This is a genomic window from Polaromonas sp. YR568 (assembly GCF_943369415.1).
Taxonomy (GTDB): Bacteria; Pseudomonadota; Gammaproteobacteria; order Burkholderiales; family Burkholderiaceae_C; genus Polaromonas.
This window is the reverse complement of sequence record NZ_CALRNF020000037.1, coordinates 1-54722: the sequence shown is the minus strand read 5'-3', so window position 1 is coordinate 54722 and position 54722 is coordinate 1. Positions and strand designations below refer to the sequence as shown.

Annotated in this window: 59 protein-coding genes and 1 tRNA gene (1 of these 60 running past the window's edge); 27 read left to right on the top strand and 33 right to left on the bottom strand. The window is 65.3% G+C overall.

What is annotated here, in order from left to right:
* The 3 genes from ACLV74_RS20775 to ACLV74_RS20765 all read right to left on the bottom strand — a co-directional run.
* Positions 1-388 carry the 5' end (the start) of a thiolase family protein gene (locus ACLV74_RS20775; RefSeq protein ID WP_411881324.1) on the bottom strand. The gene continues 794 nt to the left of window position 1, outside the view, so the window shows 388 of its 1182 coding nt (coding positions 1-388); its start codon is at positions 386-388; its stop codon lies off the left edge, out of view.
* Between the two features lie 115 nt (positions 389-503).
* A complete protein-coding gene (locus tag ACLV74_RS20770) occupies positions 504-1766 on the bottom strand; it encodes a CaiB/BaiF CoA transferase family protein (RefSeq protein ID WP_411881315.1) in 1263 nt (420 codons plus the stop codon).
* Positions 1767-1796: 30 nt separating this feature from the next.
* Positions 1797-2774 carry a tripartite tricarboxylate transporter substrate-binding protein gene (locus ACLV74_RS20765; protein WP_411881314.1) on the bottom strand — a complete coding sequence of 326 codons (978 nt, stop codon included), beginning with the start codon at positions 2772-2774 and terminating at the stop codon, positions 1797-1799.
* A gap of 95 nt (positions 2775-2869) precedes the next feature.
* Between ACLV74_RS20765 and ACLV74_RS20760 the strand changes: the two genes are divergently transcribed.
* From ACLV74_RS20760 to ACLV74_RS20750, 3 genes are all read left to right on the top strand, one after another.
* Positions 2870-3802: a LysR family transcriptional regulator gene (locus tag ACLV74_RS20760; RefSeq protein WP_411881313.1), complete on the top strand. Its 933-nt coding sequence runs from the start codon at positions 2870-2872 to the stop codon at positions 3800-3802.
* 119 nt (positions 3803-3921) lie between these two features.
* Positions 3922-4149: a hypothetical protein gene (locus ACLV74_RS20755; RefSeq protein ID WP_411881312.1), complete on the top strand. Its 228-nt coding sequence runs from the start codon at positions 3922-3924 to the stop codon at positions 4147-4149.
* Positions 4150-4330: 181 nt separating this feature from the next.
* Positions 4331-6409: a TerD family protein gene (locus ACLV74_RS20750; RefSeq protein WP_411881311.1), complete on the top strand. Its 2079-nt coding sequence runs from the start codon at positions 4331-4333 to the stop codon at positions 6407-6409.
* Positions 6410-6447: 38 nt separating this feature from the next.
* On the opposite strand, the gene ACLV74_RS20745 is transcribed toward ACLV74_RS20750, so the two are convergent.
* A tRNA-Arg gene (locus ACLV74_RS20745) sits at positions 6448-6523 on the bottom strand.
* Positions 6524-6756: 233 nt separating this feature from the next.
* Between ACLV74_RS20745 and ACLV74_RS20740 the strand changes: the two genes are divergently transcribed.
* Positions 6757-7626, top strand: coding sequence for a c-type cytochrome (locus ACLV74_RS20740; RefSeq protein WP_411881310.1), 870 nt, complete (start codon positions 6757-6759; stop codon positions 7624-7626).
* 65 nt (positions 7627-7691) lie between these two features.
* On the opposite strand, the gene ACLV74_RS20735 is transcribed toward ACLV74_RS20740, so the two are convergent.
* The 4 genes from ACLV74_RS20735 to ACLV74_RS20720 are packed head-to-tail and all read right to left on the bottom strand — an operon-like array spanning position 7692 to position 10633.
* The gene (locus ACLV74_RS20735; RefSeq protein WP_411881309.1) at positions 7692-8276 is read right to left on the bottom strand and encodes a DUF2946 family protein; all 585 of its coding nucleotides are present in this window, start codon (positions 8274-8276) and stop codon (positions 7692-7694) included.
* A 24-nt stretch (positions 8277-8300) separates the two neighbouring features.
* Positions 8301-9272: a YheT family hydrolase gene (locus tag ACLV74_RS20730; protein WP_411881308.1), complete on the bottom strand. Its 972-nt coding sequence runs from the start codon at positions 9270-9272 to the stop codon at positions 8301-8303.
* Between the two features lie 25 nt (positions 9273-9297).
* Positions 9298-9744: a YybH family protein gene (locus ACLV74_RS20725; RefSeq protein WP_411881307.1), complete on the bottom strand. Its 447-nt coding sequence runs from the start codon at positions 9742-9744 to the stop codon at positions 9298-9300.
* A gap of 40 nt (positions 9745-9784) precedes the next feature.
* Positions 9785-10633, bottom strand: a complete 849-nt coding sequence (locus tag ACLV74_RS20720) for a hypothetical protein (protein WP_411881306.1) — start codon at positions 10631-10633, stop codon at positions 9785-9787.
* 44 nt (positions 10634-10677) lie between these two features.
* On the opposite strand from ACLV74_RS20720, the gene ACLV74_RS20715 reads away from it, so the two are divergent.
* From ACLV74_RS20715 to ACLV74_RS20705, 3 genes are read left to right on the top strand one after another with little or no spacing between them, the layout of a single operon-like run.
* Positions 10678-11295: a LemA family protein gene (locus ACLV74_RS20715; protein WP_411881305.1), complete on the top strand. Its 618-nt coding sequence runs from the start codon at positions 10678-10680 to the stop codon at positions 11293-11295.
* Positions 11296-12225 carry a TPM domain-containing protein gene (locus ACLV74_RS20710; protein WP_411881304.1) on the top strand — a complete coding sequence of 310 codons (930 nt, stop codon included), beginning with the start codon at positions 11296-11298 and terminating at the stop codon, positions 12223-12225. It abuts the gene before it with no gap.
* A 4-nt stretch (positions 12226-12229) separates the two neighbouring features.
* On the top strand, positions 12230-12772 hold the full coding sequence (locus tag ACLV74_RS20705; RefSeq protein ID WP_411881303.1) for a TPM domain-containing protein: 543 nt from the start codon (positions 12230-12232) through the stop codon (positions 12770-12772).
* A 455-nt stretch (positions 12773-13227) separates the two neighbouring features.
* Here the strand turns inward: ACLV74_RS20705 and pdeM are convergent, their stop codons facing one another.
* The 13 genes from pdeM to ACLV74_RS20640 form a co-directional block, all read right to left on the bottom strand.
* The gene (gene pdeM / locus ACLV74_RS20700; RefSeq protein WP_411881302.1) at positions 13228-13914 is read right to left on the bottom strand and encodes a ligase-associated DNA damage response endonuclease PdeM; all 687 of its coding nucleotides are present in this window, start codon (positions 13912-13914) and stop codon (positions 13228-13230) included.
* The gene (locus ACLV74_RS20695; RefSeq protein WP_411881301.1) at positions 13914-16544 is read right to left on the bottom strand and encodes a ligase-associated DNA damage response DEXH box helicase; all 2631 of its coding nucleotides are present in this window, start codon (positions 16542-16544) and stop codon (positions 13914-13916) included. Before ACLV74_RS20695 ends, pdeM begins: the two co-directional genes overlap by 1 nt.
* Positions 16541-18196: an ATP-dependent DNA ligase gene (locus ACLV74_RS20690; RefSeq protein WP_411881300.1), complete on the bottom strand. Its 1656-nt coding sequence runs from the start codon at positions 18194-18196 to the stop codon at positions 16541-16543. Before ACLV74_RS20690 ends, ACLV74_RS20695 begins: the two co-directional genes overlap by 4 nt.
* Positions 18193-19227 (bottom strand): ligase-associated DNA damage response exonuclease, encoded by a 1035-nt coding sequence (locus ACLV74_RS20685; protein WP_411881299.1) that lies wholly within the window; start codon positions 19225-19227, stop codon positions 18193-18195. The genes ACLV74_RS20690 and ACLV74_RS20685 overlap by 4 nt, the downstream gene beginning before the upstream one ends.
* 215 nt (positions 19228-19442) lie before the next feature.
* On the bottom strand, positions 19443-19862 hold the full coding sequence (locus tag ACLV74_RS20680) for a F0F1 ATP synthase subunit epsilon (RefSeq protein WP_411881298.1): 420 nt from the start codon (positions 19860-19862) through the stop codon (positions 19443-19445).
* 38 nt (positions 19863-19900) lie between these two features.
* The gene (atpD, locus tag ACLV74_RS20675) at positions 19901-21304 is read right to left on the bottom strand and encodes a F0F1 ATP synthase subunit beta (RefSeq protein ID WP_293400292.1); all 1404 of its coding nucleotides are present in this window, start codon (positions 21302-21304) and stop codon (positions 19901-19903) included.
* A gap of 49 nt (positions 21305-21353) precedes the next feature.
* Positions 21354-22220 (bottom strand): F0F1 ATP synthase subunit gamma, encoded by an 867-nt coding sequence (gene atpG / locus ACLV74_RS20670; RefSeq protein WP_411881297.1) that lies wholly within the window; start codon positions 22218-22220, stop codon positions 21354-21356.
* A 27-nt stretch (positions 22221-22247) separates the two neighbouring features.
* Entirely contained in the window at positions 22248-23861 is a 1614-nt protein-coding gene (gene atpA / locus ACLV74_RS20665; RefSeq protein ID WP_411881296.1) for a F0F1 ATP synthase subunit alpha, read from the bottom strand.
* 62 nt (positions 23862-23923) lie between these two features.
* A complete protein-coding gene (locus ACLV74_RS20660; RefSeq protein ID WP_411881295.1) occupies positions 23924-24454 on the bottom strand; it encodes a F0F1 ATP synthase subunit delta in 531 nt (176 codons plus the stop codon).
* 12 nt (positions 24455-24466) lie between these two features.
* Entirely contained in the window at positions 24467-24937 is a 471-nt protein-coding gene (locus ACLV74_RS20655) for a F0F1 ATP synthase subunit B (protein WP_411881294.1), read from the bottom strand.
* Between the two features lie 74 nt (positions 24938-25011).
* Complete coding sequence (atpE, locus tag ACLV74_RS20650; RefSeq protein ID WP_007868969.1) at positions 25012-25275, bottom strand: F0F1 ATP synthase subunit C; 264 nt, start codon at positions 25273-25275, stop codon at positions 25012-25014.
* 71 nt (positions 25276-25346) lie between these two features.
* The gene (gene atpB, locus ACLV74_RS20645; RefSeq protein ID WP_411881293.1) at positions 25347-26219 is read right to left on the bottom strand and encodes a F0F1 ATP synthase subunit A; all 873 of its coding nucleotides are present in this window, start codon (positions 26217-26219) and stop codon (positions 25347-25349) included.
* Between the two features lie 12 nt (positions 26220-26231).
* Positions 26232-26732, bottom strand: a complete 501-nt coding sequence (locus ACLV74_RS20640; RefSeq protein ID WP_411881292.1) for an ATP synthase subunit I — start codon at positions 26730-26732, stop codon at positions 26232-26234.
* 215 nt (positions 26733-26947) lie between these two features.
* On the opposite strand from ACLV74_RS20640, the gene ACLV74_RS20635 reads away from it, so the two are divergent.
* The 10 genes from ACLV74_RS20635 (at position 26948) to ACLV74_RS20590 (ending at position 34525) form a co-directional block, all read left to right on the top strand.
* Positions 26948-27391, top strand: a complete 444-nt coding sequence (locus tag ACLV74_RS20635; RefSeq protein WP_411881291.1) for a CopD family protein — start codon at positions 26948-26950, stop codon at positions 27389-27391.
* 25 nt (positions 27392-27416) lie between these two features.
* On the top strand, positions 27417-28541 hold the full coding sequence (locus tag ACLV74_RS20630; RefSeq protein ID WP_411881290.1) for an MBL fold metallo-hydrolase: 1125 nt from the start codon (positions 27417-27419) through the stop codon (positions 28539-28541).
* Entirely contained in the window at positions 28538-29074 is a 537-nt protein-coding gene (locus ACLV74_RS20625; protein WP_411881289.1) for a DUF2062 domain-containing protein, read from the top strand. Before ACLV74_RS20630 ends, ACLV74_RS20625 begins: the two co-directional genes overlap by 4 nt.
* 52 nt (positions 29075-29126) lie before the next feature.
* Complete coding sequence (locus ACLV74_RS20620; protein WP_411881288.1) at positions 29127-30032, top strand: D-amino acid aminotransferase; 906 nt, start codon at positions 29127-29129, stop codon at positions 30030-30032.
* A 13-nt stretch (positions 30033-30045) separates the two neighbouring features.
* Positions 30046-30372 carry a YbeD family protein gene (locus ACLV74_RS20615; RefSeq protein WP_411881287.1) on the top strand — a complete coding sequence of 109 codons (327 nt, stop codon included), beginning with the start codon at positions 30046-30048 and terminating at the stop codon, positions 30370-30372.
* A 199-nt stretch (positions 30373-30571) separates the two neighbouring features.
* The gene (locus tag ACLV74_RS20610) at positions 30572-30775 is read left to right on the top strand and encodes a hypothetical protein (protein WP_411881286.1); all 204 of its coding nucleotides are present in this window, start codon (positions 30572-30574) and stop codon (positions 30773-30775) included.
* The gene (locus tag ACLV74_RS20605) at positions 30768-31877 is read left to right on the top strand and encodes a helix-turn-helix domain-containing protein (protein ID WP_411881285.1); all 1110 of its coding nucleotides are present in this window, start codon (positions 30768-30770) and stop codon (positions 31875-31877) included. Before ACLV74_RS20610 ends, ACLV74_RS20605 begins: the two co-directional genes overlap by 8 nt.
* Before the next feature lie 72 nt (positions 31878-31949).
* Positions 31950-32657, top strand: coding sequence for a lipoyl(octanoyl) transferase LipB (gene lipB / locus ACLV74_RS20600; protein WP_411881284.1), 708 nt, complete (start codon positions 31950-31952; stop codon positions 32655-32657).
* A 103-nt stretch (positions 32658-32760) separates the two neighbouring features.
* Positions 32761-33810 (top strand): lipoyl synthase, encoded by a 1050-nt coding sequence (gene lipA, locus ACLV74_RS20595; RefSeq protein ID WP_411881283.1) that lies wholly within the window; start codon positions 32761-32763, stop codon positions 33808-33810.
* Between the two features lie 10 nt (positions 33811-33820).
* Positions 33821-34525: a helix-turn-helix domain-containing protein gene (locus ACLV74_RS20590; protein WP_411881282.1), complete on the top strand. Its 705-nt coding sequence runs from the start codon at positions 33821-33823 to the stop codon at positions 34523-34525.
* Here ACLV74_RS20590 and ACLV74_RS20585 read toward each other — a convergent pair.
* Positions 34519-34737 (bottom strand): hypothetical protein, encoded by a 219-nt coding sequence (locus tag ACLV74_RS20585; protein ID WP_411881281.1) that lies wholly within the window; start codon positions 34735-34737, stop codon positions 34519-34521. The genes ACLV74_RS20590 and ACLV74_RS20585 overlap by 7 nt on opposite strands.
* A gap of 241 nt (positions 34738-34978) precedes the next feature.
* Between ACLV74_RS20585 and ACLV74_RS20580 the strand changes: the two genes are divergently transcribed.
* Positions 34979-35836: a DMT family transporter gene (locus ACLV74_RS20580; protein WP_411881280.1), complete on the top strand. Its 858-nt coding sequence runs from the start codon at positions 34979-34981 to the stop codon at positions 35834-35836.
* On the opposite strand, the gene ACLV74_RS20575 is transcribed toward ACLV74_RS20580, so the two are convergent.
* The 11 genes from ACLV74_RS20575 to ACLV74_RS20525 all read right to left on the bottom strand — a co-directional run bounded on the left by ACLV74_RS20575 (position 35826) and on the right by ACLV74_RS20525 (position 45162).
* Positions 35826-36977, bottom strand: coding sequence for an EAL and HDOD domain-containing protein (locus ACLV74_RS20575; protein WP_411881279.1), 1152 nt, complete (start codon positions 36975-36977; stop codon positions 35826-35828). The genes ACLV74_RS20580 and ACLV74_RS20575 overlap by 11 nt on opposite strands.
* A 350-nt stretch (positions 36978-37327) precedes the next feature.
* Complete coding sequence (locus tag ACLV74_RS20570; RefSeq protein WP_411881278.1) at positions 37328-38650, bottom strand: sensor histidine kinase; 1323 nt, start codon at positions 38648-38650, stop codon at positions 37328-37330.
* Positions 38647-39330, bottom strand: a complete 684-nt coding sequence (locus ACLV74_RS20565; protein ID WP_411881277.1) for a response regulator transcription factor — start codon at positions 39328-39330, stop codon at positions 38647-38649. The genes ACLV74_RS20570 and ACLV74_RS20565 overlap by 4 nt, the downstream gene beginning before the upstream one ends.
* A gap of 40 nt (positions 39331-39370) precedes the next feature.
* A complete protein-coding gene (locus ACLV74_RS20560; protein WP_411881276.1) occupies positions 39371-39751 on the bottom strand; it encodes a hypothetical protein in 381 nt (126 codons plus the stop codon).
* Positions 39745-40200: a DUF4260 domain-containing protein gene (locus tag ACLV74_RS20555; RefSeq protein WP_411881275.1), complete on the bottom strand. Its 456-nt coding sequence runs from the start codon at positions 40198-40200 to the stop codon at positions 39745-39747. Before ACLV74_RS20555 ends, ACLV74_RS20560 begins: the two co-directional genes overlap by 7 nt.
* Positions 40193-40654: a Spy/CpxP family protein refolding chaperone gene (locus ACLV74_RS20550; RefSeq protein ID WP_411881274.1), complete on the bottom strand. Its 462-nt coding sequence runs from the start codon at positions 40652-40654 to the stop codon at positions 40193-40195. Before ACLV74_RS20550 ends, ACLV74_RS20555 begins: the two co-directional genes overlap by 8 nt.
* 235 nt (positions 40655-40889) lie before the next feature.
* Positions 40890-42656, bottom strand: a complete 1767-nt coding sequence (ptsP, locus tag ACLV74_RS20545; protein WP_411881273.1) for a phosphoenolpyruvate--protein phosphotransferase — start codon at positions 42654-42656, stop codon at positions 40890-40892.
* Entirely contained in the window at positions 42653-42922 is a 270-nt protein-coding gene (locus ACLV74_RS20540; protein ID WP_411881272.1) for an HPr family phosphocarrier protein, read from the bottom strand. Before ACLV74_RS20540 ends, ptsP begins: the two co-directional genes overlap by 4 nt.
* On the bottom strand, positions 42891-43334 hold the full coding sequence (locus ACLV74_RS20535) for a PTS sugar transporter subunit IIA (RefSeq protein ID WP_411881271.1): 444 nt from the start codon (positions 43332-43334) through the stop codon (positions 42891-42893). The genes ACLV74_RS20540 and ACLV74_RS20535 overlap by 32 nt, the downstream gene beginning before the upstream one ends.
* Positions 43331-44638, bottom strand: coding sequence for an MFS transporter (locus tag ACLV74_RS20530; RefSeq protein WP_411881270.1), 1308 nt, complete (start codon positions 44636-44638; stop codon positions 43331-43333). The genes ACLV74_RS20535 and ACLV74_RS20530 overlap by 4 nt, the downstream gene beginning before the upstream one ends.
* Positions 44639-44643: 5 nt before the next feature.
* A complete protein-coding gene (locus ACLV74_RS20525; RefSeq protein WP_411881269.1) occupies positions 44644-45162 on the bottom strand; it encodes a hypothetical protein in 519 nt (172 codons plus the stop codon).
* Between the two features lie 216 nt (positions 45163-45378).
* Between ACLV74_RS20525 and ACLV74_RS20520 the strand changes: the two genes are divergently transcribed.
* From ACLV74_RS20520 to cynS, 9 genes are all read left to right on the top strand, one after another.
* Complete coding sequence (locus ACLV74_RS20520; protein ID WP_411881268.1) at positions 45379-45969, top strand: hypothetical protein; 591 nt, start codon at positions 45379-45381, stop codon at positions 45967-45969.
* 41 nt (positions 45970-46010) lie between these two features.
* Positions 46011-47807 (top strand): heparinase II/III family protein, encoded by a 1797-nt coding sequence (locus tag ACLV74_RS20515; protein ID WP_411881267.1) that lies wholly within the window; start codon positions 46011-46013, stop codon positions 47805-47807.
* A gap of 93 nt (positions 47808-47900) precedes the next feature.
* On the top strand, positions 47901-49151 hold the full coding sequence (locus ACLV74_RS20510) for a PAS domain S-box protein (protein ID WP_411881266.1): 1251 nt from the start codon (positions 47901-47903) through the stop codon (positions 49149-49151).
* An 8-nt stretch (positions 49152-49159) separates the two neighbouring features.
* A complete protein-coding gene (locus ACLV74_RS20505; protein ID WP_411881265.1) occupies positions 49160-49819 on the top strand; it encodes a response regulator in 660 nt (219 codons plus the stop codon).
* Positions 49820-49954: 135 nt separating this feature from the next.
* Positions 49955-50374: a CBS domain-containing protein gene (locus tag ACLV74_RS20500; RefSeq protein WP_411881264.1), complete on the top strand. Its 420-nt coding sequence runs from the start codon at positions 49955-49957 to the stop codon at positions 50372-50374.
* Between the two features lie 296 nt (positions 50375-50670).
* The gene (locus ACLV74_RS20495; protein WP_411881263.1) at positions 50671-52074 is read left to right on the top strand and encodes a CmpA/NrtA family ABC transporter substrate-binding protein; all 1404 of its coding nucleotides are present in this window, start codon (positions 50671-50673) and stop codon (positions 52072-52074) included.
* 155 nt (positions 52075-52229) lie between these two features.
* Positions 52230-53099, top strand: coding sequence for a nitrate ABC transporter permease (ntrB, locus tag ACLV74_RS20490; protein WP_411881262.1), 870 nt, complete (start codon positions 52230-52232; stop codon positions 53097-53099).
* Entirely contained in the window at positions 53089-53937 is an 849-nt protein-coding gene (locus ACLV74_RS20485) for an ABC transporter ATP-binding protein (RefSeq protein WP_411881261.1), read from the top strand. The genes ntrB and ACLV74_RS20485 overlap by 11 nt, the downstream gene beginning before the upstream one ends.
* A gap of 49 nt (positions 53938-53986) precedes the next feature.
* Positions 53987-54430, top strand: coding sequence for a cyanase (cynS, locus tag ACLV74_RS20480; RefSeq protein ID WP_411881260.1), 444 nt, complete (start codon positions 53987-53989; stop codon positions 54428-54430).
* Positions 54431-54722: the final 292 nt, after the last annotated feature.

Sequence of the window (54722 nt, the reverse complement as noted above, 5' to 3'; positions counted from 1 at the left end):
ATTCGAAGTAGCGGTTCTGCACCTGGGAGATGTTCTCCTGCCCGCCGGCCACCACCACCTGCATGCCGTCGACCATGATCTGCTTGGCCGCCGTGGCGATCGCCATCAGGCCGGACGCGCACTGGCGGTCCACGGTCTGGGCGCTGACGGTGTTCGGCAGGCCGGCCGCCAGCACCGCCTGGCGCGCGATGTTGGAAGCCGCCGTGCCGGCGGTCAGCACCGAGCCGATGACCGCGTCGTCGATGCGGTCCGGTTCAATACCGCTTCTTTCCACCGCATGGCGGATGGCATGCCCCATCAGGGTGGGCGACTTGATGTTGTTGAGTGAACCGCGAAAGGCCTTGCCTATGGGCGTGCGGGCCGTGGAAACGATGACGGCGTCGATCAGGGACATGGTGTGGCTTGCTCTGGAAGTTTGGATGCATGCGGCTGCGGCCGTCCATGTGTGGGACAGCCACGGCCGCGGGCCGCATGCGGGGTCAAGGGATCAGGGGACCGGGTGTTTACGTGCTCAGCGTGGGTTCGCGCGACAGGGAAGGCGAATGCACAACGCCGGCACGCACCAGCGCCTCGGCGGCCTCCGTCCCCACGCCGATTTCGGAGAGCAGCGCCTGCGTGCTGTGCCCCAGCGCCTCGGCGCCGCGCGCACTGGGCCCGCCGTCGTCGGCACAGCTGAAACCCAGTCCGCGCGTGCGCACTTCATGCCCGCGCTGCGAAAACCGGAAGTCCGGCATGCCGACGCAATCGCTGCCGTCGGTTTCACGCAGGAACTCGCCCAGCCTGCGCACGCGGGCGGCCGGCACGCCGGCGGCGTTCAGGCGCGTTTCCAGGTCCGCGGCCTGGTGGCTGCCAAAGGCGGCGCGCAACCGGCCGATCACATAGTCCGCATCGCGCGGGATCACAAAGCCCCGGCCCGGCGCATTGAAGGCCTCGAGGTCCAGCGCGCGCGCGTCCTCGCAGAGTTCTTCCATGCCCAGCGTTGCGGCGAGCTTGCGGAACTGCTGCGGTGTGTTGGCCGCGACGGCCAGCCAACCGTCCAGGCAGGGGTAGGTGTCGGCCGCCGGGCTGCCGGTGTAGCCCCGGTTGCCGATGCGCCGGGGTTCGGTGCCGTCCGTCAGAAAGGCGCTCGCGGCCGGGTACATCAGCATCAGCGAGGCCTGCACCATGGAGGCGTCTATGTACTGGCCCGCGCCGTCGCGCGCGCGGCGGTGCAGCGCGGAGACGATGGACAGCGAGCCCAGCATGCCGACCGCCACGTCGATCACCGGAAAACCGACCTTGAGCGGTGGCGCGTCCGGGTGCTCGCCCGACATCATCATCATGCCGGTCAGCGCCTGCACCACGTGGTCGTAAGCGCCGCGGCCCGACCACTCGCCCGTCTGGCCGTAGCCGGAGATCGAGCAATAGACGATGTCGGGCTTGACGGCCTTGATGGACTCGAAATCAAGCCCGTACTTGGCCACCACGCCGGGGCGGAAGTTCTCGATGAAGACGTCCGCCGTCAGCGCCAGCGAGCGCACCATCTCCGCGCCTTCCGGCGTGCGGATGTCCAGGGCCAGCGAACGCTTTCCGGCATTCATGGCCACAAAGGCGGTGGGCGTGTCGCCCTCGCTGGGATTCTTGCTGGTGCGCATGACTTCGCCGCCGTTGGGCGGCTCTATCTTGATGACCTCCGCGCCCATCTGCGCGAGGTAGAAGGAGGCCAGGGGGCCTGCGATGACGTGCGACAAATCCAGTACGCGAACGCCTTCCAGCGGTTTTGACATCTTTGGCTTTCTCTCTTGCTTGCTTGTTTGTCAGCTGGCGGTGATGCCGGTGAGCCGGATGATCTCGGCCCACTTGCGGTATTCATTGCGCACAAAGGCCGCGTCGGCCTGCGGGCTGTCGCTGTGCACCACCCGGTTGCCCGCGGCTTCAAACTGCACGGCCAGTGCCGGGTCCGCCAGGGTGCGCACGGTGGTGGCGTAGAGCCTGGCAACCACGTCGGCCGGCGCCTTGGCGGGCAGCCAGAGGCCGAACCAGAATTCCTGCACGGTCAGCTCGTTGCGCATGACCTCGTTGAGCGTCGGCACGCCGGGCAATTCCTTCAGGCGCGCGGCCGAGGTCACGGCCAGGGCGCGCAGTTTGCCGCCCTTGACCTGCGGCACCGCCGTGCCGGCAATCGCAAACGCAAACGCGGTGTCGCCGCGCAGCAGCGAGAGCGGGATTTCGACCGAACCCTTGAGCGGAATGTGCGTGGCCTGCGCGCCGCTCAGCGACAGCAGGGTGGCGCCGCCCAGGTGCGCGGCCGAGCCTATGCCGCCCGAGCCGTAATTCATCTTGCCGGGGTTGGCGAGCAGCGCCGCCACCAGGTCCTCGACCTTGCGGTAAGGCGAGTTGTCCGCCACCAGCAGCACGCTGGGCGACGTGGCGACCAGGGTCACGGGCAGGAAGTCGCCCACCGGGTCGAACTTGAGCGAAGGCTGCAGCACCTTCTGGATCAGGTGCGAATTCGATCCCATCAGCACGGTGTAGCCGTCGGCCGGCTGCTGCGCGACGTATTGCGCGGCCAGCACGCCGCCCGCGCCGACCTTGTTCTCGACCACGATGGCCTGGCCCAGCACATCCCCCAGCTTGGGGCCCAGCTGCCGCGCCAGGATGTCGGGCCCGCCGCCCGCGGCATAGGGCACGACGATGCGTACGGGTTTGTTGGGATAGGCATCGGCCGCGCGGGCGGCGGCCGGTGCGAGCAAGGCGGTGGAAATAGCGCTGACGCAAAACGAGCGGCGGTCCATGGTTGTCTCCTTTGTGGTTTTCCTGAAGGATAGAGCTACCGCTGGATATCCAAAAGTGATATCTTTTCAGTGATTGATTACTTTAGGTTATCGCCATGTCCGCACCGCCCTCTCAAGTCGACCACCTGGTGGCGCGCCTGCGCTTCCGGCACCTGCGGCTCATCACCGAGCTGCAGCGTGACGGCAGCCTGCGCGCCGTCGCGCAAACGCTGAACCTGACCCAGCCCGCCGTCAGCAAGGCCCTCGGCGAAATTGAAAGTGCCTTCGGCTTCGCGCTGTTCACGCGCACGGCGCGCGGCGTCACCCCCACCGCCCAGGGCGCCATCGCGATACGCGGCGCGGCGCTGCTGCTCCAGGAGCTGGCCCATTTACGCGGCGAAGCCGAAGCCGGCGAACGCGCGGCCGCCATCATCCGCATAGGCGCGCCGCCCTTCGTAGCCCAGGGCTACCTGCCCAAGGTGCTGGCCAGGCTGGCCCAGCGCGACCCGCCGGTGCGCATGCACTTGCTGGAGGAACGCGTGCCCATGCTGATGCAGGCCTTGCTCAACGGCGAAGTCGATGCCCTGGTCACCAGCCACCCCATGCAGATGCCCGAAGCCGGGCCCGCGGCCCTGCGCTTTGAAAGACTGTTCGAAGTCGAATTCAGCGTCATCGCGCCGCCCGAGCACCCGCTCACACGCGCCCGCAAGGTCGACTGGCAACAGCTCGCACGCGAACCCTGGGTGATGCCGGCCAGGACGTCGATGGCGCGGCGCCTGATTGAAGAAAGTTTCATGAAGGCCGGCGCCGTCGCGCCGCAACCGGTCATCGAATCCACCAGCCCCGGCACCAATGTGCAACTGGTGGCGGCAGGCGCCGGCCTGAGCATCGCGCCCACGCCGGCCTCACGCCTCGCGCAAAGCCTGGGCCAGGTCAAGTCGCTGAAGGTGTCGCCGGCGATTCCACCTGCGCCTGTGGAGTTGATCTATCGGGGCGCGGTGGCGAACTTGAGGATTGAGTTGTTGCGGGAGGCGCTGGGGTTGCGCTGAGGCGGATGAGGTATGGTGCGGCTGGCGGGGATATCTACCCCAAAACCCAGCGCGTCATTCGCGACCTCTCTTGAGCCCGAAATGGAAACCGCAGAGAATTTGCACAAGGAGTGAACTCGATGAACGACTGGCTACCTGTCTTTATTCTCGCTGCTACTTTTCTGGTGGGGCTCGGCCTCCTTGTGCTGTGGATATGGTCAATGGTGAGCGCAGCAAAGAACGGCAAATGGGTATGGTTCGTTCTTATCCTCATCTTCAGCCCGCTGTCGCTGCTTTATTTGCTGTTTGCTGATAAGCGCCCACCTGGGCCGCCGGAACCACCTCGATTGCGACGAGAGCCAACTTGAGCAAACGAATGCGCACCTCAAACCAGAGCCTCAAATATCGTTCAAGGTTCGACCCTAGCCCGCTGCGGTAACATTGAGGCGACGGCTATGGGAGTCCTTCCTTCTAAATCTGAAACCTAGGGCTCCCGCTTTCCGTCACTCGCCTGCTATTTCAGCGGGCATTTTTTTGTTTTAAGCGGCTATGAACGAAATCTACTTCCGCCGAAAATTGAAGCTCGTTTTGCGTCCCGGCCAAGGCGGTTGTACGCCGCAACAGGTAGCCACGGTGCAACGGGAGATTGAGGAACTGGGTTATGTTCTCTCACAAGATGTTGTTGACCGGCTTGCCACGATGGACGCCGAGGGACTTGCGCGAGCGCTACGCAGCCTTTTCAAGGATTTAAGCGCTGGAGTAGGTGCGCATAGAAAACATGTTCCGCTTTACCCCGGCTTTCCTTTAGAGGTAATGAAGCTGACGGAAGTGGAGCTTTACCAGAATGCCGTCCAACACTATTTGACGCTTCAGCGGTTGGCCGTTTCCGAGCAATCCCAACGCTCGCCGATGCTGAATAACCGAGTACGTCAAATTATCGACCTGGGCACAGTCGAAGATTTTGAAGCGATCTGTACGCGCCTTGCTGGCTCGGCGGCATCCCTATCGGCGCAAGACAAGTCGGATTTGGAATGGTTCGTGCGTCAATACCGCACGGAAATTTTCCGGCTACTACCCCAAAAGTTTCCATTCAAAGAGAATGTTGCTCATCTCGGCGCGCTTCTTCTGGAACACGTTCAAGATGAACGTTCGATCACTTTCATTGAGGCTCATTTCACCACGGCTACGGACGTGTTGCGATTGGCTGTAGGTTTGTCAGGCGGCGACGTGTCGCTGACGGCGGCATCCAAGTTCAAAAGCTTTTCTCGGAAGCAACGCAAAATGCTGCTCGGTCTTCTTGAGCGCTCAGCCGACCCAGTGGAAGACATGCTGCGGCGCCAGGAACAGTGGAAGCGTCTCGGTGAACGCCTCCATCCAGGTGAATACGCGCGCACTTTTCCAGTGACGTTGAATGCTTTTGACACCATCAGAAGCGGGAAGCCCTATTCCACCTTCAACAGCCGCATTGAAAACGCGCTTGCAGCCGGAAATTTTGATGCAGCAATAGGCGCGCTGGAAGGGCGTCCCGGTGAGTTTGCCCGACGTCTGGATGTGCTCCTGAGGAAGGCAGATGCGAGCCAGGACGTCCTTCAGCGATTTGAAGCAGTTGCCGTCCGAGTTTCGACGTCAGTTCTGCTTCAAGTTCTAACGCATTTCAAGTCTCGAAGTAAGGGGCTTGGGTTGCGCGTATTTGCCCCCAAAGGAGATGCTGCAAAGCTGTTCGCCATCAAGGAGAATCGTCCGACAGTCAAGCCCTCGGATGCGCTAAAAGCGTCGGACATTTGTGAGCAAGCTCTGCTGGCGAGATTCTCAAAACTGGCTCCGCTTGGTCGTTGTTTTGTCGACAAGGGTCTCGCGAAGTTTGCTGTGCCCCTGACTCAACGCGCGGCCTCTAAATCGCTCCGCACACTCGCTCGCGGCAGCCGGGTGAGCATGCCGCCGGGTGGATTCGTGCGAATGTTTTTGTGGTGGATGAACGGGTCTTCCCGCACGGACATCGACCTTTCAGCCGTGTTTTACGGCGGAGACTATCAGTTTATCGACTCAATTGCCTTCTACAACCTTCGCGGCTGGGGCGCACATCACAGTGGAGACATTGTTGATGCCCCGAAAGGAGCAGCGGAGTTCATTGACTTGGACATTCAACAGCTTCGAGCACGTGGAGTGCGCTTCGTTGTGATGAGCCTGAACAGTTACTCCGGTCAACCCTACTGCAATCTGCCGGAATGCTTTGCGGGCTGGATGTCTAGAACAAACCTTAACTCGGGCGAGATTTTCGAAGCCCGTACTGTTGTAGATCGGATCGACCTGGCATCCGATGCAAGGATCAGCCTACCACTGGTCTTGGATCTGGATCAACGTGAAGTTCTATGGGCCGACATTGCCCTCAAGGAAAACCCGAGATTTCAAAATAGTGTGCACGGGAATCTCGGCGGGGTTTCGCTGATGCTTCGAGCGCTCTGCGAAATAGTCAGACCGGACATGCTCACTTTAATGACGTTGCATGCACGGGCCAGAGGCGAGCTTGTCGACGATCCTAAACAGGCAAACACGGTTATAGGTATAAGCAGAGAATCCGATGTGTCGCCGCTTGATGGAGACTTGATTCGCGCTTGCTACCTTCAATAACTCGCAACCGGATCAGCCCGAGAGTCTCGGTGGCAAATTGGTGCGGCTGGCGGGGATCGAACCCACGACCCTTGGCTTCGGAGGCCAATACTCTATCCACTGAGCTACAGCCGCAACGCTGGGAAAACGGTTTGCGCCGGAATTCGCGGCCGGAGGGCGCGGAATCAGGGCAATTGCACTGCGCGGGTGGTCCACGGCGCGCAGCGGGTCTGATTCTACCAGCCGGCCGCGGCGCTCCCCGGGACTTCACGAGGCCCCAGTTATAATCTGCGGTTGCTGAGCAAGCGCTGTACGGCGCGCCCCACAACACGCGATAGCCCCCCGATTTTTAGTTTTTTGAGGACGCCATGAGCGCAAACGACCACACCACGGCCCACGAAGAAGCCCACACTGGCCCGATCAAGACGCCCCAGCAGCTGCTGGCAGCGGTATTTTTCTCTTTTGTCGTCCCCGTTTTTGCCATCATCGGCCTGGTTTATTACGTCACGTCGGCCAACAAGCCGGCGGCCGGCGCGGACGAAGACGCCAAAGCCGTGGCGCAGCGCATCCAGAAAATCGGCTCGGTTGAAATCCGCGATGCCAACCGTCCCCTCAAATCCGGCGAAGAAGTCTACAAAGCCCAGTGCGTGACCTGCCACGGCACGGGCGCCGCCGGCGCACCGAAGTTCGGCGACGCGGGCGCCTGGGCCCCGCGCATCAAGACCGGCTTCGACGCCCTCTGGCATTCGGCCCTCAAGGGCAAGGGCGCCATGGGCGCGCAAGGCGGCGGCGACTTTGACGACGTTGAAGTCGGCCGCGCGGTGGTGTACATGACGGCAGCCGCCGGCGGCAAGTTCGCCGAACCCGCGGCGCCTGCCGCAGCCGCAGCGGCTCCCGCTGATGCGACGGCCGCCGCTGCCGCGCCATCGCCGGACGTCGTGGCCGCACTGGCCGCCGCCAACAAGGGCGCAGCGCCCGCCGCCGCCCCGGCTGCAGCCGGAAATGCCGCCCCCGCGCTGTACGGCCAGGTGTGCGCTGCCTGCCACGTGGCCGGCGTGGCCAACGCCCCCAAGCTGGGCGACAAAGCCGCCTGGGGCCCGCGCGTGGCCGCCGGCGTCGATGCTCTGACCGCCAGCGTCATCAAGGGCAAGGGCGCGATGCCTCCCAAGGGTGGCTCCTCGGCATCCGACGGCGAAATCAAGGCCGTGGTGCAGTACATGGTGAACGCGGTCAAGTAAGCGACCCCTCCCTCACAAAAAAAGCCGGTCACTGACCGGCTTTTTTGTGCCTGCCGCACATGCCATCAACCGACGGCGGGGGGCGGCTTGTCCTGCAGCGCCTGCGGGCTGCGCACGTAGCCGAAGCGGCCGGGCAAATCGCGGGCCGGGCATTCCTCGGGCACCCACAGGCCCTGCTCCACCGCGTCGGCGGCGTGCGTCATGTCCTGGGTGTGGACCAGGCCGAAGCCGATGTCGGTTTCAAGATAGACCCGGCCCGCTTCGTCGACGATGCAGCGCTGGGTGCGCGCGGGTGCGCCGGTGTGGGCGGCGACGGCAAACAGGGGCGCCGGGCCGAGGCGCCAGACCATGGGCGTGGCTTCAAGTTCCACATACACGCGCTGCGGGCCGTTCTGGAAGAACCAGCGGCCGGCCTTGTCGCTTTCGTAGTTGCGCTGGATGAAGTCGATGAGCTTGTCGTGCTTGAGCAGCGAGCCTTTGGCCGCCATGTTGCGCGCGGTGTCGGCGCCCCGCACGCCGGCGAAGGGGCCCGCCGCTTGCGCCCTGTCGTCGCGCATGTACCAGTTGCCGCGCGCGTCCAGCCCGAGCCAGCCGTAGCAGTCGGGAACGTTGGGCCACTTGGCGATCGCCTGCCGAACAATGTCGTCCATGGGTTTATTGTGCGCCGCGCCGGCTCACAGCTGGCTCGCCAGAAAGCCTGTGACCATGTAGGGCATGGCCCGCACGTGGCCCGGAAAGGGCGGCGAGGGAAAGCCCACGTGGCCGCCTTCGGCCGGCTGCCACAGCGTGACGTGGGGGCCGGCTTCCCTGGCCTGCGGCAGGCTGGAGGCGGGCACAAAAGGATCGTTGAGCGCATTCAGGGCCAGCGCGGGCACGGCGATGCGGTGCAGGTGCGGCTTGGCCGAGGCGCGCGACCAGTAGTCGTCGGCGTCCTTGAAGCCGTGCACGGGCGCGGTGAAGACGTTGTCGAAGGCATAGAGGTCGCGCGCGGCCAGCAGGCGCTCGCGGTCGAACAGGCCGGGGTGCTGCTCGAGCTTTTTCAGGGCCTTGGGCACCATGGTCTTGAGGAACATGCGCGTGTAGACCTGGCGGTTAAAGCCCCGGCCTATGGCCCAGCCGCTGGCGGCCAGGTCCAGCGGCGAGCAGACGGAGGCAATGCCGGCGACGATCTGCCGCGCTTCGGCGCCCATCTCGCCGGCCCAGCGCATGAGCGCATTGCCGCCCAAAGAAATGCCGACGGCCACCACCGGCCCCGTGTGCTGGGCCGCGAAGCGCCGCAGTATCCAGTCGATCTCGGCGAAGTCGCCCGAGTGGTAGGCGCGCGGCGCGAGGTTGAGTTCGCCCGAGCAGCCGCGGAAATGCGGGATCGCGCAGGCCCAGCCGCGTTCGCGGGCGGCGTCGGCAAGGGCTTCTGCGTAGTGGCTGGCCGAGGAGCCTTCGAGGCCGTGGAAGACGACCAGCAAGGGCCTGGGCGCGGAGGCCTCAGACGTGACCAGCCAATCGACATCCACGAAGTCTTCATCGGGCGTCGTCCACCGCTCGCGGCGAAACACCGGCTGCGGCCCGAGGAAGCGCCGCGAGCGCAAGGCGGCCCAGATGGTTTGCAGGTTGCCGCCCGGAAGCCACCAGGGCGCGGCGTAGTTCATGGCCGGCTCCACGCGTCTACAGAGTTCAGTGGAGCACCGTGGGTGTTTCCGACACTTCCTGCATTTCGCGCGGCGTGCCCGGGCTGGCGTGGTGCGCCACCATGCGCCAGCCTTGCGCGGTCTTGTGGTACACGTTGGTGGCGATGACGTAGGCGTGGCGCGGGCCTTCTTCGGTCAGCACCTCGACGCGTTCGAGCACGCTGTGCACGCTGGCGCTCATGGCTTCGACCTTGCGCACCTTGATGGGCTGGGCACGTATGGTGCCGTTGGCGAACATCGCGTCGAAGGCCGCGCGTATGGCCGCCGGCCCCACGAGCCGGGCGGCGCCGGGGTGCACGCAGACGATGTCGTCCTCGTCGCCCCAGCAAGCCATGAGTTTGTCGATGTCGCCGCTTTGCAGCGCGTCGTAAAAAGCCGCTTCGATGTCGTCGGCGTTGCCGCTGCTGGCGGGCGGGACTTTGGGTTTGGGCATGGGGTCTGGCAAAAGGGTTCGGGCAAGGACAGCGCCGGCGTCAATCCGGCCCGGCGTCTGGTGTTGAATTCTGCGCGGGATTGCGCGCCGCAGCAAGCCAGGCCTGGACCACGCTGTGCATGGTGCCGCCGCCAAAGCGGCCGCCGCTGCTCTGGTTGGCCTGCCACAGCAGCTCGGGCGCGGCCACGTGGGTGCCCGGCGGTAGCACCTGCAGCACGGCATCGACAAACTCGGCCAGCTTGGCGGGCCGCACGGGCTGCTCGGCCTGGGGAATCATGAACCGGAGGGTGGACAGCATCCAGGCCGCGAGCTTCTCCAGAAAATTCCTGCCCGCCGCGTCCTGCGGCTTGCGGGCCGAGCGCACCAGCAGCAGGCGCTCAAAGCCCAGCGCGGCGACGGCCTGCTCGTCGAGGTTGGCCAGGCCCCGCTTGAGCGCATCGGGCAGGCGCCCGGTGGCATGCGGCACGACGACCACCAGGGTCTGCACGCCGCAGCGCTGGAGCCACTGCGCCAGCGCGGGCAGCTCCGACGGTTCGGGCGTCCAGAGCGTGCGCTCACGTCCGTAATACATGCGCGGCGGCTCGAACATGATGAGCCCGGTGTGCGCGGGCAAGGGCCTGGCGGGCCATTGTTCGATCGGCAAGGGCGCGCCCGTCAAGGCGATGCCGACGCCGGACAGGCCGGTCGCCATGGCTTCGGTGGCCAGCACCTCGGTGTGCGCATAACGCCCGCTGCCGGCCAGGCGGCGCAGCACCTCGTTGCCCAGCACGCCGGTGGCGCCGGCCACCAGCAGGCGCGGTTTGGCCGCGCCGGGCGCCGGCGGGCGCAAGGCGGACTGCAGGGCTTGCAGCGTGCTGCCGGAGGCGCGGGTGTGGGAGAACAGTGGCATACGACTATGTTAGTGTTGCAACTTGCATTTTCGGAGGCATTTCCATGACGCTACCCCGCTTTTCAATCATCCGCTCTTTGCACCTGGCCTTCGCGGCTTTACTGAGCCTGCTGCTCTCGGGCTGCGGCTACAACGACTTCCAGCGCCTGGACGAGCAGACCAAATCGGCCTGGTCCGAGGTGCTGAACCAGTACCAGCGCCGCGCCGACCTGGTGCCCAACATCGTGGCCACGGTCAAGGGTGAAGCCCAGTTTGAGCAGGACACGCTGACCAAGGTGATCGAAGCGCGCGCCAAGGCGACGTCCATCCAGGTGACGCCCGAGACCCTGAACGACCCGGCCGCCTTCAGCAAGTTCCAGGCGGCGCAGGGCGAGCTGGGCAGCGCACTGAGCCGGCTGATGGTGGTCAGCGAACGCTACCCCGACCTGAAAGCCAACCAGGGCTTTCGCGACCTGCGCGTGCAGCTTGAAGGCACGGAGAACCGCATCACCGTGGCGCGCAACCGCTACATCCAGACCGTGCAGGAGTACAACGTGCTCACGCGCAGCTTCCCGAACAACCTGACGGCCATGGTCTTCGGTTACCAGGTCAAGCCCAACTTCGCGGTGCAAAACGAAGCGCAGATCTCCACGCCGCCCGTGGTGGACTTCAACAAGAAATAAATGCGGCACCCCGCGGCTTTCATCACTTCCAGCTTCAGCACCCGGCTTGTGCTGGGCCTGATGCTGGCCGCCTGGCTGCCGCTGGCGACCTGGGCGCAGGGCGGCGTGCAGCCGGTGCCCGCGCTGACGGCGCATGTGATGGACGGCACCGGCACGCTGAATGCCGCGCAGCGCGATGCGCTCGAAGCCAAGCTCGCGGCCTTTGAACAAAGCCGCGGCGCGCAGGTGGTGATCCTCATGGTTCCCAGCACCCAGCCGGAAGACATCGCCGCCTATGCGCAGCGTGTGGGCGACAGCTGGAAGATAGGCCGCAAGGGCGTGGGCGACGGCCTGCTGCTGGTGGTGGCCAAAAACGACCGCAAGGTGCGCATAGAAACCACCAAGGCACTGGAAGGCGCGATCCCCGACCTCGCGGCGCGGCAGGTGATAGACACGGCCATCACGCCGCGCTTCAAGCAGGGCGACTTCGCCGGCGGGCTCGATGCCGCGGCCGACCAGCTGATCGCGCTGATCAGCGGCGAGAACCTGCCGGCGCCCGCGCAGGGCGGCGGCGCCGGCAAGAACGGCGGCTTTGAATGGACGGACCTGGCCATCTTCCTGTTTTTTGCCGTGCCGATAGGCGGGCGGATCGCGGCGGGCATCCTGGGCCGCAAGTTCGGCTCCATCGCGACCGGCGGCGTGGTCGGCGTGCTGGCCTGGATCTTCACCAGCAGCCTGATCGTCGCAGGTGCGGCCGTGCTCGTGGGCACGGTGTTCGCGCTGATCACCAGCCTGGGCGCGCTGGGCCGCGGCGGCCGTTCTTCGGGCGGCTGGACCACGGGCGGTTTTGGCGGCGGTGGCTGGGGCGGCGGAAGCAGCAGTGGCGGCGGCGGTTTCAGCAGCGGCGGCGGTGGCGATTTTGGCGGCGGCGGCGCCTCGGGGGACTGGTAGGCACATGCTCAACAAACTCACAACCATGCTCTGGCATCTCTGGCTCGACGCGTCAGACGCCAGCCGCGCGATTCCGCCCGACATGCTCAAGCGCCTGGCCCAGCGCGTGGCGGCCAGCGAGCAGCGCCACAGCGGCGAGATCCGCATCTGCGTGGAAGCCTCGCTGCCCATGAGTTATTTGTGGCGGCTGGACAAACAAAATTCCATCGCCGCACTCACGCGCCAGCGCGCGGTCACGATGTTCGGCAAGCTGCGCGTCTGGGACACCGAGCACAACAACGGTGTGTTGATCTACGTGCTGCTGGCCGAGCATGCGATAGAGATCGTGGCCGACCGCGGCGTGGCGCGGCATGTGGGCCCCGATCAATGGCAGGCCATGGTGTCGCGCATGGCGGCCGCGTTTCGCGAGCAGCGGTATGAAGACGGGCTGACGCAGGCGCTGGAAGAAACTTCAGCGGTGCTGATGGAACACTTCGCCGCGGATACCTCGCAAGAGGGCGCCGGCGCGAATCCCAACGAATTGCCCGACACGCCGCTGCTGCAATAAAAGCGAAGCTGGTCTGTTTTACTCCCTCTCCCCCTGGGAGAGGGTGGGGGTGAGGGTCAGCGGCGGTAAATACGCCACCGTTTTGTGTAGAGGCCGTAGCCCCCTCACCCAACCCTCTCCCAAGGGGAGAGGGAGCAATACCGGGTTAGCAAGACCGAGAAGGCTTTGCGCGTGGCTCCGTTCAGGGCGACAGCAAGACTCCCAGTACAAACAAAGCCGTCAGCACGACGAAAGCACGCCGCACCCATGTCTTGCGCGAACGCCGCCCCCGGCGGTGCGGCGAAAGCTCTTCCACCCACGTCAGACTGTCCATCGCGCTGTCCATAATCCCACCTCGTCGGTTTGGTTGAAATTCTGTGCTGACGATAAGGCGCGGTCCGCCGGCCGGGTGTGACTTAGCGTGTCGAGTTGTTACTTGCGGCGTTTGCGCCACAGCGACGCACCGATCTGACGCATCAGGCGTCTGGTAACTGCCACACCCTGTGGCCGCCGACCGGGTAGAGCCGTCGTCCGGCTTCGCGCGGCACGTTCCAGCCGCCGGTGAATTCGCCGAAGGCGGGAAGAATCAATAGCCCCGCTTCCAGGCAGAAACAAGGCAGGCGCACATGGTCGAGGCCAGGGCCCCGCAGGTTCAGCGCCGGATGCAGGTGGCCCGCGATCACGCCCAGCGTGTCATGGCGCTGCGGATGGTGGCAGGCGGCGAAGGGGCCGATCACAAAGGGCTCATCGACCACGCGTACACCCAGCGAGGCCGGCGGGTCGCCGGCGCGGCTGTCGTGGTTGCCGCGCACCAGCACACAGTCCAGCGCGGCGAAGCTTTCGCGCCAGGCGGCCAGGCCCTGCAATACCGACGGCGTGCGGGCCTGGGCCGCATGCAGCAGGTCGCCGAGGAACACGAGTTGCCGCGGCTGGTAATGCAGCAGCAAGGCGCTGAGGCGCGCCAGGTTTTCACGCGTGGTGCCGGCGGGCACGGGCTGGCCCAGGGCACGGTAGGTGGCGGCCTTGCCGAGGTGCAGGTCGGCCACAAACAGCACGCGGCCGGCGGGCCACCACAGGGCGCGTTCGGGCAGCAGCCAGACGGTTTCGCCGGCATAGGTCACAGGCAGCGGCGGGCCGGGTGGCGTGTGATCCTCTTGCGTCATCACAACAAGGGTAGCGGCCGGGACGGCTTGCGTTCGCGGCGCGGGCGGCCCTTGCCATCGCCCGAAGACACGCCATCCTGCCCAAAAGCCAGCGTGCCCTTGACCTGCTCAACGCCGCCCACCGCGACGGCGCCGCCGGCGGCCTTCTCCAACTGCGCCACCATGCGCGTGATGCGGTCGGCCAGGCTTTCATTGCTGAGCTTTTCGCGGAACAGCTCCACCATCAACGGAAACGCAAACGGCGTGGGCCGCGCCAGCGTTTGCAGCACCAGCTGCTGCGTGCCCATGCGCGCCAGGCTGGCGCGCAGCCGGCCGAGTTCGAGTTCCTGCGCGAGCAGTTCCTGCTCGGCCTGCATGAGCAGGCGGTTGGCCGGGTCGTATTTGCGGAACACTTCCCAGAACAGCGAGGACGAAGCCTGCAGCTGTTTGTTGCTGCGCTTTTCGCCGGGATAGCCCTGGAAGATCAGGCCCGAGACACGCGCGATTTCGCGGAAGCGGCGCTGTGCGAGTTCACTCGCGTTGAGGCTTTGCAGCACCTCGTGCAGCAGTTGTTCATCCGGGCCGGCTTTGAGCACCTGCGGCAGCAGCGCGGGCCAGTCGACCTCGGTCGCGCTGAGCAACTCAAGGCCGTAGTCGTTCACTGCAATGGAAAAGGTGCGCGGCGCATGCTGGGCGACGCGCCAGGCGATCAGGTTGGCCAGGCCCAGGTGCACATGGCGGCCCGCGAAGGGATAGAGGAACAGGTGCCAGCCCTCGCGCGTTTTCAGCAACTCGGCCAGCAGCGTCTGCGGTGTGGGCAGGGCGGACCATTGCTGCTGGATGTCCAGCAAGGGCCGCACGCATTGCAGCTCGGGCGTGTCGTAATTCCCCTCCCCGGCCAACGCCAGCTGCTGCACCACCGCGTCGGCCAGGGTGGTCGAAAGCGGCATGCGCCCGCCGTTCCAGCGCGGCACGGCCGGGCGCTTGCCGCTGGCGCGCCGCACCCAGGCCGTCATGTCGTGGATGCGCACCAGCTCCAGCAAGCGGCCGCCGAACAGAAAGCAATCGCCGGGCTGGAGACGCGCGGCAAAGCTTTCCTCGACGCTGCCGATGCGGCCGCCGCCCAGGTATTGCACCGACATGCTGGCGTCGCTGACGATGGTGCCGATGTTCATGCGGTGGCGCCGCGCCAGCCGCGCATCGGGCACGCGCCAGACGCCCTCTTCGTCGGGCACGGCGCGCCGGTAGTCCGGGTAGGCCGAGAGCGACGGGCCGCCCTGGCGTACAAAGGCCAGGCACCATTCCCAATTCTCGCGCGAGAGCCCGGCATAGGCCGCGGTGCCACGCACTTCCTCGTACAGCGCATCGGGCACAAAGCCGCCGCCCAGCGCCACGGTGACCAGGTGCTGCACCAGCACGTCCAGCGGCTGCACTGGCGAAGTGCGTGCCTCGATGTGGCCGGCCGCGATGGCGGCACGCGCGGCGGCGCCCTCCACGATTTCAATGCTGTGCGTGGGCACCAGCGTGATGCGCGAGGGCCGGCCCGGCGCGTGGCCGGAACGCCCGGCGCGTTGCAGCAGCCGCGCCACGCCCTTGGGCGAGCCTATCTGCAGCACGCGCTCGACGGGCAGGAAGTCCACGCCCAGGTCCAGGCTGGAGGTGCAGACCACGGCGCGCAGCTCGCCTTTTTTAAGGCCGGCTTCCACCCACTCGCGCACCTCGCGGTCCAAGGAGCCGTGGTGCAGCGCGATGAGCCCGGCCCACTCGGGTTTGGCTTCGAGCAGCGCCTGGTACCAGATCTCCGACTGCGAACGCGTGTTGGTGAAGACCAGGGTGGTGCTGCTGCCGGCGATCTCTTCAATCACCTGCGGCAGCATGGTCAAGCCCAGGTGGCCGCCCCAGGGAAAACGTTCGGCGCGGCCGGGCAGCAAGGAATCGATGACCAGCTTCTTGGGCACCTGGCCCTGCACCAGCGTGCCGCCGCCGTGGCCCAGCAGGGTGTGCATGGCTTCCTGCAGATTCCCCAGGGTGGCGGACATCCCCCACACGCAGAGCACCGGGCTCCACAGGCGCAGCCGCGCCAGCGCAAGCTGTACCTGGACACCGCGCTTGTTGCCGAGCAGCTCATGCCATTCATCGACGACGACCATGCGCACGCTGCCCAGCACGGCCTGCGCATCAGCGCGCGCGAGCAGCAGCGAGAGGCTTTCGGGTGTGGTGACCAGCACCGTGGGCAGGCGGTTGTTTTGCGCCGTACGCTCGGCGGCGGCGGTGTCGCCGCTGCGTGCGCCGGCGCTCCAGGCGGCGCCCGCCTGTTCGCTTTGCAAAACCTCCAGCGGTTGCTGCAGCGCGCGCAGCGTGTCGGCGGCGAGTGCGCGCATCGGCGTGATCCATAGCACCGTCAGCGCGCTTGCCGGCGCCGGTTTGCCCGCGGCCTTTGCTGCGCGCGGCGCGGGCGCCTTGGCCATGAAGGCCATCAGTGCGCCCAGCCACACCGCGTAAGTCTTGCCGGCGCCTGTGGTCGCATGCAGCAAGCCAGATTGCCCGCCGGCAATCGCCTTCCAGGCTTCGCGTTGAAATTGAAAAGGCTTCCAGCCGCGCGCCTCAAACCAGGCGGCCAGCGCTTTTTTGACGGCGGCATTCTGGCTCATGAAGGCAGCAACGCGGCCAGCGTCTCCAGGGTATCGGCCTCTTCCACCGGCTTGTCCTCGCGCCAGCGCAGCATGCGCGGAAAGCGCACGGCGATGCCGCTCTTGTGGCGGCTGCTGCGCGCGATGCCTTCAAAACCGAGTTCGAACACCAGGGTGGGTTTCACGCTGCGCACGGGGCCGAAGCTTTCAACCGTGGTCTTGCGGATCACCGCATCGACACGGCCCATCTCTTCGTCGGTGAGGCCCGAGTAGGCCTTCGCGAACGGAACCAGTTTTCGCTCGGGCGCGCCCGGCGCCGCATCCCACACGGCGAAGGTGTAGTCGCTGTAGAGGCTGGCGCGCCGGCCGTGGCCGCGCTGCGCGTAGATCAATACGGCGTCTATGCTGAGCGGGTCTATCTTCCACTTCCACCAGGTGCCGACGTCCTTGGTGCGGCCCACGCCGTAGGCAGCCTGCCGCTGCTTGAGCATCATGCCTTCGACGCCCATCTCGCGCGCGGCCTCGCGCTGGCGCGCGAGGTCTTTCCAGCTCTCGCCACTGAGCATGGGGCTGGCGATCAGCTGCGGGTGCTGCAGCTGCGTGACGAGATCGTCCATCAGCGCGCGGCGCTCTACCTGCGGCGTGGTGCGCAGGTCGCGCCCCTGCCATTCGAGCAGGTCGTAGGCCAGCAGCACCACCGGGATGTCGCGCAGCAGCTTGGGGCCCAGCGTCTTGCGGCCTATGCGCTTTTGCAGTTCGGCAAAAGGCCTGACCTTGTCCTCGCGCCAGACAGCGATCTCACCGTCCAGCACCGTGCCGTCGGGCAGCGCCTCGCCCATGGCGGCGAGTTCGGGGAAGCGCTCGGTCACCAGCTCTTCACCGCGCGACCAGAGCCAGACCTGGCCGGCGCGCTTGACGAGTTGGGCGCGTATGCCGTCCCACTTCCACTCGACCAGCCAATCGGCGGGCGGGCCCAGCACGGCATCGAACTGGTCGAGCCCGATGTTGAAAGGATGCGCGAGGAAAAACGGGTAAGGCTGGCCGCTGGTTTTCTGGTTCAGCTCGCCGCTGCTCTCAGCAGCGACCAGTCCAGCATAGTCTGCGGCCGTGGGTTGGCCGCTGATGTGGGTGTAGCCCATCAGGCGCTGGGCCACGCGCTTGGCGTCGACACCGGCCACGGCCGCGAGCGCCTGCGTGACTTGCAGACGCGAGACACCGACGCGGAAGCTGCCGGTCATGAGCTTGAAGTAGACCAGGCGCTCCTCGGGCGCGAGGCGGCGCCACTGCGCGCGCAAGGTGTCGGGCAGCGCATCGGGATGTGTTTTTCCCAGCGCGCGCAGCGGCAGCAGGTGCTGCTCGACCCAGGCGGCGAGGCCGAGTTCGTGCTGCTCGGTGGGCGGCGGCAGCAGCAGTGAAATTGTCTCCGCGAGATCGCCCACGGCCTCGTAGCTTTCATCGAACAGCCACTCGGGCAAGCCGGCGGCTTCCTGCGCGAGCAGGCGCAACAGCTTGGTCGGCACCAACTGGCGCGGCTTGCCGCCGGCCAGGAAGTAGACGGCCCAGGCGGCATCGGCAGGCGCGGCGTCCTGCAGGTAGCGCTGCAGCGCCGCCTGCTTGGCCAGGCTGGAGGTGGTCGCGTCGAGTTCGCGGTAGAGCGCGGCGAAGGCTTTCATGCGGTGCCGGTTTCACCCACCGGTTCCGGTGCGGCCTGGTCGGCCACGTCCTCATCGCCGTACTCGGTCTTGAAGCCCTCGGCCTGCAGGCCCATTTCGCTGAGCCAGCGCACCAGCACCGCGACGCTGCCGTGCGTGACCATGATGCGGCCGGCGCCTGTGCCGGCGATGGCGCTTTGCAGGCCGGGCCAGTCGGCATGGTCAGACATGACAAAGCCGCGGTCCACACCGCGCCGGCGCCGCGTGCCGCGCAACTGCATCCAGCCACTGGCGAAGGCGTCGGAATAATTGCCGAAGCGCCGCATCCACGGCGTGCCCTGCGCCGAGGGCGGCGCCAGCACCAGGGCGCGCTTGAGCATGGCCGGCGTGACGCCTGGATCGGTCACGCGCTGCGTGGGCGGCAGAGCCACGCCGGCCGCGCGGTAGACCGCGTTGAGCGGCTCGACCGCGCCGTGCACGACGCGGGGGCCTATGCCGGCATCCACGCCGTGCAGGATGCGCTGCGCCTTGCCGAAGGCGTAGCAGAACAGCACCGAGGCGCGGCCCTCGTCCGCATTGCGCTGCCACCAGGCGTTGATTTCCGCGAACAGCGCCTGTTGTGTGGGCCAGCGGTAGATCGGCAGGCCGAAGGTGGACTCGGTGATGAAGGTGTCGCAGGGCACGGGCTCAAAGGGCGCACAGGTGCCGTCGGCTTCCGTCTTGTAGTCGCCCGAGGCGACCCACACTTCGCCGCGGTGCTCAACCCTGACCTGTGCCGAGCCGAGCACGTGGCCGGCCGGGTGCAGGGAGATTTTCACACCGTTGCGCTCCAGCGTTTCGCCATAAGGCAATGTTTGCAGCGTGATCTCGCCGAGCCGCGTTCGCAGTGTGCCTTCGCTGTCGGTGTGCGCCAGGTAGTGGCCGTGGCCGATGCGCGCGTGATCCGAGTGGGCGTGCGTGATCACCGCGTCGCCCACAGGCCGCCAGGGGTCGATGTAAAAATCGCCCGCCGCGCAGTACAGGCCTTCCGGCCTTGCCACGATCAGGTCCATGCTTGCGTTGTTCCGTGCCAGTCCGGGAAAGCCGGGGAACCGGCGCTGGGGGCGCCGGGCTAGCCGCCATCCTAAGCTTGCCGTGCACGACGCGCTGAGCGGCGTCAGGCGCTTATGGTGTCAGCAAGGGCTTACATCGCGGCTAAGGCCTGGCCATAAAAAAAGCCCCTGGCTTTCGGCAGGGGCTCGGTGCGATCCGGTCAAACCGGCGCGGCTTATTTCTTCTGGCGGTACTTGCGCAAGGCGGCAATCTGCGCGGCCATGACGGCGAGCTCGGACTGGGCCATGGCGATGTCGATGTCGCTCTTGGCGTTCTTCAGCGCTTCTTCGGCGGCGGCCTTGGCTTCCACGGCCTTGGCCTCGTCCAGGTCCTTGCCGCGAATAGCGGTGTCGCTCAAGACCGTCACGCAGTTGGGCTGCACTTCGAGCAGGCCGCCGGCCACGAAGACGAATTCTTCGGTGCCGTCGGCTTTTTCAATGCGCACAGCGCCCGGCTTGATGCGGGTGATCAGCGGCGTGTGGCGCGGGTAAATGCCCAGTTCGCCGGCCTCGCCGGGCAAAGCCACAAAGCGCGCTTCACCCGAGAAGATGGACTCTTCCGCGGATACGACGTCGACGTGAATGGTGGTTGACATAAGCGATCCTTAGTGAAAAAAGTTTTGAGGCCTGGGCCTTAGACCTTCTTCGCCTTTTCGAAAGCTTCGTCGATGGTGCCGACCATGTAGAAGGCTTGTTCCGGCAGGTGATCGCACTCGCCGGCCACAATCATCTTGAAGCCGCGAATCGTTTCAGCCAGGCTGACGTACTTGCCGGGCGAGCCGGTGAACACTTCAGCGACGTGGAAAGGCTGCGACAGGAAACGCTGGATCTTGCGGGCGCGGGCCACGGCCAGCTTGTCTTCAGGAGCCAGTTCGTCCATGCCCAGAATCGCGATGATGTCGCGCAGTTCCTTGTAGCGCTGCAGCGTGCCTTGCACGGCGCGGGCCGTCGCGTAGTGGTCTTCGCCCACGACGTTCGGGTCCAGCTGGCGGCTGGTGGAGTCGAGCGGGTCGACCGCGGGGTAGATACCCAGCGAGGCGATGTCACGGCTCAGCACCACGGTGGAGTCCAGGTGGGCAAAGGTGGTGGCGGGCGACGGGTCGGTCAAGTCATCGGCAGGGACGTAAACGGCCTGGATGGACGTGATGGAGCCGACCTTGGTGGAGGTAATACGCTCTTGCAGGCGGCCCATTTCTTCGGCCAGCGTCGGCTGGTAACCCACGGCGGAAGGCATACGGCCCAGCAGCGCGGACACTTCGGTGCCGGCCAGCGTGTAGCGGTAGATGTTGTCCACGAAGAACAGCACGTCGCGGCCTTCGTCACGGAAGGACTCGGCGATCGTCAGGCCGGTCAGCGCGACGCGCAAACGGTTTCCCGGAGGCTCGTTCATCTGGCCGTAGACCATGGCCACTTTGGATTCGCCGAGGTTCTCGAGGTTCACGACGCCGGAGTCGGCCATCTCGTGGTAGAAGTCATTGCCTTCGCGGGTACGTTCACCCACACCAGCGAACACGGACAGGCCCGAGTGCGCCTTGGCGATGTTGTTGATGAGTTCCATCATGTTCACGGTCTTGCCGACGCCGGCGCCGCCGAACAGGCCCACCTTGCCGCCCTTGGCGAACGGGCACACCAGGTCGATCACCTTGATGCCGGTTTCCAGCAGTTCCTGCGATGGCGAGAGTTCGTCATAAGCAGGCGCCTTGCGGTGGATCGGTGCGGTCAGGGTCTGGTCGACCGGGCCGCGCTCGTCGATGGGCGCGCCCAGCACGTCCATGATGCGGCCCAGCGTGGCTTTGCCCACGGGAACCGTGATGTTGGCGCCGGTGTTGTACACCATGTTGCCGCGGCGCAGGCCGTCGGAGGTGCCCAGCGCGATGGTGCGCACGATGCCGTCGCCCAGCTGCTGCTGGACTTCCAGCGTCAGCGCGGAGCCTTCCATCTTGAGCGCGTCATAGATCTTGGGCATCTGGTCGCGCGCGAATTCCACGTCAACCACCGCACCAATACACTGAACAATCTTGCCTTGAGCCTGAGCCATGATTGAATCCTTTTCCGTTTCTTTAAATCTTTAAATCGGGTGTGGCGGCTTAAACCGCAGCAGCACCGGCAACGATTTCCGAAAGTTCTTTCGTGATCGCCGCTTGACGCGTTTTGTTGTAAACCAGCTTGAGTTCGCCGATCACGCTGCCGGCGTTGTCGGTGGCGGCCTTCATGGCCACCATGCGGGCGGACTGCTCGGACGCCATGTTCTCGGCCACCGCCTGGTACACCAGCGCTTCCACGTAGCGAACCAGCAGGTCGTCGATCACGGTCTGCGCGTCGGGCTCGTAGATATAGTCCCAGCCGTGCTGGTCCTTGTCGGCCTGCAGGTGCGCCGCCGTCAGGGGCAGCAACTGCTCGACCACAGGTTCCTGGCGCATGGTGTTGATGAACTTGGTGTAGCACAGGTACACCGCGTTGATCTTGCCTTCGCTGTAGGCGTCGAGCAGCACCTTGACGGGGCCGATCAGCTTTTCCAGATGCGGCTTGTCGCCGAGCTGGGTCGCGTGCGACACCACCTTGGCGCCGACGCGGTTGAGAAAACCGAGGCCCTTGTTGCCGATGGCGACCGCGTTGACATCATGGCCGGCGCCCTGCACTTCCCTGAGCTTGGCCGTCACGGCGCGCAGCACGTTGGTGTTCATGCCGCCGCACAGGCCCTTGTCGGTCGTCACCACGATGAACCCGGTGGCCTTGGCGTCGTTGGACTCCATGAAGGCGTGGGTGTATTCGGGGTTGGCCTGACTCAGGTTGGCCGTGATGTTGCGGATCTTGTCGCTGTAAGGACGGGCAGCGCGCATCCGCTCCTGCGCCTTGCGCATCTTGGAGGCGGCCACCATTTCCATGGCCTTGGTGATCTTCTTGGTGTTTTCCACCGATTTGATCTTGCCGCGAATCTCTTTACCTGCTGCCATAACAGTTTCCTGGTTTCGGGTAACGAATTAAGCGAAGGATTTCTTGAATTCGGCCACGGCAGCCTTCAACTCGGCTTCGGCATCCTGGCAAACTTTTTTCGTCGCCTTCTTCGCGTCGCTGTCATCCGGCTTGCTCGGCTTCGCATCCCACTTGGGGCCATTTGCCTCAATGGTCGCCAGCATGGGGGCGTGCTTGTCTTTCAGGTAGCTGTGCAGGCCGTGCTCGAAGGCCAGAACCTTCTTGACTTCGATGTCGTCCATGAAGCCCTGATTGACGGCAAACAGCGTCACACCCATCAGGCTGATCGGCAGTGGGGAGTACTGCGCCTGCTTGAGCAGCTCGGTCACGCGGGCGCCGCGTTCGAGTTGCTTGCGGGTGGACTCGTCCAGGTCGGAGGCGAACTGCGCGAACGCAGCCAGTTCACGGTACTGCGCCAGGTCGGTACGGATACCGCCGGACAAGCCCTTGATCCAGTTCGTCTGGGCAGCGCCGCCGACGCGCGACACCGAGATACCGGCGTTGATGGCGGGGCGGATACCGGCGTTGAACAGGCTGGTTTCCAGGAAAATCTGGCCGTCGGTGATCGAAATCACGTTGGTCGGCACGAAAGCGGACACGTCGCCGGCCTGCGTTTCGATGATGGGCAGCGCGGTCAGGGAACCGGTCTTGCCTTTGACTGCCCCCTTGGTGAAGTCTTCAACGTACTTCTCGTTCACGCGGGCTGCGCGCTCGAGCAGGCGGCTGTGGAGATAGAACACGTCGCCGGGGTAGGCTTCGCGGCCCGGCGGGCGGCGCAGCAGCAGCGAGACCTGGCGGTAAGCCACGGCCTGCTTGGACAAATCGTCATACACGATCAGCGCGTCTTCGCCGCGGTCGCGGAAGTATTCGCCCATGGTGCAGCCGGAGTAGGCGCTGACATACTGCATGGCGGCCGACTCGGAAGCGGAAGCCGCCACGACGATGGTGTATTCCATGGCGCCGGCTTGTTCCAGCGAGCGCACCACGTTCTTGATCGAGGAGGCCTTCTGGCCGATCGCGACGTAGACGCAGGAAACGCCCTTGCCCTTCTGGTTGATGATGGCGTCGATGGCCACGGCGGTTTTGCCGGTCTGGCGGTCGCCGATGATCAGTTCGCGCTGGCCGCGGCCGACGGGCACCATGGAGTCGATGGACTTCAGGCCGGTCTGCAGGGGCTGGTCGACGGATTTACGGGCGATCACGCCGGGCGCGACCTTTTCGATCACGTCGGTGAGCTTGGCGTTGATCGGGCCCTTGCCGTCGATGGGCTGGCCCAGGGCGTTCACCACGCGGCCGAGCAGCTCGGGGCCGACGGGCACTTCCAGGATGCGGCCCGTGCATTTGACGGTGTCGCCTTCGGCGATGTGTTCGTATTCACCCAGGATCACGGAGCCGACCGAGTCGCGCTCGAGGTTCAGCGCCAGGCCGTAGGTGGGGGTGCCGTCGGCGGTTGCGGGGAATTCCAGCATTTCGCCCTGCATCACGTCGGACAGGCCGTGGATGCGGACGATACCGTCGGTCACGGACACCACGGTGCCCTGGTTGCGGATGTCGCTGCTGCCGGTCAGGCCTTCGATACGGCTCTTGATCAGTTCAGAAATTTCTGCGGGATTGAGTTGCATGACTCTTTCCTTCTTTCTATGTTTGTTGGCTTAAAACCTGCGGATGGCGCCTGGGCACCGGCTCAGGAGATCAGCGCCACTTTCATTTGCTCTAAACGGGCTTTGACCGAGGTGTCCAGCACCTCGTCACCCACCACGACTCGCACGCCCCCGATCAGGGCCGGCTCCAGCTCAACCTGGAGGTTGAGCTTCTTGCCAAAACGTTTTTCCAGCGTTGCCGACAGGTCGGCCAGCGCCGCGGCGTCGAGCGCGAATGCGCTGTAGACGGTCGCGTCGGACGACCCGCTTTTCGCGTTTTTCAGGACACGGAACTGCGCGGCGATTTCCGGCAGGGCGCTGAGGCGGCCGTTGTCGATCACCGTGCGCAGGAAGTTTTTCGCGGCCTCCGGCAGCTGGGTCTTGGCAACGCCCGAAATCACGTCGAACGCCTGCGCCGAAGTGACGCCGGGGTTGCCGGCGAACTGCTGCAGCTGCGCATTCGCAGCGATGGCGGCCAACTCGTCGAGCCAGGCGGCGGCGCCGCCCAGGTCGGAGCCGGAGGCCTTGAACAGCGCTTCAGCGTAGGGACGGGCAATGGTGGCTAGTTCTGCCATGTTGATGCTCGCTTAGAGTTCGGTCTTCAGGCGGCCCAGCAAGTCAGCATGCACACCGGCATTGACTTCCTTGCGCAGAATCTGCTCGGCGCCCTTGACGGCCAGCACGGCAACCTGCTCGCGCAGGGCCTCGCGGGCCTTCACGGCCTGCTGCTCGGCTTCCACCTTGGCGGCGGCAATGATCTTGCCGCCTTCTTCGGTGGCCTTGGCCTTGGCTTCCTCGATCAGGGCCTGGCCGCGGCGCTCGGCCTCCGCCAGGCGCACGGCCGCTTCGTTGCGCGACTTGGCCAGCTCTTCTTCCACGCGCTTGTTGGCGACGGAGAGTTCAGATTTGGCTTTGTCGGCAGCAGCAAGGCCGTCAGCGATTTTTTGCGCGCGCGCGTCCAGGGCCGCCGCGATGGGTGGCCACACAAACTTCATCGTGAACCCGACCAAAATCAGGAACACGATCAGCTGGACAATTAGGGTACCGGTAATGCTCACTGCTCATCCTTTCCCTTGGGGCCCAGCCATAAGCCGGCCCGAAGGAATGACATTCTTGGGATTTTGATCAATGCTTACTTGGGCAGGTTGGCGATTTGCGCCAGGAATGGGTTGGCTGTGGCGAACCACAGCGCGATACCCGTGCCGATAATGAAGGCAGCGTCGATCAGGCCGGCCAGCAGGAACATCTTGGTCTGCAGTTCGCCCATCAGTTCAGGCTGGCGTGCAGCTGCTTCGAGGTATTTGCTGCCCATGATGCCGATGCCGATACAAGCGCCGACTGCGCCCAGGCCAATGATGAGGCCGGCGGCCAGAGCGACAAAACTAATAACTTCCATGATGACTCCTTAGGACTTTGGTTGCGAGAGAAAAAGAAAAACGGAAACGAAAACGGGAATGACTGATCTGATCAGTGGTGATCGTGCGCCTGGCCGATGTACACCAGGGTCAGCATCATGAACACGAAGGCTTGCAGCGTGATGATCAGGATGTGGAAAATCGCCCAGGCCGAGCCCGCGATGATGTGGCCGATGGCCAGGCCGATGCCGGTCGCCGACAGCGACCAGGCGCCGCCCATCAGGGCGATCAGCAGGAAAATCAGTTCGCCGGCATACATGTTGCCGAACAGCCGCATGCCGTGGGAGACCGTCTTGGCGACGAACTCGATGACCTGCATCAGGAAGTTGAAAGGGTACAGCGCCCAGTGGTTGCCGAAAGGCGCGGTGAAGAGCTCGTGGATCCAGCCGCCCACGCCCTTGATCTTGACGTTGTAGACCAGGCAGGTGATCAGCACGCCCAGGGACAGGCCCATGGTGATGGAGAGGTCGGCGGTGGGAACGGAACGCATGTAGGCGTGGTGTGCATCATGGCCGGCGGCGCCGTACGCCCAGGCCCACAGCACGGGCAGCAAATCCACCGGCAGCAAGTCCATGGCGTTCAGCAGGAAAATCCAGACAAACACGGTGAGGGCCAGCGGCGCGACCAGCTTGCGGCTTTCGGCGTTGTGCACGATGCCTTTGGCTTGCGCGTCGACCATTTCGACGAGGATTTCAACCGCGGCCTGGAAACGGCCGGGAACGCCGGAAGTGGCTTTGCGGGCGGCTTTCCAGAGCAGGAAGCAGCCGATCACACCCAGCAGGATGGTGAAGATGGTCGAATCAATATTGATGACGGTCAGATCGAACGGGCCAACAAGTTCCTTGTTGCGCCAGTGCGTCAGGTGGTGAACGATGTATTCACCGGCGGTTGGACCGCCATGTCCAGCAGCATTCTCAGCAGCCATTTATTGCTCGCCTCAAAGTTTATTTTTCCTGGCCGCGAACAACAGCGCGATCCAGGACGTTTTCATTGTCACCACCAGGCCGACCAGCATGGCCGGCCAACTCAGCATCGAAACCAGCCTTGGCGCGGCAAACAGCATTGCCACCGTCAAGGCGATCTTGACCATTTCCCACAAAAAGAATCCAGCCACCGCGGCGCCTGGATTCATTGACCACACTTTGCCGGTCAAACCGCGCGCAAACAGCGCCGCCGGAATCACCACCGCCAGCGCTCCGTAAAGCGCCGACCAGCCGGCAGACCGCTGGCCTGTCAGGGCCCAGGTGACACACGCCACCAGAACACCAACCGCCAACTGCCCCGCCAACACCGACCAGGGGGAAAGAAGCGAAACCGTTTCACGAAGCTTTTGGGCCTCTTCACGGGTCAGGGGCTTGAAAGCCGCCTCGTCCGCCTCAAACTCATATGTAACTGCCCGGGGGACCGGGTCCGTTGCCGAATTCACCGAATTTGTCATTTTGAAACCTACAAATTACGGGAAAGTTACAGGGCCGTTATTAGCAAAGCCCTTGATTATACGTAGAAACCCCTGCACTCCCAGAAAAACCCCGGTTTGGAAATGAATTAGGGGGCATGCGCGCGTGCATTGGGGTAAACGCCAAGCGGCTGGTTCACAATGGGTTAGAGCGCCACGGCCAGTAGCGCCGCCCACCCCCTTGAAAGATCCCCCGCATGCACGCCCTGATGAAATTCCTGCACATCGCCTTTGCCATCGCCTGGCTGGGCGGGATCTCCTTCATGCTGTTTGCGCTGCGTCCCGCCGCCGGGCAGCTCGCGCCGCCGCTGCGCCTGCCCCTGATCGCGCAGGTCCTGCGGCGCTTTTTTGTACTGGTGTGGGTCTCCATCGCCGTCCTGCTGCTGACCGGGCTGGCCATGCTGCTGGCCGTCGGCATGAAAAACGCGCCCACCGGCTGGCACCTGATGTTCGGCCTGGGCCTCGTGATGTTCGCGCTCTTCGGCCACCTGTATTTCGGCCCCTTCCGCCGCCTCAAGCTGGCCGTCGTGGCCGCCGACTGGCCCGAAGGCGGGCGCCGCGTCGGGCAGATCGCCACACTGGCCATGATCAACCTGGCGCTGGGCGCGCTGGCCATTGCCGCCGTCGTGTTTCTCGCGTGAGGAGGGCGGCACTCCTGCGGCCTGTATGCGCGCCTGCATTCTTTTCATCAGCCTGTTTTTCCTCGCCGGGGGTTGCGCGGCCGTGAACCCTTATTACGATCCCGCCAAACCGCACCACACGCGGGAAGGCTTCCAGAACAACTACAGCGCATCGGTCACCAGAAGCCTGGGCGATCTGCTGCGCTGGCAATGGGACAAGCGCCGGCAAAACCTGCCCGCACCGCCCGCCGCGCCCACCCCAGCGCAGGCGCCGGACCTGGCCGCCATACGCGCCTATGCGCCGGCGTTTGCGGCGCCGGGCACGGCATCGCCCCCGCCCGCCATCACCTGGGTGGGCCACGCCAGCATGCTGGTGCAGGCGGGCGGGCTCAACGTGCTGACGGACCCGGTGTTTTCGCGGCGAGCCAGCCCGGTGCAATTCATGGGTCCTTCGCGCGCGCAGCCGCCGGGCATCGCGCTGGCCGACCTGCCGCCCATCGACGTCGTGGTGCTGTCGCACAACCACTACGACCACCTGGACGCCGATTCGGTGCAAGGCATCGCCGCGCGCTCGGCCGCCGCCGGCAGCGCCACGCTGTTCCTGGTGCCGCTGGGCCTCAAATCCTGGTTCGCCAGCCGCGGCATCACCCACGTGGTGGAGATGGACTGGTGGGACCACCACGTCTATCGCGGCGTCGAATTCAATTTCACGCCGGTGCAGCATTGGTCGGCGCGCGGCCCGGGCGACCGCAGCCAGACTTTGTGGGGCGGCTACGCCGTGTTCGCGTCCGACCTGCACTGGTATTTCAGCGGCGACACCGGTTACTCCAAAGACTTTCTCGACACCCGCGCGCGCTTTGCCAATCGCCAGACGGCCGCCCAGGGCGGCGGCTTCGACCTGGCCCTGATCGCCGTCGGCGCCTACGAGCCGCGCTGGTTCATGTCCGGGCAACATGTGAACCCGGCCGAGGCGGTGCAGATCCACCAGGACCTGGGCGCCAAGCGCAGTGTGGGCGTGCACTGGGGTACGTTTGAGCTGACCGACGAACCCCTGGACCAGCCGCCCAAAGACCTGGCCGCGGCGCGCGCGGCGAAAGGCCTGAAGGACGAGGACTTCAGCGTCATGGCCGTGGGTGAAACCCGCATTTTACCGCCCAGGGCCGCGCCATGAAGGCACACCCCAAAACCAGGACGGGAAGAAAACCCGCCGGTTGGCTGGCGCGCATAAAGGCCTCGGTGCCCAGCCGCGAAGTGCTGGCGGCTAACCCCTGGCTGCGGCCCGTCGCGCACCGCGTGCTGGACCCTCAGCTGTGGCGCCTGCAGCATGAAGCCGTGGCGCGCGGCGTGGCCATCGGCATTTTCTGGGCCTTCGCGCTTCCGTTCGCGCAGATCGTCGCGGCCGCGGCCCACAGCGTCTGGTGGCGCGCCAACATTCCCGTCGCCGCCGGCATCACCTTCATCACCAATCCCTTTACCGTGGGCTTCTGGCTCTGGCTGGCCTACCAGGTGGGCAGCCTGCTGCTCGACGCGCCGCCGCCGGTGCGCATGTCCGAAGGCGCCGGCGTGCTCGCCTGGCTGGCGTCCTTTGGCGGGCCCGCCATACTGGGCATGGGCATTTTTGCCGTAGTGGGCTCGACCACCGGCTATGTGCTGGTCAAGCTGGCCTGGCGCCTGCGCATCTGGTTCAAGCGCCGCCGCCGTTAAGCCGCTAACCCTGGACAATCGGTTTTCGTTTTCTTTTTCCTTCAAGCTCACCATGACCACGCCTTCCCCCAACACCCTTCCCGACACACCCTGCTACCTCAACGGTGAATTCACCCCCCTCAAGGACGCCAAGATCAGCGTGCTGGACCGCGGCTTCATCTTCGGCGACGGCGTGTACGAAGTGGTGCCGGCCTATGGCGGCCGCTTGTTCCGCTTCGAACAGCACATGGCGCGCCTGGCCCGCAGCCTGGCCGAGCTGCGCATCCCCAACCCGATGACACAGGCCGAGTGGCAGGCCGTGGCCTTGAAGCTGGTCGCGGCGCATGCGCAATCCACCGGTGCGCCGGCCGAACAGGGCAACCAGCTGGTCTACATCCAGGTCAGCCGCGGCGTCGCGATGCGCGACCACCCCATGCTGCCCGGCCTCACGCCCACGGTGTTCGTGATGGCCAACGCCATGAAGCTGCCCAGTGCGCAGCAGCGCGAAGCCGGCGTGGCCTGTGTCACGGCCGACGACTTCCGCTGGGAAAAAGCCCACATCAAGGCCACCAGCCTGCTGGGCGCGGTGTTCGCGCGCCAGATCAGCGTCGATGCCGGCGCGGTGGAAACCGTGATGTTCCGCGGCGACCACCTCAGCGAAGCCTCTTCGAGCAACGTCTGGATCATCAAGGACGGCAAGGTCTTCGGCCCGCCCAAAGACAACCTGGTGCTTGAAGGCATACGCTTCGGGCTGATCGAGGACATGTGCCGCGCCGCCGGCATTCCGTTCGAGCTGCGCCGCATCACGCGCGCCGAAGTGCTGGACGCCGACGAAATTTTGCTGTCCTCCGCCACCAAAGAGGTGTTGCCGGTGACCCTGCTGGACGGCCAGCCCGTCGGCCACGGGCTGGAAAAAGGCAAACCCGGCCCCATCTATGCCAGGCTGTACGCTCAATACCAGCGTGCCAAACAGGCCTGAAAGGACCCTCGCCATGACCAGCTCCCCCGATACTCCGAAAACCCCGAACATCATCGGCGTCCCCGGCTCCGAGCCTTCGCGCCAGGAGTCGCTGATCGAGTACCCGTCGCAGTTTCCCATCAAGGTCATGGGCCAGAAGGTCGACGGCATGGTCGCGGCCATCACCGCCATCGCCCACCAGTTCGACCCGGCCTTCGACGCCACCACGATAGAACTGCGCGAAAGCAAGGCCGGCAACTACCTGGGCGTGACCATCACCGTCACCGCCACCAGCCGCGAACAGCTCGACGAGCTCTACCGCACGCTGTCGACGCATCCCATGGTCAAAGTGGTGCTGTAAGCAGGGAATTTCGCGCGATATGAAAAAAATTGGGCTAATTTCTTTTATATGACGCGTTGGCTGCGCCCCTTATGAAAGAAATCGCGGTCGGAATTAAGTCCTAACGCTCGGCCTATTTCTATATAATCATCCATCCCAAGGGTGGATGATATTTTGAAAATAGACTTCACGACTCAACGACCTTGACTCTGCCACGTCAATGGAAGTCATGCGCAACTTGCCCGGCTACTGGGAAGAACTTAAGGGTGATCGCGCAGGGCAGTTCTCGGCGCGTTTACACGGTGGAATGCGGCTCATTGTGAAGCCTCAAAAACTACCTCCACCCACCAAACCGGATGGAGGCCTTGACTGGCTCGCCATCGACAGCATCTATATCGTTGAAATGGTGGACTACCATGACTGAACAAAATTTGAGCTACCGTCCCGCAGAGGTTTCGCCGCCAGGCGACACCCTGGCAGAGCTGATAGAAGAGCGCGGCATTGCACAAGCTGAATTGGCCCGCCGTATGGGCCGCCCCATCAATGCCGTCAATGAAATGGTGCTGGGCACCAAAGAAATTACGGAGGACACGGCTTTGGAGTTGGAACGGGTGCTGGGCACCCCGGCACACTTCTGGCTTGCCAGGGAGTCCAGATACCGGGAATACCTGGCCAGACAGCGCGATGCAAGTCGCGCGGAAAGCCGGCTCGAATGGCTTGACAAGTTTCCGATCAAGCAATTGCAGGAGGCCGGATATCTGCCAGCAGGGCGCTTGACGGAATCGTTCAAGGCGTCGTTGATTGAACCAACTCTGTGCTTTTTTGGCGTCGCATCCCCGGAGGGCTGGCATGGGCAATATGACCGCGTGCAAGCAGCCTTCCGCCGCGCCAATCCCGCCAAACAAACTGATAACGCCGCTATTACCGCTTGGCTGCGCCTGGGTGAACTGCAGGCATTAAAAGCAGATGTTCCAGCCTTCAGCGCTGAGAAGTTGCAGGCCAATATCGCCGCCCTTCGGTCTCTCAGCACCCGACCAGCGGCAGAAATAGGCATCGGTTTACAGAGGCAGTGCGCCGAGGCCGGAGTAGTACTGGCTTTTGTACCGCCCTTTCCGCGAACCCATGTCAGCGGTGTTGCCCGTTGGCTGGGTGATCGTCCATTGATACAGCTATCACTGCTGGGTAAGTGGAATGATGTTTTCTGGTTCAGTTTCTTTCACGAAATCGCTCATATCCTCAAGCACCCCAAAAAGGCCGTCTTCCTGGACGATGCCAGCTCGGGCTCGGCAGCCGAGAGCAAAGAAGAAAAAGAGGCCGATCAATTTGCCGCCGACACACTGATCCCGCCAGCCGACCGCAAACGCCTTGGCCAGATTGATCTGACCGCCACCGGTGTGCGTAGATTTGCCAAGGAAATCGATATTCACCCCGGTATCGTTACGGGATGCCTTCAGCATATGGGACTTGTGGGCTGGGCAAGCCCCATGAACCAGCTGAAAGACCGTTACCAAATTGCGTCAAAGTAAAGCGCGCGCCATGCCACCCTCGACAGGCCCAACCGCACCGTGGATAGACGTCCAACTGGATGCGTTACCTGAATGAACATGGAAACACGCCAGCTGGGCCGGGTCGACTACCTGCCCACCTACGAAGCCATGCAGGCCTTCACGGCTGCCCGCCACCCGGCGGGCACCGCTGAAGGCGGGCAAGCTTTGCCAGGCGAATCCGACCAGCTGTGGATCTGCGAGCACCCGCCGGTCTACACCCAGGGCCTGGCCGGCAAGGCCGACCATGTGCTCAACCCCGGCGCCATCCCGGTGGTGCAGACCAACCGCGGCGGCCAAGTCACGTACCACGGCCCCGGCCAGGTCGTGGCCTACCCGCTCATCGACCTCAAGCGCGCCGGCTATTACGTCAAGGAATACGTCTACCGCATCGAGGAGTCCGTGATCCGGACGCTGGCGCATTTCGGCGTCACCGGGCATCGCGTGGCCGCCTCGCCCGGGATTTACGTGCGGCTGGACGACCCGGCCGCCCATGCCGCGCTGACCGGCCCGGTGAACCCAGCCGACCCTTTCCAGGGCCTGGGCAAGATCGCCGCCCTGGGCATCAAGGTCAGCCGGCATTGCACCTACCACGGCGTGGCGCTGAATGTTGCCATGGACCTGGAACCCTTCTCGCGCATCAACCCTTGTGGCTATGTGGGACTGAAAACCACGGACCTTCGTACAATTGGCGTGTCCGTCACGTGGCAGGAGGCCGCGGACGTGTTGGGGCGGAAACTCGCGACGTATCTGGCACCCTGATCTTTTTCTCCGTTCGGGCTGAGCCTGTCCAAGCCCCCGGCCCCCCGCCGGTTATGAGCGGATTTCCAGCCCTTCGACAGGCTCAGGGCAACCGGTATCGACCATGAGCACACCCGAGATCGTCAACGCGGCCACCAGCCCTTCACTGAACCCCGTGGTCCGCGACGTCCAGACCCTGGAAGCCTACAACCCGCTGGCCAAACAAAAGGCCGCGGCCAAGCTCTCGCGCATCCCCGTCAAGGTGGTGCAGGGCGAAATGCTCAAGAAGCCCGACTGGATCCGCGTCAAGGCCGGCAGCCCGACCACGCGCTTTTACGAGATCAAGCAGATCCTGCGCGAGAACAAGCTCAACACGGTGTGCGAGGAAGCCAGCTGCCCCAACATCGGCGAATGCTTCGGCAAGGGCACGGCGACCTTCATGATCATGGGCGACAAGTGCACGCGCCGTTGCCCCTTCTGCGACGTCGGCCACGGCCGGCCCGACCCGCTGGATGCCGACGAGCCGCTGAACCTGGCCAAGACCATCGCCGCGCTCAAGCTCAAATACGTGGTGATCACCAGCGTGGACCGCGACGACCTGCGCGACGGCGGCAGCGGCCATTTTGTCGAATGCATTCAAAAAATCCGCGAACTCTCGCCCGCCACCACGATTGAAATCCTGGTGCCCGACTTCCGCGGCCGCGACGACCGCGCGCTCGAAATCCTCAAGGCCGCGCCGCCCGACGTGATGAACCACAACCTGGAAACCGCGCCGCGCCTTTACAAGGAAGCGCGCCCCGGCAGCGACTACCAGTTCAGCCTGAACCTGCTCAAGAAGTTCAAGGCCCTGCACCCCGATGTGCCGACCAAGAGCGGCATCATGGTGGGCCTGGGCGAGACCGACGAGGAAATTTTGCAAGTGATGCGCGACATGCGCGCCCACAACATCGACATGCTGACGATTGGCCAGTACCTCGCGCCTTCCACCAGCCACCTGCCGGTACGCCGCTACGTGCACCCCGACACCTTCAGGATGTTCGAGGAAGAGGCCTACAAGATGGGCTTCACCCACGCCGCCGTGGGCGCCATGGTGCGCAGCAGCTACCACGCCGACCAGCAGGCCCATGCGGCCGGCGTCGCCGACAAGGCCGACGCGGCCATCGCCGCCCTCTGATCCCCTGAAGATGGACGTGCCGCAAGGCTCCCTGTCGCTGCGCCATTACGGCGCCTCGCACGGCAGCCATGCGCACGAACATTTCCAGGTCTTGCTGGGCCTGGACGGCGTGCTGGACCTCGAAGTGCAGGGTCGCGGGCGCCGCATCGCGGCCGGCCAGGGCTGCGTGATCGCGCCCGGCGACCATCATGATTTTGAATCCCGCGAAGGCAGCCGTTGCATCGTGCTGGACACCCCGCACGCCGCCTGGGCACGCTGCGCATATGACCCGGCCAGAACCGCGCAGGCCCTGGCGCTGGGCCACTACCTGGCGCACGCGCTGCAGCAGCGCGGCAGCCTGGCACAACACTACGGCCCGGCCTTGCTGCTGGAGGCCTGGCAGCCGCTGCCGCAAGCTGTACCACCTGCACGCCATCAGCGCCCCATCCATTGGGAGCAGTTGGCAACCTGGACACAGCAGCGCCTGCATGAACCTTTGAGCGTCGCGCAACTCGCCGCGCAGGTCTTCCTGAGCCCCACCCAATTCGCCGCGCGCTGCCGGCGCGAAACCGGCCTCAGCGTGATGCACTGGCTGCGCCGGCAACGCCTGGCGCTGGCCCTGCAGTTGCGCGGTCGCGGCATGGGCGTGGCGGCCACCGCATTGCACTGCGGCTACCGCTCGCCCTCCGCGCTGACCGCCGCGCTCAGGCGGCAATCAGGCGAATCAATTCAATAACGGTTGGGATTGTTGGGACGGCGGTCGTTGCGGTTGCTCACGCCGTCACCGTCGCGGTCATAGCGAGGGCCGTAGCCGGGGCCATAACCGGGGCCATTCGCCGGGCCGCCGCGGTAATGCGGGCCGTCGCCGTAAGGCACGGGGTAGGCCACGCAGCCCGACAGGGCCATGAAGCCGGCGAACGAGAGCAAAACAAGGGCAAGCTTTTTCATGAGGGGTCTCCTTGAGGTTTCAGGCCTCGGGTGGTTGTTGTCAAACATCAGCACCCTCATTGAAAGCCCTGCCCATGCCGTGGAGGTGTCCGGCATGCGCCCGCCCGGTGAAGCTGGTTACGGGATGTAGGCATGGGTGTAGGACAACGCGCGCACATACCGGGCTTCCAAAACCTCGTCACGCGCCGCTTAAGCGTCGTTGCGCGACGATGCCGCGCGCGGCGGCTCTTATGCTTGCCGCATGCCAGCCAATCTTTATGCAATGGGCGCCATCGCCCTCTGGGCCCTGCTTGCCTCGCTCGGCGTGTCGCTCAAGCACGTGTCGCCGTTTTTGCTCACCGGTATCGCGCTGCTGATCGGCAGCACGCTGGCCCTGCCCTTTGTGCTCAAAGACAGGCGGCAATGGCGCATCCCGCCCGCCACGCTGGCGCTGGGTGTATACGGCCTCTTCGGTTTCCACTTTCTGCTCTTCATCGCGCTGCGCCACGCGCCTGCCGTCGAGGCCAACCTGGTGAACTACCTGTGGCCGCTGTTCATGGTGGTGCTGGCGCCGCTGTTTCTCCAGGGTGTGCAGTTGCGCGGCGTGCACGTGGCCGCGGCGCTGCTGGGGTTTGCCGGCGCGGCGATTGCCATCCTGGGCGCGGGCGGCGGCGCTGCCTCCGGCGGCTGGTCATGGGGCTATCTGCCGGCGCTCGGCTCGGCCTTCATCTGGGCCAGCTATTCATTGCTGACCCAGCGCGTGCCGCCTTTTCCGACGGCGGCCATCGGCCTGTTCGGCCTGGTGTCGGGCGCCCTCTCGCTGCTGTGCCATTGGGCGCTGGAGCCTGCGGTCGTGCTGTCCGCGCAAGACTGGCTGCTGCTGGCCGTGATGGGCCTGGGCCCGCTGGGCGCGGCGTTTTTCCTCTGGGACAGAGCCCTCAAGCTCGGCGACGCGCGGCAGATCGGCATCCTGAGCTACCTCACGCCGCTGGGCTCCACCGCGCTCCTGATGCTGGTCAGCGGACGCGCGCTGAGCTGGAGCATTGGCCTGGCGGCCGTGATGATCATTGGCGCGGCCATGCTCGGGCTGCGCGCACCCGCCAAAAAAACTACATCTTGATGTTCTGCGCCCACATGATCGCCGACACGTGGGCCTTGTTGACGTCTTCGGCCGTCATGGACATGGGGGCCGAGAAATCGGCGGCGCGGCCGTCCAGGCCCTCGCAGGCTTCCACCAGCGCCAGCACCGGCGCGTAAACGCCTTCGCGCGACAGCAGCGCCTCCGAGACGGCGGGCGGCAGGACCAGCTGGGCCAGCACCTCCGGCACGGGGGTTCCCAGCAGGCGGTCCAGAAAGGAAAACATGCCGACGACAAACAGGTTTTCCGCTTCGCGCCGGGTCAGGAAGTCCTGGCCCAGCAACTCCGCAAAGCGCCCGCGGATCATCGCGGCCTGCATCAAGGCGGGGGAAAAGCCCGTGGTGTGGGTGCGTGCCAGCAAGAGCAGCAGCCAGCGAAACAGCGGCGCATAGCCCAGCATGGACACCGCATGGCGCGCCGACTCGACCTCGACTTCCAGGCCGAAACCCGCGGAGTTGATGTAACGCAGCAGCTTGTAGGAAAGCTGCATGTCGCTTTTCAGCGCTTTTTCCACATTGCGTATGTCCGCGTCGCCCTGCACCAGGTGCATGAGCTGCAGGATCTGCTGCGCCTCGGGGCCCAGCTTGACGGCTTGCTTGATTTCGCGCGGCGCCCGGCAGATGTCCGCAAAAATGCCCTCTATCCCGGTGCCGGCGCAGGCCTCAAGTTCCAGCCAGCCCGGAACCTTGTCCACCACCACGCGCAGCGGCGGCGAGTGGTGCCGGGCAAAACGGGTGATGGCCTCGCGCTCGGGATGGTCATGGGAAACCAGCAGGTGGCTCAGGCGCGCAAGCTGCGGCGCGTTGTCCTTGTTTTCCAGGGCTGCCAGGTCCGCCACCCGCAATGCCAGGCCCAGTTCCTGCGCGCGCCACGATGCGAACACGGCCTGGTTGGCCTTGTCCAGCAAGTCCGCCTGTTTCAGGATCAGGACGAGCGCGTGATGCGGAGAGGCGGCCAGTTCATCGACGAACAGGGCCATGGAACTGACGTCGATGAAGAAGCGGCCGGACGAACTCTCGCGGGGGTGCGCCGCCAGCAATGCCAGCAGCTGGCGGGACGTCATCTCGCCGGAAAGCTCACCGTCGTCGGGGTCGCCCTGGCATGCCAGCAGGTAGCCGGTCACGCGTTGCTGGGCGTCAAGCAGGGGGGCCCTGAAAATGTATCTGTTTTCGCTTGCCAAACTTTGGCCCAGGATTGAAGGAGCGGGTCGCTGCGCGTCTGGTGAACACACCCAGGGGGCGCGCCGAACATACGCTCGAAGGGTTAACGCCGAGTTGGCCGGACGAGGGGAATTATCCTTCTATTACCGGCCCCCAGAGAAAAATAGCCGGCCGGCACCGCCCAATCAGCGCGTATAACTTCACGCAAGGCGGCAGAAACGCCGGTTCCTCACGGAAACCGGCGGCCGCAAACGCCGGCGAAAAGCACCGCCGGCCGCCCGGATCAGGCCCGCCCGCCGGCCCCTGCGGCGGGCTACGGCGCACCCTCCGGCCACAGCAAGCCTATGGCCAGCCCCGGTTCCGCATTGCGCACCTCCAGCTGCGTGCCGTGCGCCTGCGCCACCAGGCGGCACAAATACATGCCCAGCCCCACGCCGCCGGTGGCGCGCTGGCGCGCGCCGTCGGTGCGGTAAAAAGGCTCGGTCAAATGCGCGAGCTGCGCCGGGTCCACGCCGGGGCCGAAGTCGCGCACCTCCAGCAGCACGCAGCCTTCGGCCGCCCGCAGCGATATGCGCGGCGGCCGCGCGGCGCCGGCGCTGTAGCGCAGCGCGTTGTCCATCAAATTGCGCAGCAGCAGGCGAACGCGCATGCGGTCCAGCGAGAGCGGCGGCAAGCCGTCCGCGAGGTCCAGCTCCAGCGCCGCCGCGTTGGCGGACATGTCGCCCGCCACCTCGCGCACCAGCGCGGCCAGGTCCACGGGCTCGCGCTGCAGCGCGGCATGCGGGCTGGCCAGGCGCTCGCTCTCGAGCAGGTCGCTGATCAGGTCGCGCATCTCGCCGAGGTCGCGCAGCAGCGCATCGCGCTCGCGCGGCGCGCTGCCTTCGCCGGTGGCCGGCAGCAGCTCGGCATTGAGGCGCGCGCGCGTCAGCGGCGAGCGCAGCTCGTGGCTGAGCGCCAGCAACAGGCCGCGCTTGGCGTCCAGCATGGCCTTGATGTCGTGTGCCATGGTGTTGATGCGCCCGGCCAGGTCGCCGAGCTCGTCGCGCCGGCGCAGCGGGATGGGCGTGTCGAACAGGCCCCGGCCGAAGCGCTCGGCGCCGGCGCGTATGTCGTCCAGCGGGCGCAGCAGGCGCCGCACATAGGCATAGGCGCCCACCAGCAGGCCCAGCAGCAGCGCCAGCGTGATCCAGCCGAACATGCCGTGCGGCGAGCCCTGCCAGGGAATCGTGCCGGGGCCGAAGATGATTTTGTGGCCGTCGGCCGTGGTGCGGCTGAGCCAGTCGCTGGCGCGGCTCTCGAACAGCTTGCGGTCGGGATGCGACTGCCAGTTCACCTGCGGCCCCTCGATGCGGATGGAAATCGGCAGCCGCGCGGCCAGCGCCTGCGCGCGGCCCAGGTCGGGCGGCGAGCCCAGGTCGGCCACCAGGCGGTCCATGTAGTCGCTGACCAGCGGCTTGGCCGCGTCGCGCCAGCCGCTGGTGAACGCGCGCTGCATGCCGCCCATGAAGACCGCGCCCATGCACAGCGCCAGCAGCAAAAACACCGTGATCAGCCGCAGCCGCAGCGAATGCCCCCAGCGGCGGCGCCAGCGCTCGGGCCGGGAGCGGCCGCAACGGTCCCGCCATTTCATTCTCATGGCGCGCCCGCCTTGCCGACGGCCAGCGTGTAGCCGGCGTTGCGCAGGGTCTTGATGCAGTCCAGCGGCTCGAGCTTTTTGCGCAGCCGGCTCACCACGATGTCGACGGCGCGTGTGTAGAGCTCGGCCTCGTGGCCGCGCAGGCGGTTGAGGATATCGTCGCGGTTGAACACCTTGCCGGGCTCGGCCGCCAACAGCGCCAGCAGCTCGAACTCGGTGCCGGTCAGCTCGACCTTCTCGCCCAGGCGCAGCACCTCGCGCGTTTCCAGGTTGATCGCCAGGCCCTCGAACACGCGGCGCGGCGCGGCCGGCGGCACGGCGCGCTGGCGCCGCAGTATGGTCTGCACGCGCGCCACCAGCTCGCGCGGCTCAAAAGGCTTGGGCAGGTAGTCGTCGGCGCCCAGCTCCAGGCCGACCACGCGGTCCATCACGTCGCCGCGCGCGGTCAGCATGATGACCGGGATGTCGCTCTCCTTGCGGATCTCGCGGCACAGCGCGAAGCCGTCCATCTCGGGCAGCATGACGTCCAGGATGGCCGCGTCGTAGGCGCCGGCGCGCAGTTTGGCCAGGCCCTCGCCGGGGCGCAGGGCACTGTCCAGCACGAAGTCGAAACGCGCGAAGTAGGCCGCCAGCGGCGCGGCCAGGTGCTCGTCGTCGTCGATCAGGAGGATGCGGGGCATGCGGCCATCATAGGGAAGTGCGCAGGCGTTCGCAGGGCGTTCACGCGAACACCCCGCGCGCGCGGCGCGCAAAGTACAGGCCCGCCAGCAGCAAGGCCACCAGCGCGAAGTGGAGAACCAGGTCGGGCGCCGATTGCGGGCCTATGCCGATGACGATGGTGAACAGGCCCACCAGCGTGCCGATCAGCGCGAAGGACTGCGCCAGCAAAGCCAGCTTGCGGGTGCGCCCATGCATGACAAAGCTCAAGGCCCACGCCGCCAGCAAGACGGCGGCAATCACCCCCTCGGCCATGCGGGCCGCGCCGTGGGCATGGCCGCGCAGCAGCAGGCCGCTGTGCACCATCGAAGCCGCGGACAGCAAGCCGGCCTCCAGCAACAGGAAGCCGCGCAGCATGCGCGAAGTCTGAGCGGCGTTCACCATGGGTCTTGAGGCCCCAGCCGGCCCAGGTGGGTGTGCCCAAAACCCGCGCCGTACTTGAGTCCGTAGCCCAGCAGCCGGTCAAAGCCGATGTGTGCGCACCAGACCAGCGCCGCCGCCAGCAGCATCGGCGAAGCGCCCAGCACGCCCACGGCCAGCAAACCCACCGCGCCTATATAAGAATGCGCGGCGTTGTAGGCCAGCGCACCCCAGCGCGGCCCGGCCAGGTAGGCCAGGAAGGACACATCGGGCAGCAGGAAGAGCGCGGCGAACCAGCCCCAGCCCGCGCCGAACTGGGCATAAGCCGCGGCCGAGGCGGCCAGCACGGCCAGCCCTTCGGCGCGCAGCAGCAGGCGCACGCCGCCGTTCACGCTGCCCGGCGCGGCGGCCATGGACTGCCGCCGCACGGCCCGCGCCATGCGGGCCGGCGGGAAGAAGACTGCATCAGCCACGGTGGCCCCAGCGGCGGCCGCGCTCCATGAAGTCGCGCACTTTCTGTTGCTGCTCGGGGCGCAGGTTGTCGAAGAAATCGGCCGCGGCGGCGATCACTTCGGGGCTGCCGGCCTGCAGGGCCGCGGTTTTTTCATCGATCAGCTTTTTCGCGCCGGCCTGGTCCAGCGTGTTGCCGGCGAACAGGCCGCGAAACGCGTCACGCGGTTCGGTCGCGCCGCGCAGGGCGGTGCGCTGCGCATGCAGCTTGTCGGCCAGCACGGCCAGCTTCTGCTTTTGTGCGGCGTCCAGGTCCAGGCGCGAGCCGACTCTTTCGACCATGCGGGCGCGGAACTCGGGCGAGCCCATGTCGCCGTGCATGCCGCCGGGGCCGCGCTGCGCGCAGGCACCCAGGCTGCCGATGATGAGCGCCCCGCCAAACAGGCCGAGCAGGAGTTTTTTGATGCGGTGTTTCATGAAGAGCCTTGTGAAAGTGGTTGAGGTTCTTCATGGTGCCCGCGCCGGGCGCGCGGGTGTTGTCGCGCCGGTTGCAGCATGTTTCGCTTTGTTTCGGCGGGGGCGGTGCACATCTGTCGACCCGACGCGCGCGATTCCATTTCCAATTCGCTGCGAGAGTAGGCGCGCCGCCGCAGACAGTGCTACAGCACGGCAAGGCGGCGCAACAACCTATCGCAGCGAATTGGGAATGGAATCAATCCTGAAGCAGTGCCGCCGGATCTTCGCTGGCAAGCACCTTCGCGGCCCAGGGCTGCAGCTTGCTGGCGTCGGCGCGCAGGATCTGCTGCTTGACCGCCAGGATTTGCGAGGGGTGCATGGAAAAACTGCGCAGGCCCAGGCCCAGCAGCAGCCGCGTCATGCTGATGTCACCGGCCATTTCACCGCAGACGCTGACACCCTTGCCCTGGGCATCGCATTCGGCAATCGTGTCGGCGATCAGCCGCAGCACTGCCGGGTGGCAGGGGTCGTACAGGTGCGACACCGCCTCGTCGGCGCGGTCTATGGCCAGCGTGTACTGGATCAGGTCGTTGGTGCCTATCGACAGGAAGTCGAAGTACTTCAGGAAGAGTTTGAGCGTGAGCGCGGCGGCCGGGATTTCAATCATCGCGCCCAAGCGCACCGGGCCGTAGGGAATGCCGGTGTTGTCGAGCAGCGCGCGCGCATGGTCTATCAGCGCCATGGTCTGGCGGATCTCTGTGGCGTGCGCCAGCATGGGCACCAGCAGGTTGACCTGGCCGTGCGCGGCCGCGCGCAGGATGGCGCGCAACTGCGTGAGGAACATGGGCGGGTCCGCCAGGCTCCAGCGGATGGCGCGCAGGCCCAGCGCCGGGTTCAGGTGGGTGTCCTGCGCCTTGGCGTGGCGGTCCAGCGGCTTGTCCGAGCCGATGTCCACCGTGCGTATGGTCACCGGCAGGCCCTGCATGCCCTCGATGGCCTTGCGGTAGGCCTGGTACTGCTCTTCCTCGTCCGGCAGCTTGCCGCTGCGTCCCATGAACAGGAACTCGCTGCGGAACAGCCCCACGCCGACCGCGCCGGCCGCCACCGCGCCCACGGTGTCCTCGGGCATCTCGATGTTGGCCAGCAGTTCCACGCGCTGCCCGTCAATCGTCAACGAGGGCGTGTTCTTCAGGCGGTTCAGGCGCTGGCGCTCGAGCTCGCCCTGGCGCTGCTTGAAGCCGTACTCGGCCAGGATGATGGGCGACGGGTCGACGATCAGCACACCGGCGTCACCGTCGATGATGACCCAGTCGTCCTGCTTGATCAGCTGGCTGGCGCTGCGCGCGCCCACCACGGCCGGGATGTCCATGCTGCGCGCCACGATGGCGGTGTGCGAGGTCTTGCCGCCCACGTCGGTGGCAAAACCCGCGAACAGGCTTTGCTTGAACTGCAGCATGTCGGCCGGCGAGATGTCGTGCGCCACCAGCACCAGCGGCACGTCGGTGGTGTCGTCCAGCAGCAGGTCCTGCTGCGACAGCTTGCGCCCCGCGCCCGCCTGGGCCGCGGGCTGCACCGGCGAGGCCACGCCCTTCATGTGGCGCAGGATGCGCTCGACGACCTGCTCGAGGTCGGCCTTGCGCTCGCGCAGGTACTCGTCCTCCATGTCGTCGAACTGGCGCGCGATGATTTCGTACTGCGTGGTCAGCGCCCACTCGGCGTTGTAGTGACGGTCGGTGATCCAGTGCTTCACGCCGCTGATCAGCTGCTCGTCCTGCAGCAGCATCAGGTGCACGTCCAGCAGCGCGGCCAGCTCGTGCGGCGCGTCCTTGGGAAGGTCTTGCTGCAGGCGCGTGATTTCCTCCATCACCGCGTTGCGCGACACCCGCACGCGCGTGATCTCGTCCAGCGTCCTGTCGGGTTCAATGAAATAGTGCGCGACGTCGGCGCGGCTGGAGGCCACGAGCACGGCACGGCCTATCGCGATCCCTCGCGAGACAGCCAGGCCATGAACGGAAAAGGTCACTCGCCTTCCCCAAATTTGTCGGCGATCAGCGCAAGGATCGCATCCATGGCGGCCTGCTCGTCGTTGCCGTTGGTCTCCACCTCCACGGTGCTGCCCAGGCCGGCGGCCAGCATCATCACACCCATGATGCTTTTGGCGTTGACGCGGCGCTCGCCCTTGCTCATCCAGACTTCGCAGCCGAAGCTGCCGGCGAGTTTGGTGAGCTTGGCGGAGGCGCGGGCGTGCAGGCCCAGCTTATTGTTGATGCTCGTGCTGGTCTTTATCATGGTTTCGGCGTACCTGGTTTTGCGGAGCGGTGATGGCCACCTGCATCACGCCCTGCGTGGCCCCGATGAGGGCGCGCGCCACCAGGGCGTCGAGCGACTCGTGCCGGTAGGAGATGGTGCGCAGCAGCATGGGCAGGTTGATGCCGGTGATGAGTTTGGAATGAACGCCGTCGACCAGCTTTTGCGCCACGTTGCAGGGCGTGGCGCCGAACACGTCGACCAGCACCAGCGCATGCGAGGTGCCCAGCTGCGCCAGCATGATGCGCGCCTGCGCCAGGGTTTCCTCGGGCGGCATGTTGGGCTGCACGTCCAGCGCGGCGACGCCGGGCGCGTTGTCGGGGAACACATGCAGCACGCACTGGCGCAGGGCGGAGGCCAGCGGGGCGTGGGCGATGATGAAGATGCCGTTCATGGGTTTTCGGGTTCGACTGAATTATCGGCGCTGACACTGAGGAAATACCCATATGAGGCGATACAACAACACAATAACACCCCCATGGCCGCCTGGAAACTCGCCACCTGCGCCAGGCCCAGGGCGGCGAACACGTCGATCAGCAGGCCTATGCCCCACTGCACGACGAACACGCCGGAAAAAATCATGAGGTTGTAGCCCGACATCGCCCGGCCCGCCAGCGCGGGCTTGAAGGCCATGCCCACCGCCGGCTGCGCCAGGCCCAGCACGCTGCAGCTCATGCAGAACAGGGCCCAGCCCAGCCAGCCGGCCGAGCTGCCGGCCGCGATGTTGGCCGCCAGCACCGCCAGGCTCAGGGGCACGCCCCAGGCGATCAGCCGCGTCGCCGCCCAGCCGTGGCGCGACAGCCAGGGGTTGACCATGCCCCAGCTCCAGAAGGTCACCAGCATGGTGGCGTTGATATAGAACAGGCCGGTCGCCGCCTCCAGCGGCGTGTAGCCCGCGACCTTGACCATCCACGGGCCGGCCCACAAAGTCTGCACCGCGACCAGCCCGCCGTAATGGAAAAAAGCCAGCGGCGTCATCTTGCGGAAATAGCGGCTGCGCCAGATGGGCGCGTAACCCGTCTCCGCTTCGGCCCCCGCCGTTGCCGCCGGCGCGGCGCCATGGCCCAGCTTCCACGTCGGCACCACCCAGGCGATGGCCGCCATGCACAGCAGAATCATCGCCGCCAGGATCCAGAACATGGGGCGCCAGCCCGTCACCGGCATCAGCCACTGCACCGGCAAGGTGGAGGCCAGCATGCCCAGGGAGCCCGTCATCAGCATCCAGGAGTTGGCGCGCAGCACCGTGCCCGGCTCGAACCAGCGGCGAAAACCCGTGAGCGGCGCCATCAGGCAGGCGCTCACGCCCATGCCCACCAGCACGCGCGCGGCCAGCAGCCAGGCGAAGCTGGTCGCCAGCGAGAACGCCAGGCAGCCCAGCACGGCCACACCCAAAAAGCACAGGATCACGCGCTTGGGTCCGTGCCGGTCCAGCCAGGTGCCCAGCGGCAATTGCGTGGCGGCAAAACCCAGGAAGTAACCGCCGGCCAGCAGCCCCAGGTCGCGCGCATGCAGCGAGAAGTCCTGCGTCAGCACCGGCGACAGCGTCGCGGTGATGGCCCGCACCAGGGCCGAACAGAAATAGGCGGCGGCAAAGGCCAGGAACACGATGGCGCCGGTCCAGGCGTCCAGCCGGCCTGCGTCTGAAGCGGCGGGCGAGGAGTTGCGCGCCGCGGACAGGGAGGTTTGGGCGGTCGTCATTCGAATCACTCGAACTTGAGGCTGGAGAAAAAGGTCTCGGCCACCTCGGGCGCGATGCGCGCCGAATACAGCACCACCTGAAAGACCTGCGAACCCTGCGCGAAGTAAGCCGCCTGCCCGCTGACCGCCGCGCCGTCGGCGCGGCTGCCCTGGGCTTTGACCAGCACGGCGGCCGCACCGGGAATCTTGAGCGGCGACACCTGCACGGACTCAGGCCCGGCCTTCATATTGGCCAGCGTCAGGCTTTGCCACTGCGCCAGCACCGTGGCGGCCTGGGCCGCATCGGCCAGCTGCGCCACCGCGACCGCAAAAGTCGCATCACCGGCATCGCAGCCCAGCATGGACAGCGGCGTCGCCGGCCCGCCCAGGGGCACGGTTTTTTCGGCCTTGTCGGGCTTGCAAGGCAGCAGCAGCGCCAGGCGCGTGCCCTCGGGCCGCACTTCGCGCCAGTTCAGGGCGGGGCTGCAGGCGGCGAGCACGGCCGTGGCGAGCAAAAGGCCGCCGGCCCGAAAAATCGTAAGCATGCCTTGGACTTTACAGGGATTCAAGCCTGGAGGCAGCGTTTTGCACCGCTTTGGCGCGCAGGAGGCATCCGGCCTTGCACCAAGCTGGGCACGTTGTTTCCTCATGTTTGGCATGTGCCCGCAATCGGTATTCAAGAAGCTCCGGACTTCGCGCGCCAGGATGCGACCCAACAACCATAGCGGCCCGAACAGGGCCCTGGCTTGATAAGCTCGGTGATGATGATCAATTTCAAAACACCCCTGTTCATGGCCGCGATACTGCTATGCGCCGCAAGCCCCGCCTGGGCTTTGGAGTTGCAGAACCAGAATTTCAGCGACGATGAAATTTTCTCGGCGGTCGTCAACCGGTTTAAAAAGCCGCTTCTGCACCGGTTCAACCCTGCCGCCGCAAGCGAACGGCAACCCCTGCTGGTGCTGGGCCCCGCGCTGAAATTCGGCAAAAAAATCCAGTCCGACTCATTTACCCACCTGACGCAGCAAGAGCTGGTGGCGGAACAACAGGCCGTTTTTATCCTGATCGCCAATGCGCGCCCGGACCCTGAGCACAACGCGCTCTATGTGGACTACGACATCCCGAGCAATGCGTCTTTTGGCGTGCTGAAGGTCTACCCCAAGGAGGGCGTGCTGGTGGCTGAAACCCACGACAGCTTCCGCTCGTCCTCGGGGGCAAGGGCCACCTACGGCAAGCTGTACAAAGGTGTGGGCTGCCGGGACAACACGGAAATGGCGTATCGCTGGAACTACTACATACGCAATGGCGCCAACGGGCGGTGCCCTGACAAGATGTTCACTGAGTTTACGGATTAGTTAAACCTCAGCTCAGGCTGCCAAGCTGCAGGACAAATAGCATGCCTTTCAAACGCCGTGATTTTCTTGCTGCGATGGTTCCAGTCGCCGCACAGTTGACGGGGTGCGCAGGCATGCCGGCGATGACCGGATCGTCTCCGACAGTTCAGGCTCGCCCACCCCTGCTTGCAAGCGAAAGCGATTGGTCTTCCCTGCCTGATCGATGCAAAGCCGACCCTGATCTTGGCCGTTTCACCGCGGCACTGCTGGCACGCGCCCGCACCGACATCGCCCTGCCTCCGCTAGCGCACACACTCGAGGACGGCCGCCTGCTGGGTGTTTCGCGCGAGTTCATTCGCCGAAGCCTGCAGTGGGCTTTCGCTTACCGCGTGACAAGGGAGCGGGTTTTCCTGGACCGCGCCCGGCACGAAATGCTCGCCGTCGCCGCATTCAGTGACTGGCATCCGGATCCCTTCCTGGACCTCGCCGAGATGACCACGGGCATGGCCATTTCCTGCAGCTGGCTTTTCAACGACCTGTCGGACTATGACCGGGCCGCCTTGCGCGCCGCGATTGTCGACAAGGGCATTGCCCAGGCGCGCAACGGCCACAGAACGTTCAGGTCCACCAACAACTGGAACCAGGTTTGCATCGGCAGCATGGTCCTGGGGGCGCTGGCGGTGGAGGAAGATGAACCCGCCCTTGCCGCCGACCTCCTCGCGGCGGCACGTCAAGGCGTGTTTATCGGACTGAATGCCTACCGGCCGGATGGTGTCTACCCGGAGGGACCGGACTACTGGAGCTATGGAAGCAGCTACACGGTGCTGCTGGCCGCTGCACTGCGCGACACCAGGGACGGCGACTGGGGCTTGCTCGATGCGCCTGGCTTCAAGCGCAGTGCGGAGTTCTATGCACACGCCATCGGCCCGTCCGGGAAATATTTCGACTTTGCCGACAGCAACGAGACGCAGGGCCTGCCATGCGCCATCGTCTACCTGGCCCGTGAGCTGGACCAGCCCGCGCTGTTGACGGCCAAGCGCCAGATGATCCGCAACGGGCAGGGCCTGTCTGACCGCTTCGCGCCTCTGTCGGTGTTGTGGTGGCCCACAAAAACAGGTGGAAATACCGCGCCCACAAGTTTCTCGGGCCAGGGGGCGCAGCCGCTCGCCATCTGGCGTTCATCATGGTCCGATCCAGACGCGTGGTGGTTCGCCATCAAGGCGGGCGGAGCGGCGCACAGCCATGCGCACATGGATGCAGGCAGTTTTGTGCTCGACCTGGATGGCCTGCGATGGGCCAAGGACCTCGGCGCGCAGGACTACGGCAGCCTGGAATCACGCGGCATAGACCTGTGGAACATGAAGCGGGAGTCGTCACGCTGGCAGGTCTTCAGGCTGTCAGCCGAAGCGCACAACACACTCACACTGGGCGGCCAGGCACACAGCGTCCGTGGCATGGCCACGCTGCGCATGGTTGACGAGCGTGAGGCCTTGATAGACCTGACCGCCGCGCTGTTACCGGGCCAGGTCACGCAGGCCACACGCCGCGCCCGGTTTCTGGGTGATGCGGTGCAACTTGACGACGAGCTTCTCGGCGCCCGCCCGGGCAGCACGGTCCGGTGGGCGATGGCCACCGAGGCGGAGGTCAGGCTGGAGGGCACTACCGCGTTTCTGACGCAAAAGGGCAAGCGACTGACCGTGCAGTTTGAAGGCAACGCAATCCAGCTGGACGTGCTCGATATCTCGGCGCCCCGCCGCGACTTCGACCAGCCGAACCCCAACGTTCGCCAGCTGGTGGTGTCCGGAAAGCCCGGGGCAGACGGCAGCTGGAAACTGGGGGCCCGCTTTTCGCGAGGCTAGGCCCGGCAGTTTGGCCGGTCTTCGCACCGCTTTGGCGCACCTTGCAGGCCAAAGCCCGCACCAAGCTGGGCACGCGGCTTGCTAATGCAGTGCATGTTTGAAGACATCGCCATTCCGGTTATGCCCGTCACAGCGACCACGCCGGTGACGCCGCCCACCCACCTTCCCGGCGTGAACCAGCCGCTCTGGCGCGACCGGCTGTCGCAACTGCTCGAATCGACCGGCGAGGGCATCTTTGGCATCGACATGGATGGCTGCTGCACTTTTATCAACCGGGCCGGCGCCGAGCAGCTGGGCTACGCGCCCGAACAGGTGCTGGGCCGCAACATGCACGAGCTGGCCCACCACACGCATGCCGGCGGCGCCCACTACCCCGTGCAGCTGTGCCCCATCTTCAACGCTTTCCGCAAGGCCCTGCCCTGCCGCATCGACAGCGAACTCTTCTGGCGCCAGGACGGCAGCGCCTTCGCGGTCGAGTATTCCTCTTACCCCATCGTCGAAGGCGGCGTGGTGCAGGGCGCGGTGGTCACCTTTGTCGACATCTCGGCGCGCCGCCAGGCCGAAGATGCCTTGCGCCAGGCGCATGCGGTGCTGGAGCAGCGCGTGAGCGAACGCACGCACGCGCTGTCGGAAGCGCTGCAGCACCTGCGCGAACTCACCGCCTACACCCACAGCGTGCGCGAGGAAGAGCGCACCCGCATCGCGCGCGAGGTGCACGACGAGCTCGGCAGCCTGCTGGTGGCCCTCAAGATGGACGTGGGCTGGCTGGACAAGCGCCTTGGCGAGCAGCAGCAGCGCGAGCCCGACGCGGCCCAGGCCATGCGCGACACCATGCGCCACAAATGCCAGAACATGGGCCGGCTGATTGAAAGCGCGGTCGACAACGTGGGCCGCATCATCACCGACCTGCGCCCCAGCATCCTGGACCACCAGGGCCTGTGGGCCGCGCTGGACTGGCAGGCGCACGAGTTCGTGCAGTCGGCCGAGCTGGCGCTGGACTGGCAGATGGACGTGGCCGGCGCCGCGCCGCTGCCCGAGCCCTCGGCGATCGCCATCTTCCGCATCTTCCAGGAAATGCTCAGCAACGTGGGCCGGCATGCGGCCGCCAGCGAGGTCGCCATCCGCATCCGGGCCGACGCGGCCGGCATCAGCATCGCAGTGCAGGACAACGGCCGGGGCGCCGAAGCCGCAGCCTTTGAAGCGGCCGACGCCTACGGCGTGATGGGCATGCGCGAACGCGCCCGCCACCTGGGCGGCAGCCTGGAGATCAGCAGCGAAGTCGGCCGCGGCTCCCTCTTCCACCTGCGCATCGCACTGCCCGCCGAAGCCGCCAACCCGCCGTGACCTCCGCCATGAACACCCTCAAAATCCTGATCGGCGACGACCACCGCATCGTCCGCGAAGGCCTCAAGCAGGTGCTGGCCGATGCGCCCGAGATTGAAGTGGCCGCCGAGGCCGAGACCGGCCCCGACGTGCTGCTGCGCGTCGAAGCCCTGGGCGGCGACACGGGCCTGGACGCGGTGCTGCTGGACATCGCCCTGCCCGACCGCGACGGCCTGGACGTGCTGCAGGCGCTGAAAAAAAGCTGGCCGCGCCTGCCGGTGCTGATGCTCAGCACCTACCCTGAAAAGCAATACGCCGTGCGCTGCATCAAGCTGGGCGCGGCCGGCTACCTGAACAAAAGCGCCAACCCCGACGACATGATCGCCGCGGTGCGCAAGGTGGCGGCGGGCGGCCTCTACGTTTCAGCCGCCACCGCCGAGGCGCTGGCCAGCGCGGTCGGCGGCAGCGGCGGGCGCAGCGGCGCCGAAGCCCTGTCGCACCGCGAACACCAGGTGTTCCGGCTGCTCACGGCCGGCAAGTCCGTCGGCGAGATCGGCACGCAACTGGGCCTGGCGTCCAACACCGTCAGCACCTACCGGCTGCGCATCCTCGAAAAAACCGGCGCCAAAAACGACGTGGAGCTGGCGCTGTATGCCGAGCGCCACGGCAAGGCGCCGTCCGGCGCCTGAGGGCGGAAGCTCGCACGGCCTTGTCCTACGGCCGCTTGGGTGCCCCTTGACTCACATCACACGCGCTCTCCGGTCATGCTGGCTGCAGGCGGCGATGTCTCGCCCCAGCCCCAACCCCCTCCAAGGAAGATTTTTATGACCACCGTGAACGACGTGATGACCCGCAATGTGCGGACCCTGGCCCCCGGCGCTACCGTGGCCGACGCCGCGAAAGCCATGCGCGAGCTCAACGTGGGCGTGATCCCCGTGTGCGAGGGCGACAAGCTGCTCGGCCTGGTGACCGACCGCGACATCGTACTGCGCGCCGTGGCAGAGGGGCTGGACGGCGGCACGCCGCTGTCCACCGTGATGAGCACCGACGTACGCACGGCGCGCGAAACCGACGACCTCGACACCGTCCTCGCGGACATGGCGTCCCGCCAGATCCGCCGCCTGCCGGTGCTGGACGGCTCGCAGCGCCTGGCCGGCATCATTTCCATCGGCGACATCGCGGTCAAGGGCCAGGACGAAGAGGATGTGGGGCAGTCGCTGGCCGATATCTCCGCCCCGGCCTGAGCGCGACGGCGGGTTGCCGACGTGCAGCCTGCGCGAATTTGGTGCGGCGCTGACATTCCCGCGCCGCGGTGAGCCGGCGCGGCGCCGCTGAACTTCAAAACAAGCCATCAAACTCCGCCGACAGCGCGCGCAAAAGTGGCATGGCGGCTCCGCCGCGCCGTTTTTGTAGTGGACGCCCTACACGCTGTCATCGCATCCACAGCGAAATGCGGCTCCTGCCGCCGTTTCGCCAAAACCGGCCCAAAGTGGCCCGCTGCTTGCAAGACAGCCGCATCTTCCAACGAAAGGTGCGCGCCATGTCTGAATTCTTTTCTCCCTACGACGCCGACCAGCCCCTGATGCTCAAGTGCAGCTGCGGCAAGGACCACAGCGCGGCCGACCACCACGCCGCCGTGGCCGCCGATGCCGCCGCCGTCGAGTTGCGCAAGCGCAGCCTGAGCAGCGAGTTCGAAGCCTATTCCAACGAGTTCATCGAGGCCACGCTGGTCAAGGCCCTGTTCCCGCAGGACGAGGTGCGCCGCCGCTTCCTGCGCGCCGTCGGCAAGGGCACGGCCATGGCCGCCATCGCCAGCGTGCTGCCCGTGGCCAGCATGCAGGCCATGGCCCAGGAAAAAGGCAAGCTCGAAAAAACCAACCTCAAGATCGGCTTCATCCCCATCACCTGCGCCACGCCGCTCATCATGGCCCACCCCCTGGGCTTCTACAAGCAGCAAGGCCTGGAAGTCGAAGTCACCAAGACCGCCGGCTGGGCGCTGATACGCGACAAGATGATCAACAAGGAATACGACGCCACGCATTTCCTGTCGCCCATGCCGCTGGCGATTTCCATGGGCCTGGGCTCCACCGCCACGCCCATGAACGTGGCCACCATCCAGAACATCAACGGCCAGGCCATCACGCTGGCGCTCAAGCACAAGAACAACCGCGACCCCAAGAACTGGAAAGGCTTCAAGTTCGCGATCCCGTTTGAGTACTCGATGCACAACTTTTTGTTGCGCTACTACCTGGCCGAAGCCGGCCTCAACCCCGACACCGACGTGCAGCTGCGCGTGGTGCCACCGGCCGAAATGGTGGCCAACCTGCGCGCCGGCAACATCGACGGCTTCCTCGGCCCCGATCCGTTCAACCAGCGCGCGGTCTACGAAGAAGTCGGTTTCATCCACCTGCTGACCAAGGACATCTGGAACGGCCACCCCTGCTGCGCCTTCGGCACCTCCACCGAATTCATCCAGAAGAACCCCAACACCTTTGCCGCGCTCTACCGCGCGGTGCTGACGGCCGCCGCCATGGCGCGCGACCCGAAAAACCGCGAGCTGATCGCCAAGGTGATCGCACCGCAGGCCTACCTGAACCAGCCCGAGGCCGTGCTGCAACAGGTGCTGACCGGCAAGTTCGCCGACGGCCTGGGCAACATCCAGACCGTGCCCGACCGCGCCGACTTCGACCCCATGCCCTGGCAGTCCATGGCGGTGTGGATGCTCACGCAGATGAAACGCTGGGGCTACGTCAAGGGCGAGGTCAACTACAAGCAGATCGCCGAGAAGGTCTTCCTGATCACCGACGCGAAGAAGTACATGAAGGAGCTGGGCCAGAAGGTGCCCGAGGGCAGCTATCCCAAGTTCACCATCATGGGCAAGGAGTTTGATGCGGCCAAGGCGGATGCTTATGCCAAGGGTTTTGCCATCAACAAAATGAGCTGAAAAGGATCTGTACTCCCTCTCCCTCCGGGAGAGGGTTGGGGTGAGGGCTCCCGCCCCGCACTCAACAACGGAGACCCGAATACCGAAGACCCTCACCCCCACCCTCTCCCAAGGGGCGAGGGAGCAAGACGACGAAGCCACCAAGCAATGACACCATGAACATTTTCAAAACCCTGGGCTTTCGCGCCGGCATTGTCTCGGCCTTGCTGCTGGTAGTCTTTGTCGCCATCTGGTATGCGGCCACGGCCTCGTCGGCCGGCACCGGCGCCGGCAGCGCGGGCATGACGGCCGAGCAGGTCGAGTACCAGAAGATGATGGGCAAGGACCCCGGCGCGGCCAAGGCCTCGGGCTTTCCCACGCCGATGCAGATGGGGGAAACCTTCGTGCAGCAGCTGCGCGACCCGTTTTACGACCGCGGCCCCAACGACAAGGGCATCGCCATCCAGCTGGGGCATTCACTGGCGCGCGTCGGCCTGGGCTTTTTCCTGGCTTGCCTGGTCGCGATTCCGCTGGGCTTTGTGATCGGCATGTCGCCGCTGCTGCGCCGCGCCTTCGACCCCTTCATCCAGGTGCTCAAGCCCATCTCGCCGCTGGCCTGGATGCCGCTGGCGCTCTACACCATCAAGGACTCCTCGACCTCCGGCATCTTTGTGATCTTTATCTGCTCGGTCTGGCCCATGCTGATCAACACCGCCTTCGGCGTGGCGTCCGTCAAGCGCGAATGGCTCAACGTGGCCAGCACGCTGGAGGTCAGCCCCCTGCGCAAGGCCTTCCAGGTGATCCTGCCCGCAGCCGCGCCCACCATATTGACCGGCATGCGCATCTCCATGGGCATCGCCTGGCTGGTCATCGTCGCCGCCGAGATGCTGGTGGGCGGCACCGGCATCGGCTACTTCGTCTGGAACGAGTGGAACAACCTCTCGCTCACCAACGTGATCTTCGCCATCCTGGTCATAGGCGTCGTCGGCATGCTGCTGGACCTGGCCTTTGCGCAGCTGCAGAAGGCGGTGACCTATGTGGAGTGAGCCTTCCACGCGCCTCCCCGTCGCCACACCACCGAAAGAACACATGCAGGGATTTCTCAAGATCGAAGGGCTCAGCAAGACCTTCACGCCCGGCAGGCCGGTGTTTGCCGACGTGTCCTTCAGCATCAGCAAGGGCGAGTTCGTCTGCATCATCGGCCACTCGGGCTGCGGCAAGACCACCATCCTCAACGTGCTGGCCGGGCTGGACAGCGCCACATCGGGCCACGTGTTCATGGAGAACCGCGAGATAGGCGGCCCCAGCCTGGAGCGCGGCGTGGTCTTCCAGAGCCACGCCCTCATGCCCTGGCTCACGGTGCGCAAGAACATCGCCTTCGCCGTCGTCTCGCGCTGGGCGGACTGGACCTCGGCCCAGGTCAACGCCCACGTCGAAAAATTCGTCGCCATGGTGGGCCTCTCGGCCGCCATCGACAAAAAACCTTCGCAGCTTTCAGGCGGCATGAAACAGCGCGTCGGCATCGCCCGCGCCTTCGCCATCCAGCCCAAGATGCTGTTGCTGGACGAACCCTTTGGCGCCCTGGACGCTCTGACACGCGGCACCATCCAGGACGAACTCATGACCATCGTGCGCCAGACGCAGCAGACGGTTTTCATGATCACCCACGACGTCGACGAAGCCATCCTGCTGGCCGACCGCATCCTCTTGATGAGCAACGGCACCGACAACGACGGCGTCTACGCGCCCGGCCGCATCGCCGAAGAAGTCATCAACCCGCTACCAAGGGAACGCACACGCGCCGGCCTGCACCACCTGCCCGGTTATTACGAGCTGCGCAACCACATCGTCGATTTCCTGGTCACACGCGCCAAGGCGCATTGACCGCTTCTTTCACTTTCCTTCACACCCACTTCAACACAGGAGCCAAACCATGAACCGCAACGACATCACCGAAAAAATCATCACCGTCAAAGTCAGCAAAGGCATCACCTGGGAATCCGTCGCCAAGAAGGTCGGCCTCAGCAAGGAATGGACAACCGCAGGCTGCCTGGGCCAGATGACCTTCGACGCCAAGCAGGCCAAAGTCATTGGCAAGATTTTTGGTTTGACGACGGAAGAACAAAAATGGCTGCAGGTCGTGCCCTACAAAGGCTCGCTGCCCACGCCCGTTCCCACAGACCCGCTGATCTACCGCTGGTATGAAATCGTCAGTGTCTACGGCACCACCATCAAGGAACTGATCCACGAAGAATTCGGCGACGGCATCATGAGTGCGATCGATTTCAGCATGGACATCGTGCGCCAGCCGGACCCCAAGGGCGACCGGGTCAATGTGGTGTTGTCGGGGAAGTTTTTGCCTTATAAGACTTATTGAAAAGGTTCGACTAATTGGGGTGGCCGCGTCGTGATGCGAACAGCACTTGTTCGATCAACTCAAGTCACCCGCGGAGGGGAGACGGTCTACCACAGTTTTCCTCTATACGGGCTGTCATCTGCCAAGGCGCTTAAGACAAGGGTTTGTTGAATTCCGTCGAAATCTGATCCACTTAACGCAGTAATTTCCATCCAAATCTGACCCACGTAGGCACTACCCTGCTTGTTTTAAAAGCAGGGGAAATTAGGAGTGATAGACGTGGCGACATTGAATGTCATCAGACGCTGGGCAT

Excerpts from the sequence above, each read along its gene's own strand:
- ACLV74_RS20730 (WP_411881308.1), bottom strand. The coding sequence starts at position 9,272 with ATGAACTACGCCGCGCCCTGGTGGCTTCCGGGCGGCAACCTGCAAACC.
- ACLV74_RS20535 (WP_411881271.1), bottom strand. The coding sequence starts at position 43,334 with ATGAACGGCATCTTCATCATCGCCCACGCCCCGCTGGCCTCCGCCCTG.
- ACLV74_RS20725 (WP_411881307.1), bottom strand. The coding sequence starts at position 9,744 with ATGCCCAAACCCAAAGTCCCGCCCGCCAGCAGCGGCAACGCCGACGAC.
- ACLV74_RS20750 (WP_411881311.1), top strand. The coding sequence starts at position 4,331 with ATGAACGAAATCTACTTCCGCCGAAAATTGAAGCTCGTTTTGCGTCCC.
- ACLV74_RS20570 (WP_411881278.1), bottom strand. The coding sequence starts at position 38,650 with ATGAGAATGAAATGGCGGGACCGTTGCGGCCGCTCCCGGCCCGAGCGC.
- ACLV74_RS20580 (WP_411881280.1), top strand. The coding sequence starts at position 34,979 with ATGCCAGCCAATCTTTATGCAATGGGCGCCATCGCCCTCTGGGCCCTG.
- ACLV74_RS20520 (WP_411881268.1), top strand. The coding sequence starts at position 45,379 with ATGATGATCAATTTCAAAACACCCCTGTTCATGGCCGCGATACTGCTA.
- lipA (WP_411881283.1), top strand. The coding sequence starts at position 32,761 with ATGAGCACACCCGAGATCGTCAACGCGGCCACCAGCCCTTCACTGAAC.
- ACLV74_RS20585 (WP_411881281.1), bottom strand. The coding sequence starts at position 34,737 with ATGAAAAAGCTTGCCCTTGTTTTGCTCTCGTTCGCCGGCTTCATGGCC.
- ACLV74_RS20610 (WP_411881286.1), top strand. The coding sequence starts at position 30,572 with ATGGAAGTCATGCGCAACTTGCCCGGCTACTGGGAAGAACTTAAGGGT.
- ACLV74_RS20685 (WP_411881299.1), bottom strand. The coding sequence starts at position 19,227 with ATGGACCTGATCGTGGCAAGGCCGGAAGGCCTGTACTGCGCGGCGGGC.
- ACLV74_RS20485 (WP_411881261.1), top strand. The coding sequence starts at position 53,089 with ATGTGGAGTGAGCCTTCCACGCGCCTCCCCGTCGCCACACCACCGAAA.
- ntrB (WP_411881262.1), top strand. The coding sequence starts at position 52,230 with ATGAACATTTTCAAAACCCTGGGCTTTCGCGCCGGCATTGTCTCGGCC.
- ACLV74_RS20505 (WP_411881265.1), top strand. The coding sequence starts at position 49,160 with ATGAACACCCTCAAAATCCTGATCGGCGACGACCACCGCATCGTCCGC.
- atpG (WP_411881297.1), bottom strand. The coding sequence starts at position 22,220 with ATGGCAGCAGGTAAAGAGATTCGCGGCAAGATCAAATCGGTGGAAAAC.
- ACLV74_RS20660 (WP_411881295.1), bottom strand. The coding sequence starts at position 24,454 with ATGGCAGAACTAGCCACCATTGCCCGTCCCTACGCTGAAGCGCTGTTC.
- ACLV74_RS20740 (WP_411881310.1), top strand. The coding sequence starts at position 6,757 with ATGAGCGCAAACGACCACACCACGGCCCACGAAGAAGCCCACACTGGC.
- ACLV74_RS20690 (WP_411881300.1), bottom strand. The coding sequence starts at position 18,196 with ATGAAAGCCTTCGCCGCGCTCTACCGCGAACTCGACGCGACCACCTCC.
- ACLV74_RS20550 (WP_411881274.1), bottom strand. The coding sequence starts at position 40,654 with ATGAAACACCGCATCAAAAAACTCCTGCTCGGCCTGTTTGGCGGGGCG.
- ACLV74_RS20720 (WP_411881306.1), bottom strand. The coding sequence starts at position 10,633 with ATGCCACTGTTCTCCCACACCCGCGCCTCCGGCAGCACGCTGCAAGCC.
- cynS (WP_411881260.1), top strand. The coding sequence starts at position 53,987 with ATGAACCGCAACGACATCACCGAAAAAATCATCACCGTCAAAGTCAGC.
- ACLV74_RS20495 (WP_411881263.1), top strand. The coding sequence starts at position 50,671 with ATGTCTGAATTCTTTTCTCCCTACGACGCCGACCAGCCCCTGATGCTC.
- ACLV74_RS20715 (WP_411881305.1), top strand. The coding sequence starts at position 10,678 with ATGACGCTACCCCGCTTTTCAATCATCCGCTCTTTGCACCTGGCCTTC.
- ACLV74_RS20620 (WP_411881288.1), top strand. The coding sequence starts at position 29,127 with ATGACCACGCCTTCCCCCAACACCCTTCCCGACACACCCTGCTACCTC.
- ACLV74_RS20515 (WP_411881267.1), top strand. The coding sequence starts at position 46,011 with ATGCCTTTCAAACGCCGTGATTTTCTTGCTGCGATGGTTCCAGTCGCC.
- ACLV74_RS20615 (WP_411881287.1), top strand. The coding sequence starts at position 30,046 with ATGACCAGCTCCCCCGATACTCCGAAAACCCCGAACATCATCGGCGTC.
- ACLV74_RS20630 (WP_411881290.1), top strand. The coding sequence starts at position 27,417 with ATGCGCGCCTGCATTCTTTTCATCAGCCTGTTTTTCCTCGCCGGGGGT.
- ACLV74_RS20565 (WP_411881277.1), bottom strand. The coding sequence starts at position 39,330 with ATGCCCCGCATCCTCCTGATCGACGACGACGAGCACCTGGCCGCGCCG.
- atpB (WP_411881293.1), bottom strand. The coding sequence starts at position 26,219 with ATGGCTGCTGAGAATGCTGCTGGACATGGCGGTCCAACCGCCGGTGAA.
- atpD (WP_293400292.1), bottom strand. The coding sequence starts at position 21,304 with ATGGCTCAGGCTCAAGGCAAGATTGTTCAGTGTATTGGTGCGGTGGTT.
- ACLV74_RS20625 (WP_411881289.1), top strand. The coding sequence starts at position 28,538 with ATGAAGGCACACCCCAAAACCAGGACGGGAAGAAAACCCGCCGGTTGG.
- ACLV74_RS20530 (WP_411881270.1), bottom strand. The coding sequence starts at position 44,638 with ATGACGACCGCCCAAACCTCCCTGTCCGCGGCGCGCAACTCCTCGCCC.
- ACLV74_RS20590 (WP_411881282.1), top strand. The coding sequence starts at position 33,821 with ATGGACGTGCCGCAAGGCTCCCTGTCGCTGCGCCATTACGGCGCCTCG.
- ACLV74_RS20605 (WP_411881285.1), top strand. The coding sequence starts at position 30,768 with ATGACTGAACAAAATTTGAGCTACCGTCCCGCAGAGGTTTCGCCGCCA.
- ACLV74_RS20680 (WP_411881298.1), bottom strand. The coding sequence starts at position 19,862 with ATGTCAACCACCATTCACGTCGACGTCGTATCCGCGGAAGAGTCCATC.
- atpE (WP_007868969.1), bottom strand. The coding sequence starts at position 25,275 with ATGGAAGTTATTAGTTTTGTCGCTCTGGCCGCCGGCCTCATCATTGGC.
- ACLV74_RS20695 (WP_411881301.1), bottom strand. The coding sequence starts at position 16,544 with ATGAGCCAGAATGCCGCCGTCAAAAAAGCGCTGGCCGCCTGGTTTGAG.
- ACLV74_RS20735 (WP_411881309.1), bottom strand. The coding sequence starts at position 8,276 with ATGGACGACATTGTTCGGCAGGCGATCGCCAAGTGGCCCAACGTTCCC.
- ACLV74_RS20770 (WP_411881315.1), bottom strand. The coding sequence starts at position 1,766 with ATGTCAAAACCGCTGGAAGGCGTTCGCGTACTGGATTTGTCGCACGTC.
- ACLV74_RS20510 (WP_411881266.1), top strand. The coding sequence starts at position 47,901 with ATGTTTGAAGACATCGCCATTCCGGTTATGCCCGTCACAGCGACCACG.
- ACLV74_RS20500 (WP_411881264.1), top strand. The coding sequence starts at position 49,955 with ATGACCACCGTGAACGACGTGATGACCCGCAATGTGCGGACCCTGGCC.
- ACLV74_RS20540 (WP_411881272.1), bottom strand. The coding sequence starts at position 42,922 with ATGATAAAGACCAGCACGAGCATCAACAATAAGCTGGGCCTGCACGCC.
- ACLV74_RS20755 (WP_411881312.1), top strand. The coding sequence starts at position 3,922 with ATGAACGACTGGCTACCTGTCTTTATTCTCGCTGCTACTTTTCTGGTG.
- atpA (WP_411881296.1), bottom strand. The coding sequence starts at position 23,861 with ATGCAACTCAATCCCGCAGAAATTTCTGAACTGATCAAGAGCCGTATC.
- ACLV74_RS20560 (WP_411881276.1), bottom strand. The coding sequence starts at position 39,751 with ATGGTGAACGCCGCTCAGACTTCGCGCATGCTGCGCGGCTTCCTGTTG.
- ACLV74_RS20640 (WP_411881292.1), bottom strand. The coding sequence starts at position 26,732 with ATGACAAATTCGGTGAATTCGGCAACGGACCCGGTCCCCCGGGCAGTT.
- ACLV74_RS20635 (WP_411881291.1), top strand. The coding sequence starts at position 26,948 with ATGCACGCCCTGATGAAATTCCTGCACATCGCCTTTGCCATCGCCTGG.
- ACLV74_RS20765 (WP_411881314.1), bottom strand. The coding sequence starts at position 2,774 with ATGGACCGCCGCTCGTTTTGCGTCAGCGCTATTTCCACCGCCTTGCTC.
- ACLV74_RS20525 (WP_411881269.1), bottom strand. The coding sequence starts at position 45,162 with ATGCTTACGATTTTTCGGGCCGGCGGCCTTTTGCTCGCCACGGCCGTG.
- ACLV74_RS20705 (WP_411881303.1), top strand. The coding sequence starts at position 12,230 with ATGCTCAACAAACTCACAACCATGCTCTGGCATCTCTGGCTCGACGCG.
- lipB (WP_411881284.1), top strand. The coding sequence starts at position 31,950 with ATGAACATGGAAACACGCCAGCTGGGCCGGGTCGACTACCTGCCCACC.
- pdeM (WP_411881302.1), bottom strand. The coding sequence starts at position 13,914 with ATGACGCAAGAGGATCACACGCCACCCGGCCCGCCGCTGCCTGTGACC.
- ACLV74_RS20710 (WP_411881304.1), top strand. The coding sequence starts at position 11,296 with ATGCGGCACCCCGCGGCTTTCATCACTTCCAGCTTCAGCACCCGGCTT.
- ACLV74_RS20760 (WP_411881313.1), top strand. The coding sequence starts at position 2,870 with ATGTCCGCACCGCCCTCTCAAGTCGACCACCTGGTGGCGCGCCTGCGC.